A 52,916-nucleotide genomic window follows, 5' to 3' on the forward strand; every position below is an offset into this window, starting at 1 on the left:
TTATTCCTTTTCCCTTTWMCCTTTAACCTTTTCCCTTTAACCTTTTCCCTTTTCCCTTTAACCTTTTCCCCTACCTTCCCATTCGCCATTCCCAATTATCGATCGCCCTCTAAGTCATCAAGCACTCTTTCGCAATACCAATTTTCCGGCATTCCAGGATAAGTTTCTCTTGCCTGTTCAATTAACCTTTCAGCAGCGGCGGTATCGCCGGATAATCTGGCAATTAATCTGTTTTTCAGATAGCTATCAGATACATCTTCTGCTGTTTGGTTTGATATCGGGCGTTCCAGTGATGATGGCTGAGACTGCTCTCTCCGCAATTGCCAAAATAAAACGTAATAAAGCGTACCAAAAATTAAAATTAAGCTGAGGGTTCCAAAAAAAGTTAAGAGGTTAAAGGCTAGAAATCCTAAAACTAACTGCGAGAGAACATACCCAAGTAATAAACCAGTAAGCAAGAGGATGAATGTGCCGACAGCAATAACTACTTGATTCCCCATAAGTCCTCTTCTTCATCGTCAATTCCTGGTCTGGATACTACCGCTGGTTGAGGGTTCCAAGGGGCAAATACTGGCAATAAAAGTAGTCCGGGGATAGCGGCGGCGATGGTGATTAAGAAAAATATAGGCCAACCAGTGCTTTGAGCGATCGCTCCTCCTGGTGCTGCGAGAATATCCCGGCTGACAGCCATTAAGCTAGAAAGCAAAGCATATTGAGTTGCGGAAAACCTCTGGTTACAAAGACTCATCAAAAAGGCAACAAAGGCTGCTGTCCCCAATCCACCACAAAATTGTTCTATGTTGATGGCAAGTACCATAGCTTGGTAATTTTTACCGATATATGCGAGAAAAAAGTAAGCTAAATTACTTACTGCTTGTAGAATACCAAAAACCCAAAGCGATCGATTGATGCCTATGGTACTCAAAATTGAACCACCTGCTAAGGCACCGACAATGGTTGCAATTAATCCCATACCGACTTGAATTGCTCCAATATCGGTTTTGGTGAAACCTGTTTGCAGCAAAAACGGCGTGGTCATATTGCTGAGCAAAGCATCACCCAGTTTATATAGGGTAATGAACACAAGAATTAAAATAGCGTAGAAGATACCTTGACGCCCAAAAAATTCACCAAAAGGTAAGATTACAGCATCAGCTAAAGAAGCGGGAGGGCTAATTTCCTTGGGTTCTGGTGCTAACAAAGTGGCAAAAATACCAATGGACATTATGAGTGCCATCAATAAGTAAACTGACGACCAAGGCATTTTATCGGCAAGTATCAAGGCTAAAGCCCCTGCCACTAACAAGGCAATGCGATAACCCAAGATAAAAACCGCTGCACCAGCCCCCATTTCGAGTTTTTCTAAAATGTCGGTGCGGTAAGCATCACTGGCGATATCTTGAGTTGCACTGATAAAAGCAATGACTATGGCATTGATGGCTAAAAGCTGTAATGCTTGTTTGGGTTGTTGAAAGGCCATAACGGCGATCGCGATTACCAAACACATTTGTGTCAAAATTAACCAACCCCGTCGTCGTCCCAAAACTGGTAGGCTGAACCTGTCTACTAACGGCGACCAGAGAAACTTCAATGAATAAGGCAACCCAGCAAGGCTAAACCAGCCAATAGCGGCTAAATCTACCTTTTCAACCGTCATCCAAGCCTTCAAGGTGTTACCGATTAACAATAAAGGTAAACCCGATGCAAAGCCTAAAAATAATAAAGTCGCCATCTTGCGACTACCGAAAACTTGCAGCAGTGATTTAATTTCCCTCATAGTTTCAAATTTTTGCCTCTTTTGAGGAAATCTCAGTCATGGTAATTGGAGTTTGGTTGAAGAAGAATACAGAATTCAGAATTCAGAATTCAGAATCAAGACGCTCTCTACGAGACGCTACGCGTAGCTTCCTTAAGAGCAAGGGTACGCGGACACGGCTTAGCTGCGCTATCAGTGGGGGATTCTGACCCGCCATTGATTGTTCGCGTAGCGTCTCCCCTTGGGAGAAGACCACCAAATTTTCAATTTGGTGGGGGTCTTAAACCCACTTATTCAGACGCTCGCGGACACGGCTTAGCTGCGCTATCCGCCAGTCGTACAAAATACCCAACTGAATTCTGACGACTGACTCCTGAATTCTGTTTTGATAAAGTACAACAAGGCAATGAATAAATGTATCATTTAAAGTAAAACTTATAAGAATTTGGGCGATGGCAGCAGCAGAAATTGTGTCTGTTTCCTGCAAGCACACCAACTCACCAAGATTTACTTGGTCTAAATCGAAATTCAGGATACCTTTATAGCGCAATAGACTTGGGTTAAGTAACTGCCAATTCAGAAGGCAGATGGTTGATGATTAACTTTCGGCAATTGGATAAACCTGATGTCCCCTGATTTGTACTTTGTGTGCAGCTAGGCATTTTTCCCAACCTTCACGAGTACCGATATCGCTTTTGGCTTTGAGTAATCCTAATTGTTCTTCTTGTTGGGTGAGTTGAGCAAATTCTTGGTAACGTGGGTATGTATTGGTAACAAATGTTTCTTTTCGGTGCAAAATTGGCGGATTGGCTCTAGTTTCATATTCTCGGTGAGTAACAGCCAGGGTTTTTAAGTCAATACCTATACTTGCTTGTAAAGCTGGATGGGGATTGGTATCAAATTCTGGGTAAAAAAGATAGGATATTTGCGGTTTGTCAATGTGATATTTTATCAACGTGGCTCCATCTACACGGCCAATGGTACGGCTAGCGCAGCCTTCATAAATTCGTAGCAAAGGATCGAGGGCTGCAAGGGCCGAAACATGGACGTAAAGGGCACCACGCGTGCGTTTACCAATTTTGCTTTTTTCGCAAGCAGTTTGAATCACCCCAGTTTTACCTAAACTGAAAAGTTTTTGGTCGGCGACTTGGCAGGCTTCTTCGTAGCTACTAAAAAAAGCTTTGATGTCGTGACGCATTTGGGGTGCTAGCTTCTGCCATGCAGGGCGGCGATCGAAGTGGGTGAGGGCGAGATATACTTGGATATCTAGAGAACGACGATAAGCTATGGCATCCCATTCTGCTTCGTCGGTGGCTTGCAAAACTACGCCAAAGGCACGGCGGAAGTTACCAAATTCTGTTAGTAGTTGTTGTTCGTTTTCCAATTCGCCTTTTACAGGCAACCTACCGCGCTTGGTAAAAAAAGCCATGAGTGGTTGTAGCTGTTCTTGGTAATCTTCAAACCGCTTAGTAGGAATACGGACTCGCGGTGTAGCAGAGGTAGAAAAGAAGCGGATAGCTTTGTAACTTTCTTTTTGGGCTTCATCTCGAAAAACAAAGTACACACCCAACGCTACAGGTACCGCGTCTACATTTAAGACTTCATCAATATAAGTTTTGAGTTCTTCTTGTTCGTAATATTTCTGAAAAGTATTGCGGCGGGTGACAATGCCATCGTTGTAAGCCACTTGGGTTTTACTGGGAGCATTAACTAACACTTGAGCAGCGACAATTAAAACTTGCTGCGCGAGTTCCCAAGCTTGGATGAGACTTTGGCGGCGTTCCTGTGCATCTTCGATGACGTTGAGGACATAGCCCAAATTGACAACATCGGCAGAGGTATGTGGGACATCGGGATAGTAGTAAGGATCCCAGCCGGCGCTGGTGTAGCCCAGATTTGCGACTCGCTGCACATCACCACCGTAGCCGCAACCGTAGTCAAAAAAAGTGGTTTCTTGACGCAGGATTGCCCATTCTATTGCCAATCGCACGGGGCGGGAGATATCATTACGAGCGATCGCGGCTCTATGACGCTCGATTTCTAATGCTTCAGGCATAATATCAGTTAACAGTCAATCGATTTTGGATTTTAAATTTTGGATTTTGGATTGAAACAGATCCCTCTGGGTAGGGGCTTCACGATTTTAAATTTTGGATTTTGGATTTGTTCCGCCCACAAGGGGCAGGGCATGAACCGAAATAATCTAAAATCTAAAATCTAAAATCTAAAATTGGTATGGTTAACAGTTAACTAATATCCTTTCAATCTTTGATGGCTAGTTCTATTAAATCTTCAATTTTCTTGATATTTTGATCGCCTGCTAAGTAACCGATACCGCGATGCAAATGCAAGCGAAATTGGGTGGCGAGGGTTTCTTTATCAGTATCATAGCCATCATTGTGACAGCGTTGTTTGAGGGCGAGGAGGAGAAGATCGGACATTTCGCCGCCGAAGACGCGCCAAGTCATTTCGACGTTGCTATCTTGGGGAATTGGGACGGGCGAAGGTGGAGTTGGTTCTGCGAGGGAACGACAAAATGCCCAACGGCAGAGGATATTCCATTGGTCAATTTTGGTGTTGCGTTTGAGTTTTTGGAGTTGGTCTTTGGCTGTTTGGGAAAGTTTTATTCTTTCGATTGGGGATTCCATGATTAAGATTTTTTAACGCAAAGGGACGCTGAGGTTAGCGCTGAGGTTCGCTGAGGTTTGATAGAGATAATTCGCTAGCTCCTAAAATGATTAGGCGTATCTTCATTGAGAATTGGGAAGGAGTAATTAACAATAGTTAACAGGTTGCGATTACTTTGGTATCGTTTGCATTTATGGATATACAGTATAATTCAGAATTTAGAAGTAAAAAAAGCTGTTTTCTTAGCTTTGAAACCTAGATGTTGTAGTGAAATAATTGTACTTTTGGTGTAAATAAAAGGCTCATAATCAAATACTTAGAGAATATTTATACTAAATTTTAATCTTAACAGGATATTATGGCAAAGTTGCAATTACATTTTAATGGTTCTTTTGCTTTAAAAAAAGATGAAATAAGTAGAGTGCTTTGTGCTGCTGCCCAAGAGAAAGGCTTAAATGATAGCTTGCCAACTTTAATGGAGAAAACAAGTTTAGGTAATGGCAAAGTAGGACGGGTAAAAAGTTGGGCAATACGCGCAGGGTTAATTAATAAAAATCGCCCTAGTCCAGAAGGGGAAATTGTTTTGCGATTAGATCCAGGCTTGGAGTCAAATATTACAGATTGGTTGATGCACTTTTATTTAAGTTTTGGCGATCGCGGTTTACAACCAACACCAGAAAACCCTGCTGATTGGGGTGTATGGACTTACTTTGTATATACATTTCTGCCTCGTTATCCTAAATTTACTAAGGAAGAATTTTTATATCATAGTGCATCGATATTTGAAGAAGAAAGCAAGGTGATTGCTAATAGAATCAATTACATATTACGAGCATATACTGAGTTTACTGCTTTAGCATCCTGCAAGTTTGTGACTCAAGAAAATAATAAATATATTAGTGGATATGCTAATTTACCTAACTCTTATCTATTAGGATACTTCTTAGCGAAATTGTGGGAACGTGACTTTCAAGGTGAAGGTTCCGTTCTCACCGAATCGATTTTGACCCAGAAAATGGGACTTGCTGGCGTACTAGGACTAAAAGCAGAGGCGTTACAAGAACAGCTAAATGCATTGGAAGCTTACGGCATTATCGAACAACGGCGGGCAGTACCTCCTTTTCAAGTGATTCCGCGTTGGGATAAACCCTTGGCACTGCTAGAGAAGGCTTATGGCGGATAAGGATTACTTGCTGCTGGGAGATGCCAGACCCGATGACCGAATTCATCTGCTACTTTGGGACGCACCTGAGGAAACCGAACTAGCGCGTATCGTTCATTACAATAACGCTCATCGGGTCAATTACCGAAAAAATTTGCTACAAAGGATTCATCCGGGAGAAAGTTTTCTTGCTCTTCATCACAATTTAGATATCGAACTCAGTGCTATCAAGTCAATGTGTTCTGGGGTTAGCAAACAGATTGTTTTACTCGAAGGGTTAGACTGTCTGATTACTTATCTGCAAATCACATCTGGCAGTCGCATTACCCTTTTCTGGAAACAACTAGAAGAGACTCGCAAGCTAGAAAAACTTTTGTGGATACTCCTACCCCAACAACTAGCACCGAAAAATTGGCCACCAGAGCGAATTAAGCGTTTTCCTTCAGGATAATCGTCCCTTTGCATTTGCTATTTGAAATTTACTATGCTCCTCAACCAACTTGTTGAAATCAACGAAAAGGGTAGTATTGCCAGTTCCGTAAACTTTGGGATGATGGATGATTCCCAGAAGAATTTGTCTTTGTGCGAAAGTTTTATTTTTAACTACGATTCCACAAAACCTGAGTTATCAACAGTTGGTATTTTGGATGCAGTGCGCCGGAGTTATCATAGTGCAAATCAACCGAATATCCATTTGATGATTCAACAATATGGTAAGGGTAAGTCGCACTTTGCGATCGCCATTGCAAATTTTTTCCAAAAACCCTTCCAAAGTCCAGAAGTGCAAGGTATTTTATCACAAGTAGAAAAGGCGACATCTGGAAAAAATCAGGCTATCTCTGAAGGATTAAAACTGTTTAAACAAAATCAACGCCACCAACATTTACTTATCTGTCTGAGTGGTGATATAGGCGGCGATATCAGGAAGCAATTTTTACAACAACTTGTCAAAAGCTTAGAAGCATCAGGTATTCAAGATTCTTTAGCACAGCATATATGTCGTGAACCTCTACGTTACTTAGAAAATTTGAATCCAGATAACAGGGTAAAGGCAGAGAAATATTTACAAAGTATTGGTAATTCTGATGGTAATTTAAACACCCTCATTCGTTTACTCAAACAAAATAACCCTAGCGTTATATCTACTGTTAAAAAACTTGCTGTTCAAATAACGGGATTCACTCCTGATTTTACTGCCGATATAAATATCCAAGCAATTTTAGAAGACCTGATAAAAAATCATTGCACTGGTGAAAATGCTCACTTCCAAGGAATTTTAATTTTATTTGACGAGTTAAACCGATATCTTAAAGCTTGGGCAGCAGACGATATTGGTGCTGGAGGTACTACACTGCAAAATATTACCAACATTTGTGAAAACTACAAAGGAAAAATAGCTCTGTTAAGTTTCACCCAAATTCATCCCGGTCAAGGAGTTGGAATTTCTGCCAATGCAATACCAGAATACCAAAAGATTGCAACTCGCCTCGCACCAAAAAATGGCACTACTTACGATAACCCTGCTTCTAGTCTAGAACTAGTAGTAGATAGTTTATTGTTATCAAAAAATCAGTCCAGTTGGGAAACATTTACTTCTCGATGGAATAACACCCTCAGAAGAGAAGCTGAAACTGCTTACGAACGAAGAATAAAAATTTATAAAAATAAAGGCTGGTTTTTTCAAGAGTTTTATACTCATTTGTCTGAGGGTTGTTTTCCTCTTCATCCTTTAACAGCATATCTACTGTGCAACCTTGACTTTACTCAAGACCGGACAGTTATCGAGTTTATTAAAGGCTATGTCAAAAATTTTATTGCAACTCAACCTGTAGAAAATGCTGAAAAACCTAATTATATCTATCCCATAGCTTTAGTAGATACCTTTCTAGAAAATTTCTCTAACTACCCTGTGTATAACCAATATAAAAAGGCTGTTGATTTAGTTGCAGGTGCTGATAATGACGATGAGTTAATGGTGATTAAAGCTTTATTTATATATGAAGCTAGTGGAGAAAAACTTACTAAACCAGATAGAGAAGAACATCAAGAGATTCTAATAGCTTTGACAGGTTTATCTAAGTCTAGACTTCAGGCAGCACTGGATAAACTTGAAAAAGAAAGATCCCTAATTTACCAACAACCAGAAATTAAGCTTTATCGTTTCTGGGGACAAATAAACCCTAAAGATATTCAAGAAGAAATTGAGGAAAAAATTAAGTCATTAACAACATCTATTAATGATGTGGTTACTTACTGCGGTGAAATTAATATTCAACTTAGAAGGATTACTACAAAAAAGTGTTGATTTAGAGGATGTTTGGAAAGAACTTTCTACGCCTCCTTTTGGTTATAGCGAGTATAACTTTACTATGTTGCTGGCAGGATGGCTGGCAATTCACCGCAAAGAAGTTAGTTTAAAAGGACGTATCAAACTTACTACTAAAAAAGGAGAGTTAGTTCCTTTAGAAACTAAATCTGTACAGAATTGGGGTAATACTGATATTCTGCAAAACCCCACGGCATTTGTTGAAGAATGGATTATTAAACAAAAGTCTAAACTGATTCGTCGCCAACAAATACAAATGCCGATTCTTCCTACATCGCACATAAACTATGACGAGGCGCAGGAGTATTTAGAGGCGGTTGCTGCTTTTTTAGAGTCTAATGAACCAGATGAGTCAGAAAAAGATGAGTTAAATAGGAATAGAAAGCAGGTGAGTGCTGGGGTTGCTGAAATTAACAAGTGGTTTCAACCAGTGGAAGTAGTAGAAAAATTGGCTGGTGATGTAGAATTGGCAACACTACTACCACTTTATCCGCAATTGTTGAAGCGATCGCCAAACATTTCAATTTTACCAACACAACAACAGAGCGATCGCTGTTCCCAAGCATTACAAATTGTTAGCGATAAAATTGACCAACTTGTAGTAGCCCAAAGTCTACGGGCTGAGTCCCTATCTACCGAACAAGCTTGTAGTGCTTATCAAAGAGAAATTCAACAAATTATTGACCAAATTAACCAAATTGCAGACTTACCTCGCCACCTAATCGACAATTTACAAAATGCCCTGCGTACCAGCAACATCAGATTAACAGACATTAGACAGCAGGCAGAAGCAGGACAAAAGCAAGCTGAAGATACACAACTCATGCAGAATATTCGCAAATCTGCAACGAAAATCAAAACAATTCATCTTTCTCAAGAAGCACTGCAAGAAATTGCAAATTTACAATCTCGCTTCAACTATCCCGATAAATTTGACCAGGAAATCGTTGAACTCGTGCAGTCAATTCAAAACAAAATTGCCGAATATCAGTCTAATTTGATAAATCTTCGTACTCGACTACAGTCGGTCAATAATCTTTCAGATTTGGATGCTATTAATACAGAATATGCCAAACTAGATATTGTCTTTCAAGATTCGGCTAATTACGGAGAATATCAAGAATTACAACCACAAATCCAGAGTTTAAAACATGACCTTGAGCAAATACAAAATCTGGATATTCGCTATCAACAAAGTGATTCTATTGCCAGCTGTAATGATGCTTTAGCTAGAATTGCTAGCCGAGAGTTTAATATTTACAATACTGAACGCTTCCAAGAAAGAATTGCTCAGTTAGAAGCCAATTTTCGGCAAAAAATCCAAGAATATACTGTTGAATTACAAGAATATAAGCATGATTTAGAACATTTAACAACCGTAAAAAATGCCGAAAGACTACACAAAGAGTTACTGAAAAAGTCGTCTCGTTATTCACGTTCGGAAATAGAAACAGAGTATGAAGCAATTACTAGAGAAATACCACTATTAATTGAGTTATTGCAAATAGCCGAATCAACAAAGCTAGAGAATTTAGAAGCTTGTCAAACTCAGCTAGATAAATTACGGGATTGGGAAAATAAGGCTGAAGAACTGAGAGAAAAATATAGCGATCGCCTTTACTCCCTCCATAGAGAAATAGAACAAAAACAAAAAGCTGCTGTCCAGCAATGGGTCAAAGATTTAGAAAATAGTTGCACCGAAATCAACCAATTGTCCGATGATACAGGAAAACTCGAAGCTGTAAATAATTTACTGGAGCAAATTCAAGCTAAAAAAATAGATTATATTCACTTACTTAGTATTCCAGAAACTCAATTATTAGAAAATATAGAGCGTCAATGCATCGAAGAACGGGATAAGGATAGAGTCAATCAAATTTTCGTGCTGTTCCGGCAACTTTCTGATTTACAGCAACAAAATGTCTACCAGGACTTAGGGCAAATACTCTCAGAAAAGACGAGGGTTAATAGGAATGGATGATAAAAATATCATACTAGACCCTACCGGACTCTACGATATTCCCTCAGACTATATCGCTATCACCACAGAAGTGGAATGGATAAAATTCTTTGGTGTTAGTGATTCTCCCTGTTGGGTAAAAGGTCAGCGATTATGCGAATGGGCAAAAACTTGGCTAAGAGTGTGGAATAGGACTGAGGAAATCGCAGAAATTAAGCAACATCCCCGTGACAAACTTAGACAATTGTTTAATTCTGTCCCCTTACCTAATGAGTGGACTGACGAACAAGTATTGATTTTTGCTACCAACTTAGATGCTTATCCCCAAGACAACCCCATTGCCCACTTTTTAGCAAACAACATCACTGATAGTAACGGACAGATATGGTTTGCCGAACCTTCTATTTCACATCTCGCTGCTTGGTTAGCAATTCTAGTACCACAAGAATACCAACCTTTTGAGCAAGTCTGGCAGCAACAGTTTAAAGAACATGAGTTAGCAAACTACTATCAAACTGAAGATAAATTATTGCTTTTGCGTCGCTGGTTAGGCATAGCAAAACCAGTATTCAACGATATTGGCAAATATCCGTTGCCAGTTCCCGACTTACTCAGCCAAGAGTTTGACCGCTACTGGGAACAACTCATCTCCAGCACCGAAGGCAAAGTCCTAGATACCCTAACGCCTACTAACCAAGTAGGCATAGAACGAATAGCCAATAGTGCTTACAAAGTTTTTGGCAACCGACCAAATTGGATTAATCAGGCAAGGGAAGCCAAAGTTACACCCTATCTCAGCTATCAACAGCAGCAAGAATTAAGCTTTAAGCAACCTCCACCCCAACCGCAACCTCTAAGTTTAGATGCTACTCCTGGGCAAGCTTTAGTTTGGGCAACAAAAGATTACCTGCCCTTCCGCTGCTGGGAAGTCATCAAGCAACCTGGTGCTGTACCCAAAATTAGCCAAAGTTTAGCCAATAGCTTTGTTGAGTGGATACTACAGCACTACCCCCAGATGCAGGTAGACTCGGTAGAAAATTCCTACCTCAACTACAGCGTTGCTTCAAAAGTGCAAAATCTTTGTCAAGAAAGTCCTGTGTTTTGGGTTGTGGTTGATGGCTTAGGATGGTTAGATCATTTAGAACTGCTATCTTTACTAACAAATAAATACAAACTCGCTGTAGAAACTGCCATTGAGCCTCGCTTTAGCATCCTACCCACTAAAACAGAATATGCTAAATGGAGCTTATACGCTCAACTTTTGCCTAATGATTCTACTTGGGTTGCTGATGCTGGGAAAGCCTTTGTAAAAATGGGCGTAGGCAAACGTTATACAGACAGACAAGTTGACAAATTGTACAGCGCTTTGAGAAAAAAGACACATCAATTGTATTGCTGGGATACGGATGAGTTCGACAGTCTTTATCACAGTAAAAAAGACTGGCAAAGTCTTTACGAACTCGACCGTCCCCATACTTTAGAAGGTATTGCCAAAAAGATTGATTATTGTTTGCAGCAATACCCCAACCCAGAAGTACTGAGAATAGTTATTGCCAGCGACCACGGTCAGATAATGGGTACTTCCGAAAAAATCACCCACTGCCCCCCAGAACTGGAACCTAAGGGAAGAATGGCGATTGGTAAAACTGATGATAGCAGGTTTGTGGTTTTAGAAGGCGATCGCTACAGTCTTCCCCACGATATTAGTATTGTGAAAAACTCCGCTAGCTTAGGTTCTTTCAGCTACACTAGCAATAAAAAAATTATCGGTTCTCACGGAGGATTATTTCCCGAAGAAGTTGTCGTTGGTGTATCTGTCTTACGAAAATCTATTCAACGTCTTCCTATAATAGTTTTCTGCTGCGGTGAAGGTAAACCAAAACAATCAGGTGAACTAGAAATTACTATAGATAATCCTAACTCAGTGCCGCTAACAAATCTTTGTTTATTTATTCAGGAATTACCTTATTTTCAAGAGGGAAAACCATTACAACAGGAAATTCCAGCTAATCAACGCTATAGTTTCAAAATAACTATTCCTCAAGTGCCAGAATTAACACTAAATCAAGAAAATAACTTATTCATATCTGGTGAATTAACCTTTCGATTTGCCGATACTGAAACTGCAATTGCTACCTTGACTCCTCAATCAAAAATCACCATAAAACAAATATTTAGTAGTGGATTTGATATCAATGAATTCTTATGAAGCGACAACCTACAATAACGATTTAGTGCTTGAGTTTTTCGGAAATCTCTGTATTGATAAAACTAGACTACCATCCAGCGGGCTAAGTTCTATTGGTCTACCTAGCTTTGTTGCTGAATGGTTGCTAGATAAAATTGTTCCTGGTTCTGGAAAACTCACATCAATAGAATTAGAAACAATCAATAACTTTATTAAAAAAGCATTTCCTCGTAAAGATGACCGCAACGAAATTATTTTTGACCTGACTCAGGGAGAAATCCGAAAACTTATTGCCCTCATGCAGGTACGCATTAAATTAGAACAGGGAGGACGAGTAATTCCTGAACCATTGGCACAAATTCCGGCGCTGAATTTAACTGAATGCAGCATTGCTACTGACATTGTAGAACGCTATAAAATACTATTACGCCAAGGAATTTGGGGGAAAATTACTCTGGCTATGCTGACTGATGGCAAAGTAGAAGTGATGGATTTTGAACCCTTCCAATGTTCGCAAGTTGATTTACAAGGTTATGCCGAATGTCGGTCAAAATTTAATACACAACAATGGCGAGATTTAATATTTTGTTCAATGGGTTTTAATCCCCAGCATCCCAGTTATGACCAAGAAGCGAAAACATGGATATTGGCTAGGTTGCTATCATTAGTAGAGTCTAATTATCATATTATAGAACTAGCTCCTAAAGGCACTGGTAAAAGCTTCTTTTTTGAAAATATTAGTAGTAAAGTTACTTTAATTAGCGGTGGTAAAGTTACTCCCGCACAATTGCTTATTAACGGTAGAACTAAAGAAGTTGGATTACTCGGCCGCCATGAAGTTGTGGTTTTAGATGAAGTTCAAAGTTTAACTTTCGATAATCCTGAAGAGGTGATTGGCCCCTTGAAAAATTATCTTGCCAGCGGTCGTTATAATCGTTCTGGTTTTGCCGATATTGCTAGCGATTGCGGGTTAGTGATGTTAGCAAATATCGAATTAGATGAACAATTACAACCACGCAATGAAGATAATTTAATCGCTAACTTGCCGAAGTTTTTTGCTGAAACTGCATTATTAGACAGATTATTGGGAATTATCCCTGGCTGGAAAATTCCTAAATTTCAAAGAGAAATGGTAGCTTCTCAAGTTGGTTTAAAAATGGATTTTTTTGGCGAAGCATTGCTATCTCTACGTCACGATAATCGCTTCATGTCTTACGTACAACAGCATACTAACTTTGAAAAAAATGTTACCATTCGTGACCAGAATGCCATCCTCAAATCAGCATCAGGTTTCTTGAAAATTCTCTATCCCCATTTAGAATTAACATTAATGGATTACGAGCGTGATTGCCTAGAACCTGCTTGTAAATTACGCCAAGCTATCCGCAATTCACTATATTATCTTGATGATGAATTCAAGCAGCTTGGTAGAGAAATTTATGTAGAAGCAAAATAACAATCAGTTGCAACAGAGTTTTAGTAGTTGGGGTTCATTATATATATTATAAATATCCAGGCTTAACACAATAGCGATCGCTAACTTTTTAACCGATATCCACTACCAAAAATATTGATTTTCTAGTACTGTTGTTTGGCGGGTAGATGAGTCGTATTTAAGGAGATATTCGCGGGCGATCGCTTCATTTTTCCTTAATGTTTCCACTTCCTTTTTACCAATTTCAGTATCGGTAGAAAGGAGAATTACTTGATGGCTGGCGGCGGGGAAGTAATTTTCTACTAGGTTGTTGCGGTGGGAAGAGTCGAGTCTGCCGAGGGGTGTGTCGATGGCTACAGGTAAGCGCAGTCCAGAGACTTTGGCTAAACCCCAGAGAAAGGCGATCGCTAGGAGTTGTTTTTCACCAGCCGAAAGGCGATGTTTAGGAACTGGTTTCCCATCGAAATCAAATAAAGACAAGGCAAAGGTTTTAGTATCAATAGCGATGCGAAATACTAAATCCGATTTATGCAATAGGTAAAGGAAACAATTCTTCACTTCTTCCTCTAATTTATTGAGTTTTCGCAGAGTTAATTTTTCTCGAAAAACCTTAAGTGTTTCTTGAACTTTAGAGGCTGAGGTAATGATATGTTCCCTATTTTTATGGTCTATATTTTTGTCAGTATAATCTTTTAATTCTTTTTTGGTGATTTCAATTGCATCTGCTAATACCGCTAATTTCTGACGCGTCGTTTCGTAATTTGCTTTAGCTTGTACAACTTCATTTTGTGCTGCGTCCACAGCATGACGCAGCTTTTGATAAGCTTCTGGTTCTGCTGCTGTCTGCACTTGTCTTTCTAAGGTAATAATTTCTTCTTCTAGATTCTTGAGATTAGCTAATTTCTGTTGTGCTATATTGCGAGCATTTTGTAAATGATATCTCACATTATCTAGTTGACTTAAACTTTCCTCATCAGCTAATAACCAAGGTGCTTCAGCTTGAAGCGAACTGGCATATAAATTATCTATATCTGCTGTTAAGAATGATTGAATTTTGTCAATTTTTGTGGAGGCGATCGCTAACTGATTTAGCCATTCAAGCAAGCGTTTATCTCGCTCAAGCAAAACATCTTTAGCAAGTTGTACCTGCTGATTCCGAAATTCATTTGCTCCCTGTAATTCTACCTGAGTTAATAAATTAGGAATTAATGCCAAAGGTAAAATATCAGCAGCTAATTCACACAATGATTGCCTAATTGTTTCTAATGCAGTAGTTTTTTCTTTTTGTTTTTCTTCTAGCTGACTGCGTTCTCCAGCGATTTTACCACCCTCAGATACAAATTTATCTAAGGCTTCTCTTTGGATAGTCTCTAATTCTTCAACTTGATTTTTAAAACTAGCTAATTCTTGTTCTGTTGTTTGATAATCTTCTTGCTGTTGTAATAACCTTTTTTCAATTTGTTCTAGATTGGCTAAATCTTTGGTATCAGCCATTTCTCTACGCTTCCGGTTGACTAATACCTCCAAATCAAGTGCTAATTTATCTGCCAACTCTAGACCTAATAATCCGCGAATAGCTTCAATAACAAGTTGTGGTGGCGTTTCTTGTTCTGCCAGTTCTTTAACTTGTTCGCCATCAAATAAAAATAAATTAGAAATCCCCAAAGGTAGTAGATTTTCTATATAGTCGTCCCAAGTATTCACCAAAGATTCAACAGGCCAAGTATCGTCATCGCCTAAAATTCCTAGAGCATCTTTACCATCTTTAGGATTTTTTTCCCAAGTTCTAACAATACGATATTTTATTGGTTTATCGTCTTCAATGTGTTCAAAGAGTAGCTCAATTCGGGTCTTTTCAGCAGGGTTGGCTTTACTATTAACACATTGATTTAAAAAATCACTATAACTCAGATTACCACGTGTTGAACATTGGGCGCGTTGTCCATATAGGGCAAGACGAATAGCATCCATGAGAGTAGTTTTTCCGCCGCCATTCATACCGCCTAATAAGAGAATTGGGCGCGGATTTTCCTCAGTTCTTGGGTCAAGATTAATTACTTGTCTGCCAGAGTAAGGGCCAAAATTTTGTAATACGAGTTCGAGAAATATCATTGGTCGTTATAGATAAAATATAGGTCGAGATGGGCTACGAGATCCCCGACTTCTTGAAGAAGTCGGGGATCTGACCACTCCCACTTCTTAAAATTAATGCGATGAACCACTAATTAGTTTGCCAGAATGTGCCTAGTTAAAATACTCATAACTTCACCAGGGTTAGAACTAGGTAATAAAGGACTCCACTCGTTAACTTGGGCGAAACCAAGTTTGTATAAAGTCAGAATTGTGTTGTTAACACCTCTTTTAGAACCATAAATTACTACTTTTACAGACTCTCTATCTGCGGTTATTTCTGTAGAGTCGTTGGTGGAAACAAGCGGCGTGGTGGTTTGAAAAGTTTCTGCTAGAAAGCTTGTATTCATTGGAATTTACCTGTTTGTTGATAAACTGCGCTGTTACATAAACGTAACAAGATTATCTTACACTGTTTGTTACATATACAGAACATTTACTAGGTTATAAGCCTTTGACAAAATCAAAGGCATGGGAAAAGCAGGAAAAGCGCTAAAACAGGTGTTGGAAATCTACGGCATCAGCCAAAACAAGTTAGCAGTGACAATGGGAACAGGACGGCCAAACGTTCACCGATGGGTTAATGAGATGACAGACCCTGTTGCTGATACGCTGTTAGAAATTCGTGATGCACTCAAGAAAATTAATCCCTCCGCAGCCGAGGAGTTTATCAGGCTGTACTTAGGAGATGATAATGAGCAAGCTTAAGGCTTTGCCTGTTTATTTTTAAATTTCACATTTGCCCAAGTCTTGTCATTGTCAGCAGATTTTGTAGTATTTGTTGTGTCAATTTGTGTATCGGGTCTAATTGTTTGTTCCTCTGGTGCCACAAAATCTGCTAAAGTTAGCTGCTTGACTTTTTCAATATCACCTTGTTCAACTGCTGTTTTCAAATCTCGTTTTAGGTGAGCATTTTTCACTGCTTCATCTTTAGAACGAGAACTGGTAGTAAAGCATTTTTCTAAACTTTCGTAAATTCCTATACGACGCGACATTTTTCTAAATTGGCGTTCTGTGTCTAAAAGTTTCGCCATCAGTTCTAAGTGCATTTCATCATCTGCACAGACTTCTTCTAACACAGCCCATTCATCGCTACCTAATAAGCTAAGGTCAGCACCTGGACGCGGGTCTTTAAATTCTTCACCTGTAATTTGTTGATAAATCCGAGGTAAGCTATCGTCAAACTCGTGTTTTTCTTCTAACCAAATTCGGCGAATTTCACTCAATTCTTCCAGAGAAATGAGGGTTATATCGCGCATATTTTCCGGTGCTGTTTGACGAATTTTTGTTTGTGCTTCTAAAAGTCGTCTTAATAAATGTTCGCGCCAAGATTTAACGTAAGGGCCTGGTATTGGTTCAATAGAAATTTCTCCATCCAAGTTACGCTCAAACAGTTGGACTTCTCCCCAAATGCGGCGGAAGTCTCGTTTCTCACGGTCATTATCAATATTTAATTCCTCTAAGCGAATATCAATCAGAGGTTGTAACCATTCTTTTTCCTCATCATTTTGAATCATCGCTTGCATAGACCTATCACTATTAACTAACGTGCAAACCCAGCATCCAAAACGAGAGCTACCACAACTAGGGGTAGAAGTATCAACAACTAAAGGACATTCATTATCTGCTGTTGCACCTCGATACATCGCAAATAAATCTTTGTTGCTGTATCCCCAAGGATTATCCCATTGCATTAAATACAGCCAAACTTCATCAGTGCGCCAATCTTCTATAGGAGTATATAGCAATGAGTTAACAAGACTAGGATGAGGACTAAGGCGTTCGCGTACTCTACCAATCTCACGTTTTGACATGATAGCAGCACGATTTACACTTTCAGTTTTGCGAGTTCCTAATAAAACAATTGTTTCGCCGCTAGCTCTGATAACATTACGAATAAAAAGGTTAGATGGGTCAATTTTCAATCGTCCAGTACACCAACGAAATTTATGACGCGGCGCTGGGTAGCCTTTGCCAATTAAACCTACCCAATATGTTTGTTTAATCTCTGGTTGTAATAAATGTGGTTCCACTGGCATCTTTTGGTCTTGAGCTGCTATTTTCATTTGCTCTAGTGAATTACGTACCCAAGCAGCTACATAAGGATTCTCTACACCTGTATCAGTTGTAATGATATGAATTGGCTTAGTTCGCTTTTCCGGCGGTAGCCCCAATATCGCATTCCAAACCAGCTGTAAAGTCGCCGTGCTGTCCTTGCCGCCCGAATAACCAACAACCCAAGGTATCGCATCTAAACAATACAATTCTTGAATTTCAGTGGTAAGAACTTGGATATACTCCACTAACTCTGCTACAGTACGTGTCTGCTGGCCTTTATTTTCTGGTTGTTGTGCTTCAGTCATTGCTTCTTACCTCTGGACATTTGGGCGTTACCGCTTTTTTTTACCCCAGTGTGTGGAATGCGCGGGTTACCAAAAAGTTTTTAAAAACTGATTTATTAGTATCTAACTTTTTGGACAATATAGCTACCTTACAAGAGTAAGTTTTTAAAAATTAATATGAGAGACATTGCATCTGACCTAACTGCTGATATTGCAAGAGAGTACCTAGAGAGAGAAAACAAGGAAAAAGAGGTACTAGCTTTACTTCTAGAGAAATTTTTAGAAAAAAAAGACCAAATTCTCGTTCAAAAAACTGAGATGGGCGGAAGTGAAGCTTATGTTGGTTCTGTCACCCTAGAATGGTTTGCCGGCCGAGTGCATTTTGCTTCTGGTTTACCTCTGCTACAAAAAAAGTACAATCCACAGACTGGTAACATCGAAATTGATGCGGATAGTATCGATGAAATTCAACAACGTCCCATTGACTGGTCGCGTCAAGCACCCTTAGTTCAGTATTTAGCTGCGAGAAAAAATCATAAGTTTCCAGCAGTGCTAGTAGTAATTAATCAACCTTGGGTGGATGACCCTAAAGCATCTGAGTGGGGTAGTGAGGAACGCGCCACAAAGTCTACTACCGATTTTACGCCTCTAGATAAAGATGGTAAGGTCGGCTTACTCAATGTTTCTGAAGAGAATGTAACCATTTATGCCCTAGATGGTCAACATCGGCTGATGGGAGTTCAGGGTTTAATGGAGTTAATTAAAACTGGCAAACTCCAGCGATATAAAAAGGATAAAACTGCTGATGATAGTTTTATTACTGTGTCAGATTTGATAAATCAATATCAAGTAGATTCTGCTTATTTACAAAGCTTACCTAAAGAAAAAATTGGTATTGAGTTCATTTGTGCAGTTAATTCTGGGGAGACTCGTAACCAAGCTAGAAGAAGGGTGAGGTCTATTTTTGTCCATGTCAACCTGATGGCTGCACCTTTAACTAAGGGTCAATTAGCACAGTTAAATGAAGATGATGGTTTTTCTATTGTGGCTAGAAAAATTGCAGTGACTCACCCACTTTTAGAACAACGTCCAAATCGTAACCCGCGTGTTAATTGGAATAGTGCAACTGTAGCGGCGAATTCTACAGTTTTGACGACACTGCAAGCGCTACAAGATATGTCTGAGCGATATTTAGGTCAAAAATTCCCACACTGGAAACCATTGGAAAAAGGTTTAATTCCTATGCGTCCAGAAAACGAAGAAATTGAGGAAGGAATTGAGGAATTTAAAAAGCTTTTTGATAACTTGGCTAATTTACCTAGTTATAAAATTTTGGAACATGAAGATACGCCTATTTTGCGAAGGTTCAGCTTTGAAAAGGGTGGCGGTGAAGCAAATATACTTTTCCGCCCTGTAGCGCAAGTTGCTTTAGCACAAGCCTTAGGATTTTTAGTATTTAAAAAAGGTCTTTCTATAACCAGCATTTTTAAGAAGTTGCGAAAGTTTGACCAGCAAGGTGGTTTTACTGGTATGGAATATCCTCAATCTCTTTGGTATGGGGTTTTATATGACCCTAATAAAAAGCGAGTGCAGGTTTCTGGAAAAGAATTAGCAACAAAGTTATTAATTTACATCCTTGGTGGAATTGAAGATTCAATGGAACGTGCTGAACTGCGTAAGGCTTTGGCTAATGCTAGGACTGTGGAAAATAAAACAATTAGTTTTGATGGTGAATTTGTGGAACTAAAAGAAGTGGGACTTCCAGCCGTGTTGTAGTTAACCTTGAAATATATTTTGGCGATGCCATTGCAATGCTTCTAGTTCTGGAAAGTATTGCTCTTTATTTGGTAGCAGTAGTCTTTCACCATGAAAGTCTTTCATTGGTTTAGTATGGGGAGATATTTCTTCTAATTCTCTACTAATAATGATTTTATACTGCTCATCAGCAGTAAACCAACCACGGTCAAAAGCCCAATGGTGATTCTTGCAAAGAGCAATACCATTATTGATTCTGCTGTCATAAAATTGTGCAAATGGTTTGATATGTGCGCCATCTACAATATTTTTATTTACGCCTTTAGTTACTCTAATACCGCAAAAAGCACATTTGGAATCATATACACGAACAATAGTTTTTCGGAAAAAAGCATTCCTAATTACTGCCTTTCTAATACCCCATCTTGGATTACTATCTAAGTTGGTTGAGGCAGCTAATTTTTGTGTAGCTAAGTCATCTTGTTGAAAAGATTCGTTTATTTGCAAAATATCGTCAAATACATCTTGCTGTTCTTGAAAAAAAGTTGTTACGAGTGAATCAATCAATTCTTGCCTTGAAAATTCATCTTGTAAAAAATTAAATAGTTCATTATCAAGATAAGCATATTCAACAGCCTCTTTCAGCTTGTTAGTTGTTTTCGGCTGTAGCCCCTTAAATTCCGGCTGAAATACTAAGTGCCAAAACCCATCACTTTGTAGATGAAAGAATGGATAGTGTAAACCACCTTTATAGGATTTAGAACCTAAAACACTCCAGTATTTCTCAAATGTTTGAATTAATTCTTCTGAAACTGGAATTCGGTTATCATTAATAACTCCTCGTGTAACCAAATCAATAGCAGTTAAAACCAATATTGGTTTATAGTGAGCATTACCACGCTTACTACTACTACTTACATTTAATTGAGAAAAAGATTTATAGTAATAATCTAATGTTTTCATAATTATTTAAATAAATATTAAAAATTAACTTAAAAATCTGCTAAGGTCAAATTCTTCATCTATCGATTCTTTATTATCTTTTTCTGCAATTAAGAATAAAAGAATACGCTCTGAATAATCCACGGCTCCACGTAATTCGGTTTGTAAAATTTCTAGCCCTCCATTGGCGTATTCTTCAAAAATTTGAGTGCGTTTATCTTCATATTCTTCTTCTTGTGAAGAAATAATTTCTATATCTTGTGTTTCATTAATTCCCAACAATTTAATTATTAGTTCATGTCCCAAAGAGACAAAATTTTCTTGTGGAATAGGAGAAGGTTCTCGTTTGGTAGTTTCGCCTAAAGGTATACGCTTTTTATATCTAACGCCTAAAGCAGCAGCAAATACCATTACTTCTACATAAGTTTGAAAAGGCCCTGTTGTGTCTTTTGATGCAACTAAGGATTTGACTAACTCGGCTTTATCTTTAGCAACCTTGATTCTATTCGCAGCCATTGACTTTAATATGTACTGTGTAGCTATATTAACCGAAAGCTATAAGCGATGCCTACAGCCTTTTTGCGCTACATACCTAAATCTTTTAAAATCATCTGAATATTTGCTTTCAAAGCTGGTAAATCACGCTCAATAATTCCCCAAACATCATCATAATCGACTCGTAGATAGTCGTGAATTAGCACATCTCTAAATCCAGCTATACGCTTCCATTGCACATCAGGATAACTTTGCCTTAAATCCTGAGATATTCTTTTAGTTGCTTCACCAATAATCTCAAAATTTCTGACCACAGCATCTTGAATTATTTTTGTTTGGATAAAAGCGTCTCTACCATCACGGGTGTATTCTTCTATCCTCTCAATACATTCTGCAATATCCAGTAAATAACGCTTTTCGTCTCTCATAGTGTTACAGCTTCATTTAACACTTTTTCTCTAATTAATTCATGTAAATTATTAGGCTTGGCTACATCAACTTTACGGTTTAACAACTCCTCTAAATCTTGCATTAACGCAATACGGTCTAACAAATTACGTCCTGGTTCAAGTTCTACCAAAAAATCTACATCACTATCCGGTGTTGCTTCTCCTCTAGCAACTGAACCAAATACTCGCACGTTATACGCGCCATATTTAGCGGCTATTTTTAATATCTCTTCCCGAAATGGTAGTAATAATTCCTTAATTCCCATAATCTAAATCCTGAAAATTACAGCTAATTTATACTTATATTTTCGCAGTTTCAGTCAACTGCTGCTCTAATTTTTTAGTTAGATGCAACATTTTCTTTTCAAATATTTCACCTAGCTCAAACTAATACCAAAGAGAGCAGAAAGCACCAAATTCAAATCGCTAGGAACGGCGTATGTGTTGATATCTTTGTGAATTATTTTTTCTTGGCGTTGAAAAATTCCAAATTTCCAGGTATCCCCTGTTGTGACGGTACCATAAAGCATGGGAACTGTTGAATCAGTCCATTGGTCGAGGGCAATTAATTCTACTGCTAACTGGGTAAAACCTCTTGCTAAATCTGCATTTTTAGCTTCAATTACTAATAAATTTTGCGGTGTAGGAATGAAATAATCAAAACTGCCTTTGAGCCAATTGCTAACTCGCACAGGATATTCAATTTTGAGTGGTGCTTGAATGAACTTGCAAACTGTTTTGAGAATGGGAAATATCAGTGCTTCGCGTCTAGCCATTTCGGAAGCAGGATCTACCAAGGTGAGATTTTCTTGTAGTTCTGTTCTCAGTGGTTCGGGATCTATTGGTAACTTTTGTGGAAGTTGGAGTGAGGTATTGTTGAGGGTAACACCAAATTCAGCTAGGATATCGGCGCTATCGTAGGCTAATTCGGCATATTTGCTGAAGGTATAACTCTCGGATGGATCGAGAATTTTGGCTCTGCTCATGATGATAGCGATCGCCCACACATAGTGACGAATAATGTTAAATATAATTGTACTTGTGTTGAGCGTTTGTTACTGGGCAATTAATTTAGGCTTCATTTCTCCAAAACTTAGATTGGAAACTGCACATCTTCATAAACTAAAGATATGGGAAAGCGAAAATCAACACTGGTTAAATGAACTTCATTCCCCTCTTCATAGGGATGTAACTCCCAAATTCCTCTATCATTTAGCCGGAAGCAATCTAAACTCATCTTTTCAGCATCAATCAGAACATATTCTTGTAAAGTCTGGATGCGGCGATACTGCATAAATTTTTTGCCTCTGTCGTAAGCTTCTGTACTCGGAGAGAGGACTTCGACAATTAGACAAGGATACTGAATAAATTGAATAGCTTGTCTATCTCGTTCATCACAACTCACTACAACATCCGGGTAGTGAAACGGCCCGTTCTCAGTTACAGCTACTTTTGCATCTGCCATAAAGGCGCGACATGGGCTTCCCCGAAGGTGACTTTTTAATGCTGATGCCAAGTTTAGAGCAATACTAGTATGGGGAATAGTACCCCCAGTCATGGCGAAGACTTCGCCATTAATGTATTCGTATTTGATATCTTGCCTTTCTTCCCATTCCAAGTATTCTTGGGGAGACATATACTTTCGGTTTGAATTAGCAATCATAACCATATCTCTTATCAAAGGTTGCTTTTTCAACTTTAACTTTTTTGGGTAGTAACTTTATGCACAGAAAAAACTGTTGTACCAAGAAACAACAGTTTTCTCTGTGCCCTCCGTGCCTCTGCGGTTCGTTAATTTTCAATTAGCGATCGCGTTCCACTTCAATAATCTCGGTATACTCAAACTCATTGGGGCTTTGCCGAACTAAAGGATATCTTTCGCCACCCAATTCAATATAATCTTGCTCGCAATCTGGTTTAGAAGAATAATAAGTCAGCACATATTCCCTACCAATTTTCTCTGCTATTTCTTCTTCAACTTCACCTCGCCATTGAGTCTTTGTGACTAACACTACTAACTGATTGGCTAATTTCGGAATTGTGCTAGCAATGTGTCGCCGTGAAATTTCATCTAAGCTTCCAAATGGCGAATCCATAACAATTGGGAAGGTACTACTATCGGGAAGCATCATCATTTTTCGCTTCTCGCTCCACTCCCGCACTCTATCGATGATACTGGCAATAAAAGATAAACTCAGAATTTGATTTTGCCCAGTAGAAGCTGCGACTGGCGCTTCCATACCGGCTGTATTTTCTACCAGCGTCAATTCATATTTATCGCTGATTTTCGGAATATATGGTGTAACAGAAATCTCTGTAAATATCTCTTGAACTCGCTTTTCTAATTGCAGACGAAATTGTTTTTCTTGACGATTTTTAACCTCTGTTAACCGTTCAATCGCATCTTGAGTAGCGTTGATACGTCGCTGTGCTAAAACTTGCTTGGCTTCATTGAATTTTTGCTTGGCGATTTGTTTACCCAAAGCATCAATTTCTATTTTCAATTGAGCAATTCGCTGCTGATTTGCACCTTGCTCTCGATTTAATTCGTCAATTTTCGTTTCAATCTCGTCTAGGCGTTTTTGCAAACTACTAATTTCTTCGTTAGCATCTTTGCGTAATCTTTCTTGAATACTATCTAATTCACTTTCAATTTGTGATATCGTCTGCCTTAACTGTTCAATTCTAAGTTGTTCTCTATCAACTTCTTCCCAAAACACTATTGCTTGCTTATCAATTTCATCTACTTGAGCAGTCATCCGAATTGCAGTTTCTTCTACTGTCGATGAACCTGCTCTTTCTAACCAAATTTCTACATTTGTATGAGAATGACTTCCTGCATTTAAGTCTGCACCACAAATGCAACGTTTAGATTTCAGTAATTCATTGATAAATTCCCGCGAAATTCCCGAAGTTAACTCACCTCGTTGCTTCAAATCATCAACAATTTTTCGATATTGGGTTGTGATGTCTGATAGCAAAACTGTATAACCCCGCGCCGAAATCACTTTTTTTAATGCTTCTCTCGTTTTTCTCAGTTCTTCGCGGTTTGCATCTTTTTGTGATTCTAAATTCTGCCGTCTTTCTTGCAGTTCTTTCGCCGCACTGAGTTCTCGTAAACGATTGCTTGTCTCTTTTTTGAAGGTTTGTTGATATTCTAATTCTTGTTGAATTTCAGCTTGCCGTTTGGTGATACTATCAATTTCACGTTCTAACTTTTCTTGCTGCCGTAAAAGTTGTTTGGTTTCCGCGTCACCGATAGCTGTTAATTCAGTTTCTAAACTTTTTTTAGCTCCTTTTAAATGTGTAATTGAACGTTCGATTATTTCTACACCTAAAAAAATCTTTGTTGCTTCGGCGATTTCGGCTTTTTTATCAGAACGGACTATCTCTTCAATTCGTTCGCCGTCAAAGAAAAAATATTGATGTAAACTCGCGGGTAAAATCTGATTAATAATATCTTCTGGTGGCTGAGTTGGTAAATTCCATTTACCATCGTCGCCACTCACCCACATGGTTAATTGAGTTTTACCTGCTTCGATTTCGCTAGCGTTTTTGTAAACCCGACAAGAACGTTTCACTCGGTAGCGGGTGACATCATGTTCCCAGCCAACTTCTACCCAACATTCTATAGTTTGCCCTCTTTCGGCTTCGGCGATCGCTCTTTTATTTACTAACTGTTCTGTCGATGCAAATGCCGCACTAAATTTCTCATATAATACCCACGTAAACGCATTCAACAGACTTGTTTTACCAGCACCATTATTACCATGAATAATCGTCGTGTTGTGAATATCTCCTCCAGCGAGATTCATCTCTGGCGTTGTACCATAAAACGAGCGAAAATTGCACAGCTTAATTGAAGTCAGCTTCATTGCACTGCTTCCTTGATAATATCTAAAATATCATCGTTAATATGCCCTTTGCTTTTCCGATCTAGCCGACTTTTTTCCAGTTTCCACACCCGCTCAATAATTTGCCGTACTTCTGGTGGAGCGCTGGTTATTGGCTCCTGCACATCATCGATATTCGCCTCTTGTGGCATCTTGGATTCTAAAATAATTTTTTTATATTTTAACCTTCACTACTACTACATTTGTCACCGTGAAGCTACGGTTAGCGTTATCTAGCAGAATTCAGGAGTCAGAATTCAGAATTCAGAAGTCAAATAGGCTTGAGGCTGGGGTTTGAAACTTCGATTGTGTAGTTCACTTTCGTTTAAATTTACTGTATCTTGATATCTGATTTTTTTTGAAAAAATACTTTATTCTTTAATTGATTTCTGGTAGGATTAGTTTTAATTAAACCATATTATAATGGGATGTAAGCTGCCTTAAAAATTTTGCTTATATCCCATTATGATCTAATTCATATTTTTATTATTTCATAGTTAATGTTTGTTTCTACCAAACTCAAAAATTTTTTACAAAAAAAAACAACTATCATCTAATTTATTAGACATTTGGTGAAATTAATTTTGCGTTACCCAAAGAGACGTAGCATTGCTACGTCTCTACATTCATTTTCGCCAGATATATCAAATATCTAATAAACCATATCGCTTTTGTAAATCGAGTAATTTCATTCTGGCAACGCCCGCGTTATCAGCCAAGTCAGCAAATTCAACAAAGCGGCGTAACTCTTTTTTTAACAGATTGCGCTCAACTTCTATAGTTTCTCTATCTAAATCTGGTGGCAAAACAATCATGTCAAATATAGTTGCACGTTCTTTAGCTGGATGAGGGCGTAAAACTCGGCCCCGTCGCTGGATAAACTGACGAGGATTACCAGAACTTGATAAAATCACCGCAGTTTGAATTGCCGGAATATCGACACCTTCATCTAAACAACGAATTGCCACTAATCCTTGCAATTCACCGCTTTCAAATTGACGACGTAATAATTCCCTTTCTTCTAAAGAAGTTTGAGCCGTATAGGTGCTTACCTTGTAACCTAGTTCTACTCCAAGAATTTTAGCAACAGCTTTGAGTTGGCGTAGCGATGAACGTTGTCCCGCGTCTTGAGAACCATCACTACAATAAAAAAGCGTGTGAGTAGTTTCGCGGCGAGTTGCCATTAAATCGCGCAAAGCATTTAATTTATTTTCAGCTGCACCAATTAACCTTGCCCTTTGCATCAATAACGGCTTTAAATCTTCATTGTCTTCAAAATCTCCTGGTTGTCCGTTTTCTCGTTCTCTATATAGCAGACATCGCCCAATTTTTTTAGTTAACTTTAAATAAGCAATACTTTCTGCTTCTGTTAACTCCACTAACACAGGATAATACAGATAATGTACCAAAGCACCTTGAGCGATCGCATCTCTCAAAGTAAACTCTGGCTGGAGAACTGGGCCAAAATAATCAAATAAAGATTGCGTCCCCAAATCATCAAAATATCTCTCCGGTGTAGCAGATAAAGCAAGTCTCAACCCCACCCGACGCGGTAAACTTTCCTCTAATTTTGGTGCGCCTAAATTATGTGCCTCATCCCCAATAATTAAAGTTTTGGCAGGAAAATATTTGAGTTGAGATTGAAACCCATCTCCAATTAAAGTGGAGTTCGTAGTAATAACCGTGACAAACCGTTGAGAACCAGAACGCAGATTATAAATTTGCCCTGAAAGTTGACTTTGCCAAGTGCGTAAATTCTCAAAGGCTAAAATCGGTTGCAAATTAAATTTTTCACATTCTCGCGCCCATTGGGTGACAAGATGTCGGTAAGGACACACCACCAACAGCACTTGTAAATTAATCTGCTGATATAATTCACAAGCGATCGCTAATGCCGTGATAGTTTTACCACTACCAGTAGCCATTTTCAGCGTCCCTCTACCATTATTAGCAAACCAGCTGGCGATAGCTTCTTGCTGATATTGCCGCAATTGCAAAGATGCAGGCTTTCGTGGACATCCTGGTAATGGTTGCGAAGTTTGATAACTGCCCTTACTTTCCCTCGCAAATGGTGATTTTAAGCGAAAAGTGGGCAGTTCCCGCACTGGATTTGCCGTCAGGTACATATATTAAGCACAAACTAAATTATTTATTGGGCATAGGGCATAGGGCATAGGGCATTGGGCATTGGGCATTGGGCATTGAGCATTGAGCATTGGTTATGAATTCTTCTCCTTGTCTCCCTTGTCTCCCTTGTCTCCCTTGTCTCCCCATCCCCCCATGCCCCATGCCCCACGCCCCATGCCCCATTCCCCAATTCAGTTGTAACCCCGCCAAACACCAATCAAAGAACCCTGCACCTGCACTTGCATAGCGCTGACTTCAATGGGATTGTACTTAGAATTTGCTGGTTTGAGAGTAACGCGATCGCCTTGACGATAAAAACGTTTTAATGTTGTACCAAATCCATCAACTCTCGCAGCGACGATAGTACCATTTTTCAAATGATTTGGTTCTGGTACTGGACGCAAGAATACCACATCGCCATCAGCAATTAAATCTTCAATCATGCTATCCCCAGCTACCCGCAAAGCGTAGGTATGGGGAGGTAACGATAAATTAGAAAAGTCTAAATGATCTACAGCATCGGTAAATGGTTCTATTAAACCACCAGCAGCGATCGTCCCCAAAATTGGTATGCCTTGTTTAACAGAACGCAAAATTCTAATCGTTCTTGCTTGTCCTTCAGTCCATTCTATATATCCTTTAGTACGTAAATGTTCTAAACGACTTTGAATTGGTGCTGGTGACTTCAAACTCATCGCTTGCATCATTTGGCGAATTGAAGGCGAATGCTGATGCGTTCGGATATATTCTGCCAACCATTCATAAAGTTCTTGTTGAGCTTCCGTTAAACGTTCCATAAATTTTTGAGAGTAATTGTAAATGTCTCTAGAACATTAGTACTACAAAAAACTCCCTATAAGCAATAGAAAAGTAAAAATATTAAAGGCAAAAGGCAGAATATTTTTTCTTTTCTTTCACCTATTTATTCTTAATTTTTTCCTGATAACTCGTCAAGAGTCAGCCGCACGTCGCCATTCTGACTCTTAACTCCTAACTCCTAACTCCTAACTCTTGGAAAGATTTGGGTTAATTACGTCTCTCTTCTTAACTCCAAACCCCAAACTCCTAACTCCTCACTCCAAACTCCAAACCCCAAACTCCTAACTCCCAACTCCTAACTCCAAACTTTCTTCATTCTGCCCCCAAAATACTAGCAAGCAAAGCCTTTTGGGCGTGGAGGCGATTTTCTGCCTGTTCCCAAACTTGTGATTGAGAACCTTCAATAACTGCTTCAGTAATTTCTTCACCGCGATGGGCTGGTAAGCAGTGTAAAACAATTGCTTCTGGGTCAGCAAGACTCAATAATTGCTCGGAAATTTGGTAAGGTTGAAAAATTGGCAGGCGGTTATCGGCTTCTGCTTCTTGTCCCATACTTGCCCAAACATCAGTATAAAGTACGGCAGTTCCTTTGGCGGCTAATTCTGGGTCGTGGGTGAGTAAGACTTCAGTTTTATTATTAGCGATCGCTCTTGCTTGCTCTACAATTTTAGAATCTGGCTCAAATCCTTTGGGGGTGGCAATTCTGACATTCATTCCCGCCAAAGCACACCCCAACATCAAAGAATTAGCTACATTATTTCCATCCCCTACGTAGGTTAAAGTTAACCCAGTTAGGCTGCCAAAAGCTTCTTGAATTGTCAATAAATCAGCTAATACTTGACACGGATGTTCGGCATCAGTCAAAGCATTAATCACTGGTATCTTGGCATAGTTGGCAAAAGTTTCTAACTCCTGCTGTGCAAAGGTGCGAATTGCCAAAATATCGAGATATCTATCTAAGACTCGCGCTGTATCTTGCACGGGTTCGCCGCGACTAACTTGAGTGACATTCGGGTTAAGATCGATTACCTGTCCGCCAAGTTGATACATGGCCACAGTAAAACTTACCCGCGTGCGAGTTGAAGCTTTAGAGAACAACAACCCTAGCACTTTATTACACTGCAATTTCAACTGTTTGCTTTTAAGTTGAGTTGCCAATTGCAGAAGTTCTTGGAGTTCTGTTGGACTGATGTCCGCCAGACTTAATAAATCTCGTCCGTTCAACGCTGCCATGCTCGTGATGTGTAAAGAACAATTATATAATTCTGTTTCTTTACCCAGCCGTGTCAAAAAAGTACAATGCAAGCAAATGTACCAGATATTTTGGCGTCCAGCCCAGGATTTGAATTAGCTTTTGCTATGAATATTAATTTACCAACATTATTCGCGATCGCAATCACTGATTTTTCGACTCAAAGTTAAAACTTAGGAGTCGAGGGGTGAAATTCTATTACAATCTCCCTCATCTCCTTACTCCCTATTCTCCAGACCAAATATTTTTTAGCGATCGCTCTAGACAAATACCTTGATTATGATAAAATAATAAATCGTGGTTACTAGTTAAAAAAATCCACAAAAAACTTGCCAGCATAGCACAGTGGTAGTGCATCCGACTTGTAATCGGAAGGTCGTCGGTTCAAATCCGACTGCTGGCTCTCAGCAACGCCAAAGTTTTTTGTCTCAGGTTCCAGGTATAGAGGCACTAAGAAGCACTTTTGCAAGAAGCTTCATGAGTTGCACCCACAAGAAAAAATGAAAATTTCTTTTGCCTACTCCTACTCCCTATCTTGAAGCTAGAGTTTTATTGCTCATTAGTTATATACTCCCTTGTCCCCTTGTTTCTCCATATCTTTACTCAGCCCTCTTGAATAGCACACTGATTTATGTTGGTTGATTGTAAGATTGGACTTGATATCAATATAGTAATTGTTCTATTAGCTGTATGGGAGTCGAGACCAGATTTTAAAAGTTGATATATTAATATCCTTCTATTTTGAATTACGTAAGTTTTACTTTGAACAGCAAGGTATTTGGAAACAATTTCTGCTACTTCTAAACCTACATAGCCACTATAACGCGATAAATTAGGAAGGTTAATAAATCCAATTAACATTAATTTTTTTGCGAAGTTGACATAAATTTTATCTAAATCAAAATCAGTTTTTCTAGTTATGTCTGTAATTTATTGTATTCGTCACAGTAGGACTTACGCAAGAACTCTGTGAAACTCTGATTTCTCCCTGTCCTCTGCGGTAGCCTGCGGCAAGCCGCTGACGCTCCTTCTCTGCGAGACGCTGCGCGAACGTCGCTACGGCTTCGCTAATGCGTCTACGATTTTCCGTTAAGAGTGCGTAAGTCCCATACAGTTCAAATAAGCTTGTTTTTCTTCCCGCTATTCCTTGTTAAGAGTTCCCAGTTTCCTGGCTTCACGAGTAAGTTCGCAAATCAAATCAGATTGCTTTATATGAGTCCTGTAGCTTACCAAAAGTTCTGAAATAGCGATTCACAAAGCTAGACAGCACAAGGGTTGAGGAGCATGTATCTATGGCATTCTTTTTTCAAATTGGTATTACTTAAGTAAAATTTATTTTTTATATAAATAATAATTATTAGTTCGCATTTGAAAAAGTATTGCTTGTTTGTAACAAAATTTGTTATATTTCTTTACATAAGTAAACAAAATTTAAAAAATGTGTGAAACTACTCTAAAACAATGGCTGTCATACCAAATTCTCCAAAGTCAAGCAGCAGATTCAAACTTCAAAAGCTAGATTCTGCTGAAGCTTCTCAATGTGTGAATTTTGAATTCGTATTAGTTAGCTGCACCTTGGTGAGTATGCAACTCTAAACCAAGTAAAAATTGTAGCTTTGGTAAAGCGATCGCAACTGTACTGATGTCATTGGTTAAGTGCCTTTGCTAGTCGCTAAACCTAACAAAGGACATTTCCAACGACTATCAATATGATAAGTGGAAGGCAGAAGGCTCCAAGGAAAAAGACTTATCCTGTCTAGTTTCTGGAGTCTGGGATTTGACATTTAATTCTGTCTACCTACTTAAGTTAGATTTCCAGGTAAGAGATGAAGATTTGGAAGGCGGGCTGTATGGATGCTGATGAACTTCTCAAACGCTATTGTGCAGGAGAGAGAAATTTCACCCAGGTAAGCCTGCACTTGGTTAACCTCAGCGAGGTATGTCTAGCGGGAATAATTTTGGCTAGAGCTAACTTGGCAAATGCGAGTTTATCTCATGCCAACCTGCGCGGAGCAAATATGACTCAAGCAAATTTGACTGCGGTATCCCTCTGGAGAGCTGACCTGAGTGGAGCGAACCTGATTTGGGCAAACGTGAAGGCTGCTAACATGATTCGGGCAAATCTGAGTGGAGTGGATTTGCACAAGGGAAACCTTGTGAAAGCAGATTTACGGTTAGCAAATCTCTGTGACGCAGACCTGAGCGGTGCAAATTTGGCTGGAGCAGACTTGCGCTATGCCAATCTGAGCGGTGCAAATTTAGCTAGAGCAAACCTGAGTGGTGTCAATCTGACTGGGGCAAACTTGAGTAATGCAGACCTCAGTCACACCAATCTCGCCAAAGCTATGTTATTTAAAACCGATCTCAGTTACGTTGATTTCACAGAGGTAGACCTGGCTCAAGTGGATCTGCATCAGTGCATTCTGAACGGAGTCACTTTGCCGGAACGAAGCCTAATCAAGGTAGGTTAATTCGGCTGGGAATGGTAGGTAGTGGGGACAGTAAGTCGTTAGTACTGCCAATACCCAAACTTAACGAGTAATTGTTTATTTTTACCAACCTAATTGCTAATGAGTGTCTCGAATTCCTTGTTGGAAGATTTGTGCCGAGTTCTACCGGATTTACAACCTCAAATCTATTTCAAGTCTTCGTTGACGGCTCTTTCTCATGCAATAGAAGACCTAGTACTGGTAGCAACAGATCAACCCCTAGTAATTGCCAATTTTCAGCAGGAGCGTTTTTATCGCCAGGAAATTCCTCGTTATGAAAAAATTGCTCTGCATACAGACCAAGTTTATGTATTAGCTGCACCAGAGAGCGACTTTGGTATGGTTTCAGTTCCTTATGCAACCATTCCTTTTGCTCCTGAAGACGAATTAGCTAGAGAATGGCATTTGATTGTAATTGGTCAGCTATATTCGGCGTGTTTGATTTGTCGAGAATACGCTTCACCTATAAATTCAGCGTCCATAGACCAAGCAAGGAAGTTTCAAGGAATTTGGACATTTGACCCCCATGTTTGTATTCAGGCCGCCCGCCTATTATTAGAGCGGATTCTCACTTATCGACCAGAACTAGCCCCTAAAATCCAGCGAGCGCAAAGACGTTATCGACTGTTGAAGGAATCACAAGTCCAGATATCAATAAATAACACATTAGCAATTGATTTTAGACTATTTGCCAATCGCTTAGTCAGATATCTACAAGCTAGTCAATACAAACAACTCAAAGCTTATCGCACCATAACTAGCAAAGAGCGCAAAGAGCGATCGATCAATGCCATCGCTACTGCTATTCGCCGCTCTTTGAATCCCGAAGAAATTTTAACTATTACTGTTAGAGAATTAGGTCAAGTTTTTAACGATTGTCGGTGTCTTGTTGATATTTATCAACCAGATAGTCAAAGACAACCTATTATTTATGAATCAACACCTCCAAGATTAGCATCTTTAAAGGGGGAAGTTTGGACATTAGCAAGTCATCAGCTGTTTCAAACTGCTTTAATGCCAAGTCCAACTCCAGGTGAAAACCGATCGCAAACTGTAGTGATTGCTGATATCAACCAAGATTTTGGATTACAGTCGCATCCACAATTGAAAGCCCAATTGGTGCGCTGGCAAATCCGTGCTTGTTTGTTGGTATCGATTTGCTATCAAGGAACTTGGCTGGGAATGCTAGAACTACACAAACCAGAGGCTTATTTGTGGACAGAGGATGATGTAGCTTTAATAGAGGCCATCGCTACACAAGTTGGAGTTGCTTTAATGCAAGCACAGGCTTATAGCAACTTGGAAACTTTGAATCGTCAACTGGTAGACTTGGAACGCACCCAAAGTAATTTGATTGCGATCGTTGGTCATGAACTGCGTACTCCTCTATCTACCATCCGTGTTTGCTTAGAAAGTTTAATTACAGAACCAGAAATGCCGCTTGACTTACAGCAGACAATGTTACAAGCTGCTTTAGACGATGCCGATCGCTTACGCAAACTCATCCAAGATTTTATTACCTTATCTCGCCTAGAGGGTGGATTAGTACGTTGGCAAATAGAGCCGATATCCCTTCAAGAATATCTAGATTTAGCCCTCAGCGGACTCGAATTGCGTCATAAATTACCTAAAATTGTTGTGGAATTGCCTCATTACTTACCGCCAATCCAGGTAGATGGAGAAGGACTGATTGAAGTTTTAACAAAATTACTTGACAATGCCTGTAAATTTACTGATAAAAGTGGTCAAGTTACTATTCGTGCAGACTTATTAAATCCAGAAGAAGTTGACCCAGCCTTAGAAATATCTGCAAAAAAATCTGTGTTAAAAGTTACTATTGCAGACACAGGTAGAGGTATTGAGCCGAGTCGGCTAGAAACTATCTTTGAGCGTTTTTATCAGGAAGAAGGATTTTTACAGCGCACTGTAGGTGGAGCCGGACTGGGTTTAGCAATTTGTCGTCGAATTATTGATAATTTAGGAGGGAAAATTTGGGCTGAGTCTCTAGGGAAAAATCAGGGTAGCAAGTTTCATTTTACCGTTCCAGTTGCAGTACCTATTTCTTAATCAGGACTTAATACCAATTTTGGATTTTAGATATTTCGACAAACTCAGTACAAGTTTGGAATTTTGAATTAAAAACCTTTGCTAAAAGCTGTTTCCAAAAATTTTAAACAATGCTTTCTATACCAAATTGGTATAGAAATTTTAATAATAAGTTATTACCTAAATTTGATACAGTAATCCTATTTAATTTTTGAACAAATTCCGTACACTTTAGTTTTTATAACCCTGTTGGCTCTTGCCTATTGCCTATTGCCTCTTAGCTGCCTATACAGATCGCTTCATTAATTAAATTTGACTGCTATATGTTACTTCATTTAAAAGTTGTGTTCTCTGCGTTTCTATAGTTAAATCAATTATGTCTTAACCACAGAAGCACAGAGAACACTGAGTCAAGAGAAATTTTCAGATAGGGCGTAAACTTGGAATGTTTTATTTCACATTCTTGCAAGAGCAGCCACTTTGGTGATTTTATCTTTGTCAAGTTCGTTTAATTCATCAAGAGCTAACCAGCCCTCTTTGACTAACCTAGCAAACACAAAGATTAGTACGGAATATCTGTAGTCGTACTTCCCATCTATGTCATGTCTTCTTGCACTTAAAAAGTCATGTAAGCGCCACATATCATCAATTTCTGCGATCGCACTTGCTCTGTCACGAACTTCTTCGATCAAAGCACTGATTTCTCTTTCGTAGGCTCTTTTAAAAACTGTTTGAGCCAATTGTTTTTCTGCTGTAGACCACTCTGTGTCGCTCACTTGCATTATCAAACCTAGAATATTATCGTTCCAGTCATTTTATATTGAGTTGCATGTTTTACTCCACAATAGGGGAACGCCCTGCATTACAGAGCGTTCGCACCAATTTGTCACAATTTACTCAAACTGAGTATCTTTCTAACGAACTAAGTTTAATAGTTCTTTGGGAGATGCCAGCAAATCAATAGCTACAAAGAAAATTTTATTATCAGGAGTTAGCAGGAATCTCCAAGCCATATTCATACCCACAGCAGCACCAAACCAAGGAGTTTGGACTTTGCCGGTGACTTTCACTTGGGTAAAACCATCTTCAGCAGGTTCAACTACTCCTCTCTCTGGTATTAACTTGAGGTTTTGACAATCTTCTCTAAAAAACCGTAGGACACCTTCTTTACCAACTATCGGTCTTTGGAAGGGAGGTTGCAGCGCACCATCAGATGTGAATAATTCAATCAGCGCATCAAAATCGTTAGCGTTAAGGTTATTCATATAACTTAACACTATTGGGTTATCAACGCCTTCAATAGTGACTTGAGTTCGCTGTGATATTTCTTTAGGAACAACAACAGGCTCGGAAACTCTTTTTTGACCATCCAATTTATTCGGGTCAAATCCCATATCAACTACAGAATTACGCAAGACTGTAATTTGCTGACCTGCATCAAGTTCCCTAATTGCTTGCAGAACAGCAGCAGCATTAGCAGAGAGCTTATACCCTTGGGGAATTGGTGCAACAATCCCTTGATCCATCCATTTCCCTAACTGATACCAGAAACCTAGTTTGATGTTTGCAGACCAAACTGCGTATGTGCGGGTAATTGGTGTATCTGCTCGGTTTGCCAGATCGCACATCACTTGTGATTGCTCGGTAAAAGACATTTGCCGAATTTGATTCAATGTCCCCTCAGCAAATTGCATACTTGCAGCTCCAGGAGCCGCAATAGTGATTGTCTTGCCCATTTCCAGGTAAGCAAACCAAATTAGTGCAAGCTGATCTTCAGCACTGAGCTGATTAAATCTTGCTATTGTTGCAGGTACAACATCAGCCGCTAATGTGTTGGGAAAGATACCACGAGCTGAATCAATGGTAAATGGCATATTGCAGTTCTACCTTACTAGATTGGTAACTAAAAAAAGTTCAAACAAAAGTTTTTAGGGGATGAAGTAGCACCTCATGTATCTGAGAATATCACAAAACTTAACTAAAAGATACAAAAGTTTAAATGGCAATCATAAATATAAGCCTACTCATGGCTAGAAGGTAATTCTGAAGGCTACTTGGAGAGTAAAAGATATCTGCGCTCCTTTGACATATGTAAGTAAGCTGTTATGCATTTAAGTAGCACTGAGATGGTTGACTGTTAACCGTTAACTGTTGACAGTCAACAACCACGCTAGTTTATGCTTTTTTAGCGCGCATTAGCTTAGAAGGCGATCGCACCCCACACTCCACTAAACTGGAAAGTAAGATGTCGGGATAAGTCTATGAACGCTACAACAGTCGCCTTACCTTCTATCCTCAAATTGAAAATTGACTTGACTGACGAGCAATTTTTCCAAATGTGTCAGCAAAACCGTGATTATAGATTTGAGCGCACAGCATCAGGAGAAATATTAATCATGCCACCTACAGGAAGCGATACTGGCAGGCGTAATGTTAAAATTACTACTCAATTAGATATTTGGAACTCTGAGAGTAATTTAGGTGAAGTTTTTGATTCTTCAACTGGTTTCATACTCCCTAATGGTGCGGAACGTTCTCCTGATGCTTCTTGGGTAAAAATTGAGCGGTGGAATGCTTTAACTCCAGAACAACAAGAAAAATTTGCTCCGATTTGTCCTGATTTTGTAGTAGAGTTGCGTTCTCCTAGCGATTCTCTAAAAGATTTACAAGAAAAAATGCAAGAGTATATCGAAAACGGCGTTCAATTAGGCTGGTTAATCGACCGCAAAAACAAGCGCGTAGAAATTTATTGTCCAGGTAAAAATGTAGAAATCTTAAACAATCCCGCTAGTTTGTCTGGGGAAAATGTCCTACCTGGATTTGTATTGAATTTACAGAATATACTTTAACTTTATAGATTAACAAATACATGCCGCATTTGAAAACGACTTTCTTCCCAAAGTGGTTGCAAAGCCTGTTTAGCAGCATTTAGCTGAGCTTGGGAGAAACTAATTTTTCCGTTTTCTATTATCCAGATAAATGTCCGAGTTATTAAGTCTGCTGGAAAACTATTTTCATATTTATTGTTATTTATTTTTGCTACTTGCTCCTCTAAACAACTAATTGCATATTTAAAGTTATATTGCCTACAGTTATCAAGAATCTCTGTTTGTGTATTCTTCCATTGAACCGCAAGCAAATTTCTGATAATGTAGTCTATCCCTGTAATTGAGGAATCAGTATTGCGGATTAAATCTGTAAATGCTTGATAATAAGATTGTAAAATTGTAGCCGGAATATTTGTTTTAGATATATGCAACCAAGACTGAATGTCGCGAAGATAAGGTAATAAATCTTTAATTTCGTTAATTTGTTTAATTTCAAGGCGATCGCCTTTATAATTTATAATTTCAGCTAGTAATTCACTTTCAGATAGTTGAAATTTTTGTAAATAATAACTAATTACTTGGGGAATATATTTTTCTAATAACCAGTGCTTCGTGTATCTAGCTGTCCAGGTTCCTTTTACTCCGATATCTTGCTGCCAGTAAGTAACTTTTCCTTTTTCCATAGATTGTAAATAAACATCATTTATTTTATATAAAATATTAATTTTATTATTGCTTGTTAATGATAAATAATTATCAATTTTAGGCAAAATAAACGCATGATCGCGAATTCCTCGACTCACTCGAATTGAAATATCTTCACGATTAAACAAATGCCATTCAGACTTGCCTTTACTATAATCAAACTCATCAGCAAATTGCAGCATTAACTTCCATAACTTTTCACCTACAGAAAATAAAATAAAACCCCGAAAATTTGCAACCTCTACAAATTCAAAATCCCACGTCTCCAAAGAATTTTCAAATTCAATTATTGATTTTTTGTATTCTTGACAAACTGCATCAACACAAAAACACAAATCTAATGCTTCTATTTCAGATAAAATCAGCGTTATTTTTCCTAAATTCACCTCAAAAATATCTGTATCTAATTGTTTTAAAAATAAACGACAACTCCAATCTGGCTGGGTGTTTAATCCAATCATTAATTGATTTAAAATATCTTGATGGTTTAAGCTAATTTTCAAATTTCTGAAAATGATGTTGCTAAAGTCTATTTCACAATTTCCTTCTGCAAAAGCTTTGGGTAAATTACAGGCGATCGCTACTTTCGGTCGCACAACAATCAAGCGAAAATCTTCTCGTTTTATTGAAGGTTCAAAATTAGATGCTTCTAAAAAATCCTGTAAATCTGGATAGCGTCTGAGAATTTTTTCGATTAAATTATATTTAGCATTTCTCCAAAGATTATTCATTTTATAAATTGCTTAATTGATTCTGAAATTGACATGAAATAATCTACCTGATTTTATTCTCATACTTAACAATTTATCAAGTAGTTTTAGATTATATGGTAATTAGCAATACTTTAGTAACAGTTATCGATATAATCTTCAGTGGCATCTACCTAAAAATATTTATTATATCTGTAGTCTTTTAGACAAATTACGCAAACAATTGACCGTTGACTGTCAACAGTTAATAACTTTTGTGATAACCACTTGCAATACTTGTCGGTTAAGGGGAAAAGGGGAAGGGGAAAGGGGAAAGAAAAAACCTTTACCCTTTACCCTTTAACCCCTTCGGGGTGACGCTCCTTCGTCGCTAACGCTGACGCTAACGCCAGTCGCTCATGGGGGAAACCCCCAAGACCGCGCTGGCTCACCTTTTCCCAAAACCAAATTCCGAGTTGAAAATGCACAAAGCGAGCAGTATTGTAACCACTTGTGTTTTGAAGGAAAAACCCTACTGTTAATTAACGGTAGGGTTAGTTAATTTATTGTGTCGTTTTCTCAAGCTTATTAATTCATACTAAGTTGCGGTTAAAGATAGTAACTTGGGTTAGAAGTGGGGAGTGAGAAGATTCTGTTTAAAAGCAACTTAGTATCAGTGAGTATTTGAATTGTAAAAATTCCCAGATGTGATATTTTTTGGTGACTAGCTTGGGTTTTGTTGTTGTGGTTACGTAGAGAACTACACAATCAAAATACAGTATTCCGGATTTTGCTCGAAATACATTCACTAAGTTCACTAAGTGAGTGAAAAAATTCAATCTATGAGATTTGGTGCATGAACTTGCAAATTCATCTGCTGATGACGCACAGTTAACCAAGGCTGTTCTAAACCTATTTCAGAAAAAGGACTTGCAGCAGGAATTTGTAAGTGAGAATTAATCAAACCCAAGAAAGACTTAAATTCAATGGAGAATATGAGTAAATCACTACCCTTGATGCTGAAAGCAGACACGCCTAATTGCAAAGGCCATGCCCAACTTTGTTGATTATAGTTAAAACTACACAATTTCTGGTTTCCCTGATGCACGCTAGCATATTCTCTTTCTAGGGTGAACTCAGCTAGTTCCTTTGGTAACCCCCAAATTTCTCGACCACCAGCTACAGAATCAGCATTATCCACATAAATGTGCGAAATCCAAGGGCTGATTTTCCTTTGGCGATGAACCAAAGCCGGGGCAATAATTAACTCACTATACTCCAATACCGAGCCAGACCCATAATTAGCCAAATATACACTACCAATAGTTTTACCAGGCCACACAGAAATAATTTCTAGTTCCGAAGGAATCAAAGGGCGCACTCGGTTAATATTTACCAAATGCAGAGTTTGGATAGCGTAGCCTTGAAGTGTCCAAGGTGCTTGAGGATAAGGCATAAGAAGGTTAGGAGTTAAGAGTTAAAAGTGAGGAGTTAGGAGTTAAGACGCGATGAACCTGTGTCTGTACAAGAATTAAGAGTTAAAAGTGAGGATTTAAAAATAAAGTTGAAAATTTTTAATTAAGAATTAGTAATATTATTTCTAACTCCTAACTCCTAATTTCTAACTCTCAACTTCTAACTCCTAACTTATTAAAAAAAATCCCACCCAAGAAAAACCTTGGATGGTTAATATGAAGTGGGGCAAAATAATCTTCCCGAAAAAATAGGAGAATTATTTGCTTTCTGTAAAATCAGCATCAATTACATCATCACCGCCACTAGCAGAAGAAGAACCGCCATCTTGAGGTTCAGCGCCAGGAGTAGCACCGCCACCAGCTTGTTGATAGATGTTGCTACCAACGGCGAACAAGGCTTGTTGCAATTCTGGGGTCAGTTTCTTGATTTGTTCATCGTCTTCTTTAGCAATTGCTTCCCGCAGTTCTTTCACCAAACCATCGACTTTGGCCTTGTCAGCGGCGGGAACTTTATCGCCCAATTCTTGTAGCTGCTTTTCAGCTTGGTATGCTAAAGAATCGGCTTGGTTCTTGCGTTCGATTTTCTCGCGGCGTTCTTTGTCACTTGAGGCGTTTTGTTCGGCTTCTCTCACCATCCGGTCAACATCATTTTTATCCAGTGTGGAAGCGCCAGTGATGCTGATGGACTGTTCTTTACCAGTACCTTTGTCTTTAGCGGTAACGTTGAGGATACCGTTAGCGTCGATGTCGAATACGACTTCAATTTGAGGGACGCCACGTGGTGCGGGAGGAATGCCATCGAGGCGGAAGGTTCCCAAACTCTTGTTATCAGCAGAGAATTCGCGTTCGCCTTGGAGGACGTGAATTTCTACGTTGGTTTGACCATCCACAGCAGTGGAGAATACTTCAGATTTCTTGGTGGGAATTGTGGTGTTGCGGGGGATAATTTTGGTCATCACGCCGCCCAATGTTTCCACACCCAAAGATAGAGGTGTGACATCTAACAACAAGATGCCAGTAACATCACCAGCTAATACCCCTGCTTGAATTGCTGCGCCTACTGCCACAACTTCATCAGGGTTAACGCTTTGGTTGGGGTCTTTACCCAATACCTGCTTCACAATCTGTTGGACTGCGGGAATACGAGTAGAACCACCAACTAACACTACTTCATCAATATCGCTCTTGCTTAACTTCGCATCGCGGAGAGCGTTTTCTACAGGGATACGGCAACGGTCGATTAAATCAGAGCAAAGTTCTTCAAACTTAGCGCGGGTTAGGGTTGTATCCAGGTGCTTTGGCCCGTCCTGGGTAGCGGTGATGAATGGCAGGTTAATTTCTGCTTGGGTGACGCTAGAAAGTTCAATTTTTGCTTTCTCTGCGGCTTCAGTCAGACGTTGTAAAGCTTGCTTATCTTTGCGTAAATCAATGCCTTCGTCTTTCTTGAACTTTTCAGCCAAGAAGTCAACTATTTTCTTGTCGAAGTCGTCACCACCAAGGTGGGTATCACCAGATGTGGCTAACACTTCAAAAACTCCATCGCCTACTTCCAGCACGGATACGTCGAAGGTACCACCACCAAGGTCAAATACCAGAATTGTTTCGTTGCTCTTTTTGTCAAAACCGTAAGCTAGAGAAGCGGCTGTTGGTTCGTTGATAATCCGCAGAACTTCAATACCTGCAATTTTACCAGCGTCCTTTGTTGCTTGCCGTTGGGAGTCATTGAAGTATGCCGGAACTGTGATTACTGCTTGGGTTACAGTTTCACCAAGGTATTTGCTAGCATCTTCAACCAGTTTGCGGAGAACTTGTGCAGAAATTTCTTCTGGAGCAAATTGCTTACCAGCGCCTGGTGAGTCTAGCTTGACATTGCCGCCGCTGCTAAGGACTTTGTAAGAAACTTCAGTAGTCTCTTTAGTTACTTCGTCAAAGCGGCGTCCAATAAAGCGCTTGACAGAGTAAAACGTATTTTCGGGGTTCATCACCGCTTGACGTTTGGCGATTTGACCAACCAAGCGATCGCCATTTTTGGCAAATGCAACCACTGATGGTGTTGTCCGAAAACCTTCCGCATTAGCAATAACTGTGGGTTTACCACCTTCCATCACTGCCACGCAGGAGTTCGTTGTACCTAAGTCAATTCCAACTACTTTTGCCATTTTAGGTGCTGGCTCCGTATAACTACAAATGAATGAATGAGAATATTAAGGACTAAATTTTCAACCAACAGGGTTAAGAAATCAGCCAGTTCAGCATTAATACCTTAATTTGGCTTTTTCTGGGGATTAAGACTCCAGACTATGCTGATATATATATTGAGATCCATGAAGGGTGGTTTACCGAACCTTTATTGGAACGGTCAAGCTAACTCAATAGTTTTTAAGTTGATTCATGGATCGATTTGCTTTCACTTCGTCTAATGTATGAGAATTAATACTTTAAGTAATTAGGGTGAACCGTAACATCTGAGTGGTGTTTGCCGTCTTTGGAGGTAACAAATTACGGCATTAGTCATTAGTCGTTAGTCATTGGGCCTGGGGAAAGGAAAAAGGGTAAGGGGAAAAAGGGAAAGATTAAATTTATTCCTTTTCCCTTTAACCTTTAACCTTTTACCCTGCCTCAAGAGCCTCCCTCCCCATCTCCCTACTTACTCAATGCCAGAAAAAAGACTTCCCCAGTCAATCACACTTGGTCTTTGTCCCTTATTGACTATTTCAAAAATTTTCCTAGAAGTATTTGGATAAAAAAGACACTCGACACAAGCGTTTGCTACGTCAATTCGGCTGGCATCACCAATAAGTGTATCTCCTGTATCAAGTACCACACCGTATTTCCCGCTGGTTTTTGCCCTGAGGAGGGTGTTGAGGTCGTATGAACTATAAGGCCCATCAATCAAACGTCCTGGGCGGATTATGGTGTAGGGTAATCCTGAATTCATGATGGACTCTTCACCCTTTTGTTTGGCATCCAAGACGCCGAATGCATTAAGAATGCTAAAAGGAAACTGATTTTTACGAAGAATTCCGCAGGAGGAGACGAAAACAAATCGCTGCAAATTTTGAGGTGCTGCTGCTACAAGATTGCTCGCACCTTCAGCATCGATTTTTGCTGGACTATTCTTTGCCTTTGCTTGGCTAGATTGGGGGTTAAGAAAAGTTAAACCCCATTCAATTAAGTTCGGAGATTGCTCAAACTCCCATCTAGTAGAGGGAAAGGCTGTGGTTCCAGTACAACATATAATTTGCGTGACATTTGATGTTGCTGCTGGTAGGGTAGCGGGTTGACGGGTATCACCAACAACAATTTCCACTTGCTGATTAAACATTTTTTCAGCTTTGGCGGCATCCCTTGTCAGAACGCGAACCCTAAGACCTTTTTCCAACAACTTGCTTACCACAAGTTGTCCTACTCCACCAGTAGCACCAGCAACTAGTACCAAATTCTCAACTGACGCTTCCAAAGAAGTCATAAAGTTTTCTTGAGATAGTCTATTGCTAATCTAACGTGAGTTCTATGGGTATCATGTACGCCCAATTAGTCGAATCAAAACACCTCTCTCTAGTGTTTACTACGTAAAATCCATTGCCATTGAGCTGCACTTTTTTTTGCTTTGATGCACTTCGCAATTTCCTTTGCACCAATTTGCAAAGGAAAAATACTCACAAGGCAAACACTTGTGCTTTACTTCGCAATTTGCTAAGATTATCTCAACCTTATTATTAAGGTTTTCAATTTTTCTGGACTATACAACAACAATTTTTTTGGACTATACACACAAGGAGAAAAAGCCTATGTATTTTATAAACAATAAAGGACAACCTTATATATGCGTATTATTACAGAAACCAGACTCAATAAAGCTTGTGAAAAGTACCCAGATGCTGAACCTAGTATACGAGCATGGAAGAAGCTTGTAAAAGCGCAAGACTGGAATAGTTTTGCTGATGTCAAAGCTACTTCTGTTTTTGCGCCTGACCAAGTAAAAAACTTCGTCATTTTTGATATTGGAGGAAATAAATATAGGCTAATAACCTGTATTAACTATAAAACCAAAGTTATATATATTCGTGAGTTTCTTACTCATGCAGAATACGATAGAGATAAATGGAAGAATGACGAATGGTTTGATAGCTAGCACTAGTTAAAAGCAATCAATTAGGTAAAACTAAGATTGGTATCTTACCAATCTTAGTCCTAATAATTAAGCAACTAATTCCATAATGAAGAAATGTTATATCATTACACCAGCTACACAGAATTACTTACATATTTTCCCCCGCGCCCGATAAAACATGAAGAAGATTTAGAAAAAACTCAAGCAGTTGTCGATAGTCTACTTGATAAAGGAGAACTAACAGAATCAGAAGAAGATTATATTACTTTATTGGGACTTTTGATTCATGAATACGAATCAAAACAGGATTTGGTTCCAGATATTTATGGAGTAGAACTTCTCAAAGTTTTAATTGCCCAATTGAATCTTAAACAAAAGGATTTAGTTCCTATTTTTAAAACGGAGTCAATTGTTTCTGATGTACTTAAAGGCAAGCGTAAATTAACAGTTGAACACATTCAAAAGCTTGCAGAATTTTTCAATGTTTCACCTGCTGTATTCTTCCCAGACAATCCATTAGACAGAGATTTTTTAGAAGTAGCTTAGTTTAATATCCAAGCATCTACTAAAAAGATGGATAGTTACATCAGAAAGAAAAAATATTGGAAAATGAAAAGCTCCTAGTCTAAATCCACTAGGGGCTTTTCCATAGTTCTTATATTAGTACTAGTTTTAGCAACACACAATAACGGTAAAAAACCTTTTCATTTTTTTTGAGCCAGAAGTAATACAGCAAGCTTGGCGATCGCTACTTTCTGCTATATTTAATAACTTGATCTAATCGAGGTAAGGCACTCACCGCTGATTCTCGAACATACGGATCGACAGTTTCATCGTCAGTCAATGCTGTCAGTACTTCTACTCCTCGGACATCACCCATCGAACCGAGTGCATTGACAATTGCCACAGCTACCGCAACGTTATCTGTGGTTTTCAAAGCTTCAGTTAAAATTTCAAAGGCGGGAGAACCAATTTCACCCAAAGCCATCACAGATGCAATATATACAACACCATTTGTGTCGTTGAGTGCTGTTTTTAATCCTTGCAAGCCCTCTTCTGGAAAAGTTACATCTGGATGGTTGGCGGCTACTTGTGCTAAAGCTTTGGCACAACTACCCCGAATGGTAGCGTTATCGCTATTGAGCAATGATTCTACCAGTGCTGGCACAGCATCTACACCAATAGCACCCAAAGCCTTTACCGCAGCTCGACGATAAGTCACATCTTCTTCATCTAAAATACTCATCAGTCGAGGAATAGTATTTTCATCGCGGACTTCAGCTAGTTGCCACATAGCTCGTTCCCGCAGATTTGGGTTGGGGTGTTTTAACTGTTCAAATAAAGAATCTGTCGTCATAATAAAAACTTAAGTTCTAGTCAAAATATAGTAATTTAGGCTGCGAGTAGGGAGTATAAATATTCTATTTGAACGCAACTTAGTATCACCCCTAACTCCTGAATTCTGAATTCTGACTCCTGAGTTCTGAATTCTTTAAATAACAACTTAGGGACTCTAAGCCGATTACTCAACCTTATATGGGCAAAGCAATAGACTGAGAGTCCCTAGTTTTAGAGTGCAACGGTCGCTCGGCTACTCAATTGGCCTACTATGACAAGGAGTTAATTGCGTAGTCAAGAAGAGCGCGGAACTCTGTCAACGCTTGAGGAGACAAGTCGCGAGGAGAGCAAGCGCGATCGCGAATGAAGGTCAAAGCGGTAACATAGGGAGCGGTGGGCAGACCCAAAGAGCGATATGTTTCGCGAGCGCCTGCAATTCCCCACTCATCCAATGGGCCGGTACCACCAACAACTAAGCTGTAGTTGATCAAGCGTAGGTAGTGCTTGATGTCGCGGAGGCACTTGTCTTTCTTAACTTGGGTGTCGCCAGCTTCACCTGCTTGAGTCAAGTAAGGATATTTCTTAAATGCGGCATCGTAACCTTCTTTAGCTACAGCATCGATGTTAGAAGCCAGTTTGTTAGCAGCTTCTAAACGAGCAGTAGCACGTTGAATGCTACCTTGAACGGATTCTAGGTCAGAGGTGCTGGGAAAACGACCTGCTGCATCAGCAGCTGAAACAACTGTGGTGATAACTGATTTCATTGCTTTTTATACTCCAGATGGGATTTGATCGGGTTTTGATTTCACTTCGTTGGGCTAAATAGCCGTTAACTATGAGCTATTAGCTCAGAGCAGAAATAACGCGATCGAAGTAGCTAGCAGCTTCAGCAGCTAGAGCAGAGCAGTCGCCTTGGATAACTTCTAACTTGCGGAACTTAGAACCAGCGTTAGCTTCGGTGTTGGTGTTGGTGATGTGAGCAACAGCGATAGCTTTGAGGATTTGAATAGCACGTACAGTGGAGCTAATGGGAACTCCCAGAGCTGTGTAGGTTTCTTTCAATCCATTGATAGCGCGATCGTCTAATACGGAAGAATCACCAGCTAACAATGCATAGGTTACATAGCGCAGGATGATTTCGGTATCACGCAGACAAGCAGCGTGGCGACGAGTGGGGTACAAGTTACCGCCGGGTTGAATCAAACCAGTGTTTTCGCAAGCAATTCCAGCAATAGCATCAGAAACAGCGCAGCTAGCGTTGCTAGCGATCGCATTTACAGCATCCAGACGTTTGTTGCCCTCAGCAATAAAAGCTTTGAGAGCATCTAAGTCAGCACCACCAATAGCAGCACCTTTAGCATCTGCTGTAATTACAGCTCTGGAAAAAGCATCAAGAACCATGAGTTCTCCTTAATATTCACAAATGGCGGATATTATTCGTGGCCTAGTTTCGTCAGATGAACTGCGAGTAGCCAAAGTAAAACATAGGGGATTAGTAGTACCCTAGTCTTTTCTATGAGAGAGAAAGTAATAATCTGTAATATTTACTTTGGGCATTGGGTATGGAGATGAGGCAATACGGTTGGGTTAAAGGGGAAAGGGCAAAGGGGAAAGGTTTCAAATACATCCTTTACCCTTTACCCCTTAACCTTTTCCCAGACCACAAGGGAAGTTCACACTGCTTATCCGAACCGTACTGCCAGAGGGGGGAGACAAGGGAGAAAGATTGCTACCTTGTCTTCCTTGTCTTCCTTGTCTTCCTTGTCCCCTTGTCCTCTTCCCATGCCCCATACCTAAATATTCCATATCCAAAAAAATTAAGACTTATGCAGCCACAGCGTAAGTCTTAAGGAAAAATATTCTTTTTTGTCAGTGGCTTAGGCTTGTTTGAGCAGATGTTTAACCAAATTATCTTTCACCATCATCTGCCGTAAAACTTCTAACAAAAATTCCTGGGCTTCTTCTTGGCTCAAGTTCTTCACCTGGGCTTTCAAGTTTTGTAAGCGAAACTGTTGCTCTAAAGTTAATTCCATGGGAAATTCCATAAGATTCACTCCTCTAATTGACTGAATCGAAGGTGTTTGTTGTTACTGGTACTGTGAAGGCGTAGAGGTAGCATGTTGTATACATCACTTGAAAATAGTTTAGCATTGAGATATTAAAATGTCCACGTTGTCAAGTCATGAGAAATTAATATTATAAAAGTTTACATTTTTGTAAAAACATCCGGTTTGTGTTCCTTTGTCAGGAGTTTATTGAAGCAAAGCGCTGATGGTTGTAATGTTTAGAATGTTTATATACCAATAACTTTAAAAACAAAAAGCAAAGTCAACATCATCCGCTGGAGTCAAAGGTAGGAGTCAGAAGATTGATAGACGCAATGGAATTTTTTCAGCTAAGCGCTGGCAAATGGCGATCGCAACGTGTAACTCATCACCTGGCGTTCAAGCGCTCAGAAACAGGAGAATCTGATATAGAAGTGGAAACTCTGGCAGCCGATCATCCAGAAATCATCGAACTGTGCCAGTATCATCAGATTGACCCCAGTCTTTCAATAGGGGGGTCGCGGGTGCGTTGGCTAGGCACAATGGCTTGGGATAGAGAAGGTGAGGATAATCATCAAGGAAAAACCATATTTGCCATCGTGCCTGATGCTGATAACCCAAGGCAAGGCAAATTACTGCGAGAAAGAGGCTACGCGGAAATTGTACCTGTGGTCGGTCTTTTTCACATGGATGATGAAGATGGACTCGTGTTGACAACCGAATACGAAACAATGAGTTCCATTGAACGATTTTGGTTCGGCGGCCCGAATATTAGATTGCGAAGCAGTACAGTGAAACGGTTTGGTGGCTTTAGCACTGCATCCTTTTGCACTGAAACCCGCATAGAGTCTTCTTTGGAAGTTTCCAATACACAAGAGGTGACTTCTAAACAACAGTTTTATTCCGTTTTAGGCTGGTGAATGATTCTGAAGCAGACCGATGCTTTTTATCGCGGGCAAAATTATCTGCGTCTGGTACAGGGATTTGCTCTAGAACCAGGTATGGTGGACGTATTCGATAAAGAGCGCGATCGCATTGCCATTTGCACTTGGATAGGCAAAAACATTAACAGCGTCAACGCTACTATCAACACCTATCTGGAAGCCTGTCATCAGTGCTTTCATCCCCAAGAACGCCCTCACATCCAAATTTTCGCAGTACCCATCGCTCAATCTTTCGGTATTGACGGTCTGTGCAACATTCTCACAAACCCAATCACCATTTTGGTAGATGTCGGTCGAGTTGCTCCCAAAGACTGGTTCGGTATCGTTGTTCATGAATACGCTCATGCCCATGTAGGAGACTATGGTCACAATCAACAGTTTGCTAACATTCTGTCTCATCTGTGTTTAGGACTGGGATTAGAACCACCTTATTGGGAAACTGGAATGGAACAAACCTTGCGTAGCTGGCCTTACTGTCAGTCAACCATAGATCCCTTGGAATTTTGGATCGGAAAAGGCAGTGGGAAAGTGGGGCATGGGGGAGGCAGTGCAGTCTTGGGGTCTCCCCAAGTGGAGCAACTGCCGTCATGGGGCATTGGGCATGGGTAAGAGGACAAGGGAGACAAGGGAGAAAAATTACAACTTTATCCCCCCAGTCCCCAGTTCCCATTTATTAATTTATTTTGCGAAATGTTAAAAAATTTTGCCTCAGTTCAAAAAAGTGAAACTGAATCTCCTAATCTGAATTATGTGAACAAAGCTTCTACGTAAAATTTAGCTAAATCCAAAAAAACGCCATCCGGTAATAAATTTATAATCTGCGGTGGGGCATTTACTGGACTTGAAAGTCAGCTTCGGCATATCCTAAATACTAGTTGGATAGCTGAGAACTTTACACCGTATGCTTTGCAGAAAGTGTAGAAAATGCCACAAAGTCATTAAACTGGAAGCCCCAGTCAGTGGCTAAGGCTAGGAGTAGTCTCAATCCAGTGGATCGGCGCTATTTCTGACGAATACTTAAACACTTCTTGGTTAAGTTTCGTGAAACTTTATCAGAATCTCAGGTTCTGATCCAACTACGTCCCTTAATATGTGATTTAAAGTTGTTAACTTTAATTAAGAACATGGAGGCTTTAGAGTGGCAATTCCTCTGTTAGAATACGCACCTTCAAGTCAAAATCAGCGTGTAGCTGCATATGAAGTACCGGGTGACGAACAGCCCAGAATTTTTTCCACAGACAATCTGCTTTCTCCCTCAGATTTCGATGTTTTGATTGAAGCAGCATATCGTCAAATTTTCTTTCATGCGTTTGCTGCCGATCGCGAAACATATTTAGAGTCCCAACTCCGTAATGGACAAATTACAGTGCGGGACTTTATTCGTGGATTGGTACTTTCCAATACCTTTAAGAGAAGCTTTTACGACCTCAACAGCAACTACCGCTTTGTTGAGCAAGTAGTACAGCGAGTTCTAGGACGCGACGTATACAGCGAGCGGGAAAAAATCGCTTGGTCAATTGTAGTTGCTACCAAAGGTATCAAAGGCTTTATCGATCAAATACTCGACTCTGAAGAGTACCTGAGCAATTTCGGATACTCTACAGTACCTTACCAACGACGCCGAGTGCTGCCATCTCGCGCTGAAGGTGAGTTGCCTTTCAATATCAAATCTCCACGATATGACGATTACTACCGTGGCAAACTGGGCTTCCCCCAAATTATTTGGCAAGTGGAAGTACGTCGGTTCATCCCTCAAGAACAAAAGCCCAAAGCTGGCGATCCAGCCAATTTCTTGGCTTTGGCACAAAGTATCAATGCAAGTGGCAATGCTCCACAAAGGGTTTCGTCATTCAACATTGATATCAACAAGGATGTACCTTATCGCCAAATAGCAGGAATCAAATAACGATTTTTGCTCAACGGCTAGCTAGTAGATTTGTTTGATTATTTGATAGCGTGCATTAGTCCTGGGTTACGTAGGAGTTTCATTTAGGTATAACTAGTGAAACAGACTCTATCCCATGTCTAATGCACGCTAATCGTTTGTTTATAGGACTGACGCAACTTAGCGGTGTACTGAGTTTTTTCTCCAAATCAAATATGAGTTCTATAGCATCTAGAGTATGAAAAAAATATAATACTAACGTTCTTTAGAGACTATACAATTATCATTACTAATAGTTACTTTATTAATCAGAAAATTTGAACAAGTTGCTAAAATATCATTGATTATTTGATTGGCAATATTTTCAAAATCTTGGCTTTTTAAGTCGCGGACGCTATCACCATTTAAGTTAATAGAAACAGTTAGCATTTGAGAATTACTGCAAGACTCTTCATCATCTTCTTCTACTGGTGTTAAACCCAAATCAAATTCTTGACTCCAAGCTGGAAACTCTTTATCCATTTGTTGTCCGTAAATCTTCACTTTTTCAACAGATGCAGCCTTTAAATTACTTAATCCTCTACGGATAAATGCAACCCAGGTTTCCTGATTTGGTACTTCCGTAGATTCTAGTATTACCTCTAAGTAAGCATCCTTGAAAGCTACTTTTGCAGCGATCCCCTTTGGGAACAGATGGCGGTTCATTAAAGATGCGATCGCCTCCACATCTCCCTGTTTTGCAAGTTCCAGAATATTCAGCAGCGTCATAACCAGTAAAAGAGAAAATCCAAAGAAAATAACCTGATATTCTTAGGATTCCCCCAGGGGAGACTTAAGTAACATTATGATGCAACGTATCAACCAGGCAAAGCTTTAATGTCTAATATAAAAAAGGAGTCAGAATTCACAATTGGTCAATTTCCAACTGAGGATTTCTCAGACTTCAAGACCATATAGCAGTCCGATTTGATTAATAGACTTCTCTTAGAAGTTGGGAAAAGGGGAAAGAGAAAGGGGGTGCATGTTTTATTTTCCCTTTCCCCAATAAAGATGCATCCCTTTGACCACAACAGTGCAAAAAGCAATTGATTGCACTTTTGTCTAATAGACTTCTAAGAGAAGTGGGGAAAATGACTTTGATTAATATTAATTAAATTCCAGTTTTAATTATGAAGATTTATCAACATCATGCATGGCCTTCAACTGTGGAGGAAGCCATAGTTATTCAAGAACAGTTGCGAAATCAAGTAATTACATCAGATAAACTGCAAGAACCCGTGCAGTACGTCGCCGGAGTTGATATGGGTTTTGAAGCTGACGGTACCATTAGTCGTGCAGCTGTGGCAGTACTGAGTTTTCCTGACTTGCAAGTAATTGAGACGAGCTTAGCACATCGTCCTACTTCTTTTCCTTATATTCCTGGCTTCCTTTCATTTCGGGAAATACCTGCTGTCTTGGATGCATTGGAAAAAATTAAAACAATACCAGATCTAATTTTGTGTGATGGTCAAGGAATTGCCCATCCCCGGAGATTTGGTATAGCTAGCCATTTGGGAGTACTTGTGGATATACCGACAATTGGTGTAGCGAAATCATTATTGATAGGTAAGCATGAAGAATTACCAGAAACTAGGGGTAACTGGCGATCGCTCAGACATCAAGGTGAAATAATAGGAGCAGTTTTGCGATCGCGCACAGGGGTCAAACCTCTGTACGTGTCTAGCGGTCATCGAATTAGTTTAGCCACAGCAATTGACTATGTATTACGCTGCACGCCGAAATATCGTCTACCAGAAACTACACGGATTGCTGATAAATTAGCATCAGCAAGATAAAGGTTATTGAAGTTTTTTCTAAATACTTGCTTGCACCTACTCAATCATGTTAGGAATCGCACAGAAAGAAGTTGAAGTAGCTAAAATACAAGTTAAAAAGTTAGAACAATGAACGCACTAACTTTACAGTGGCACGATGCAGGTAAAGAACAAACACAGAACATTCACGAACAACAGCCAAGTAAAAATCCTGGTACCATCCGCATTGGTCGCGATCCTCTCCGGTGCGATATTGTTCTGAGCAATCCTACTGTATCTGGTTTGCATATTGAAATATTTTTTCATCCCCAGCAACAGCGCTTTTATGTGAGGAATTTGCGATCGCAAAATCCTCCACTGGTAGATGGACGCCAACTAATTCAAGGTGAAATGCCTTTATCCGAGGGTACTAATATTATTTTGGGACAAATACAACTCAAAGTTACTAGTATTTCCACAGATAACATTCCCGCAACAATTTTGATTCCACCACAACCAGCAGTGGCAAATCCCCATTCACCAGTTAATATCGCACATCACCATCACCATCACCATCACCAACATTTACCCACACCCTCCACACCACCAGGAGTTTATGGCTTGAAATGTCCCAAATGTCAAAAAGTTTCCCCACCAGAGAATCTGCAAATTGGCTGTCCTTGGTGTGGCACATCTTTGGCTGCCGCAGTGAGTGTGTTAGTAGCGCCTGGGAGTTAGGGAGTGAGAAGTTAAAAGTTAGGAGTTAGGAGTTAGGAGTTAGGAGTTACTATTCTCCTCTGCCCCCATGCCCAATGCCCCATGCCCTATCCGCCAGGATGACTATTAATGTACCGATAGCGCTGGCACTCTCAATACTGTATTCTCTGATAAATTAGTATCTGCAAA

50 protein-coding genes and 1 tRNA gene are annotated in these 52,916 nt (G+C 39.5%); 20 read left to right on the forward strand and 31 right to left on the reverse strand.

The features are described 5' to 3' along the window. Nucleotides 1-95: 95 nt before the first annotated feature. The 5 genes from VF06_RS29775 to dndE form a co-directional block, all read right to left on the reverse strand. The gene (locus tag VF06_RS29775) at nt 96-500 is read right to left on the reverse strand and encodes an ABC transporter permease (protein WP_099071136.1); all 405 of its coding nucleotides are present in this window, start codon (nt 498-500) and stop codon (nt 96-98) included. Then, on the reverse strand, nt 485-1,777 hold the full coding sequence (locus VF06_RS29780; protein WP_180267806.1) for an AmpG family muropeptide MFS transporter: 1,293 nt from the start codon (nt 1,775-1,777) through the stop codon (nt 485-487). The genes VF06_RS29775 and VF06_RS29780 overlap by 16 nt, the downstream gene beginning before the upstream one ends. 259 nt (nt 1,778-2,036) lie before the next feature. After that, on the reverse strand, nt 2,037-2,306 hold the full coding sequence (locus tag VF06_RS29785; protein ID WP_099071137.1) for a hypothetical protein: 270 nt from the start codon (nt 2,304-2,306) through the stop codon (nt 2,037-2,039). A gap of 48 nt (nt 2,307-2,354) precedes the next feature. Beyond that, entirely contained in the window at nt 2,355-3,812 is a 1,458-nt protein-coding gene (locus VF06_RS29790; RefSeq protein ID WP_099071138.1) for a DNA phosphorothioation-associated putative methyltransferase, read from the reverse strand. 205 nt (nt 3,813-4,017) lie between these two features. Further along, nucleotides 4,018-4,404, reverse strand: coding sequence for a DNA sulfur modification protein DndE (gene dndE / locus VF06_RS29795; RefSeq protein ID WP_099071139.1), 387 nt, complete (start codon nt 4,402-4,404; stop codon nt 4,018-4,020). A 338-nt stretch (nt 4,405-4,742) separates the two neighbouring features. Between dndE and VF06_RS29800 the strand changes: the two genes are divergently transcribed. Genes VF06_RS29800 through brxL form a run of 6 tightly spaced genes read left to right on the forward strand, consistent with a single transcriptional unit; the run spans nt 4,743 to nt 13,476 of the window. Then, entirely contained in the window at nt 4,743-5,567 is an 825-nt protein-coding gene (locus VF06_RS29800) for a DUF4007 family protein (protein WP_099071140.1), read from the forward strand. Next, nucleotides 5,557-5,997, forward strand: coding sequence for a hypothetical protein (locus VF06_RS29805; RefSeq protein ID WP_099071141.1), 441 nt, complete (start codon nt 5,557-5,559; stop codon nt 5,995-5,997). Before VF06_RS29800 ends, VF06_RS29805 begins: the two co-directional genes overlap by 11 nt. Before the next feature lie 33 nt (nt 5,998-6,030). After that, nucleotides 6,031-7,851 carry a hypothetical protein gene (locus VF06_RS29810; RefSeq protein ID WP_099071142.1) on the forward strand — a complete coding sequence of 607 codons (1,821 nt, stop codon included), beginning with the start codon at nt 6,031-6,033 and terminating at the stop codon, nt 7,849-7,851. After that, nucleotides 7,784-9,853: a coiled-coil domain-containing protein gene (locus VF06_RS29815; protein ID WP_143861795.1), complete on the forward strand. Its 2,070-nt coding sequence runs from the start codon at nt 7,784-7,786 to the stop codon at nt 9,851-9,853. The genes VF06_RS29810 and VF06_RS29815 overlap by 68 nt, the downstream gene beginning before the upstream one ends. After that, nucleotides 9,846-12,041 carry a hypothetical protein gene (locus tag VF06_RS29820; protein WP_099071144.1) on the forward strand — a complete coding sequence of 732 codons (2,196 nt, stop codon included), beginning with the start codon at nt 9,846-9,848 and terminating at the stop codon, nt 12,039-12,041. The genes VF06_RS29815 and VF06_RS29820 overlap by 8 nt, the downstream gene beginning before the upstream one ends. After that, complete coding sequence (gene brxL / locus VF06_RS29825) at nt 12,028-13,476, forward strand: BREX system Lon protease-like protein BrxL (RefSeq protein WP_099071145.1); 1,449 nt, start codon at nt 12,028-12,030, stop codon at nt 13,474-13,476. Before VF06_RS29820 ends, brxL begins: the two co-directional genes overlap by 14 nt. Before the next feature lie 102 nt (nt 13,477-13,578). Here brxL and dndD read toward each other — a convergent pair whose 3' ends face one another. Then, complete coding sequence (gene dndD, locus VF06_RS29830) at nt 13,579-15,567, reverse strand: DNA sulfur modification protein DndD (protein WP_099071146.1); 1,989 nt, start codon at nt 15,565-15,567, stop codon at nt 13,579-13,581. A gap of 113 nt (nt 15,568-15,680) precedes the next feature. Beyond that, a complete protein-coding gene (locus tag VF06_RS29835) occupies nt 15,681-15,935 on the reverse strand; it encodes a hypothetical protein (RefSeq protein ID WP_099071147.1) in 255 nt (84 codons plus the stop codon). Nucleotides 15,936-16,056: 121 nt separating this feature from the next. Here VF06_RS29835 and VF06_RS29840 point away from each other — a divergent pair, with 121 nt between their 5' ends. Next, nucleotides 16,057-16,293: a helix-turn-helix domain-containing protein gene (locus VF06_RS29840; RefSeq protein ID WP_099071148.1), complete on the forward strand. Its 237-nt coding sequence runs from the start codon at nt 16,057-16,059 to the stop codon at nt 16,291-16,293. Here VF06_RS29840 and dndC read toward each other — a convergent pair. Then, complete coding sequence (gene dndC, locus VF06_RS29845; protein WP_099071149.1) at nt 16,290-17,948, reverse strand: DNA phosphorothioation system sulfurtransferase DndC; 1,659 nt, start codon at nt 17,946-17,948, stop codon at nt 16,290-16,292. The genes VF06_RS29840 and dndC overlap by 4 nt on opposite strands. 156 nt (nt 17,949-18,104) lie before the next feature. Here dndC and VF06_RS29850 point away from each other — a divergent pair, with 156 nt between their 5' ends. Next, nucleotides 18,105-19,703, forward strand: coding sequence for a DGQHR domain-containing protein (locus VF06_RS29850; protein ID WP_099071150.1), 1,599 nt, complete (start codon nt 18,105-18,107; stop codon nt 19,701-19,703). Here VF06_RS29850 and VF06_RS29855 read toward each other — a convergent pair whose 3' ends face one another. The 12 genes from VF06_RS29855 to argF all read right to left on the reverse strand — a co-directional run bounded on the left by VF06_RS29855 (nt 19,704) and on the right by argF (nt 29,640). Then, on the reverse strand, nt 19,704-20,645 hold the full coding sequence (locus tag VF06_RS29855; protein WP_099071151.1) for an HNH endonuclease: 942 nt from the start codon (nt 20,643-20,645) through the stop codon (nt 19,704-19,706). Nucleotides 20,646-20,669: 24 nt separating this feature from the next. Next, nucleotides 20,670-21,140 (reverse strand): DNA phosphorothioation-associated protein 4, encoded by a 471-nt coding sequence (locus tag VF06_RS29860; protein WP_099071152.1) that lies wholly within the window; start codon nt 21,138-21,140, stop codon nt 20,670-20,672. A 68-nt stretch (nt 21,141-21,208) separates the two neighbouring features. Continuing rightward, a complete protein-coding gene (locus VF06_RS29865) occupies nt 21,209-21,547 on the reverse strand; it encodes a HepT-like ribonuclease domain-containing protein (protein ID WP_099071153.1) in 339 nt (112 codons plus the stop codon). After that, nucleotides 21,544-21,834: a nucleotidyltransferase family protein gene (locus VF06_RS29870; protein ID WP_099071154.1), complete on the reverse strand. Its 291-nt coding sequence runs from the start codon at nt 21,832-21,834 to the stop codon at nt 21,544-21,546. Before VF06_RS29870 ends, VF06_RS29865 begins: the two co-directional genes overlap by 4 nt. Nucleotides 21,835-21,945: 111 nt before the next feature. Next, the gene (locus VF06_RS29875) at nt 21,946-22,554 is read right to left on the reverse strand and encodes a hypothetical protein (RefSeq protein ID WP_099071155.1); all 609 of its coding nucleotides are present in this window, start codon (nt 22,552-22,554) and stop codon (nt 21,946-21,948) included. Nucleotides 22,555-22,661: 107 nt separating this feature from the next. Further along, nucleotides 22,662-23,231, reverse strand: a complete 570-nt coding sequence (locus VF06_RS29880; RefSeq protein WP_099071156.1) for a Uma2 family endonuclease — start codon at nt 23,229-23,231, stop codon at nt 22,662-22,664. Nucleotides 23,232-23,370: 139 nt separating this feature from the next. Next, the gene (locus VF06_RS29885) at nt 23,371-25,443 is read right to left on the reverse strand and encodes an AAA family ATPase (protein ID WP_099071157.1); all 2,073 of its coding nucleotides are present in this window, start codon (nt 25,441-25,443) and stop codon (nt 23,371-23,373) included. Continuing rightward, entirely contained in the window at nt 25,440-25,613 is a 174-nt protein-coding gene (locus tag VF06_RS41440; protein ID WP_180267563.1) for a hypothetical protein, read from the reverse strand. Before VF06_RS41440 ends, VF06_RS29885 begins: the two co-directional genes overlap by 4 nt. 492 nt (nt 25,614-26,105) lie before the next feature. After that, the gene (locus tag VF06_RS29890) at nt 26,106-27,587 is read right to left on the reverse strand and encodes a DNA phosphorothioation system restriction enzyme (RefSeq protein ID WP_099073116.1); all 1,482 of its coding nucleotides are present in this window, start codon (nt 27,585-27,587) and stop codon (nt 26,106-26,108) included. Nucleotides 27,588-27,606: 19 nt separating this feature from the next. Further along, nucleotides 27,607-27,750 (reverse strand): histidine kinase, encoded by a 144-nt coding sequence (locus tag VF06_RS41445; protein ID WP_180267869.1) that lies wholly within the window; start codon nt 27,748-27,750, stop codon nt 27,607-27,609. 29 nt (nt 27,751-27,779) lie between these two features. Next, nucleotides 27,780-28,385, reverse strand: coding sequence for a transcriptional repressor LexA (gene lexA, locus VF06_RS29900; protein WP_099071159.1), 606 nt, complete (start codon nt 28,383-28,385; stop codon nt 27,780-27,782). Between the two features lie 334 nt (nt 28,386-28,719). Beyond that, nucleotides 28,720-29,640: an ornithine carbamoyltransferase gene (gene argF / locus VF06_RS29905; RefSeq protein ID WP_099071160.1), complete on the reverse strand. Its 921-nt coding sequence runs from the start codon at nt 29,638-29,640 to the stop codon at nt 28,720-28,722. 66 nt (nt 29,641-29,706) lie between these two features. Between argF and VF06_RS43020 the strand changes: the two genes are divergently transcribed. From VF06_RS43020 to VF06_RS29925, 4 genes are all read left to right on the forward strand, one after another. Beyond that, entirely contained in the window at nt 29,707-29,829 is a 123-nt protein-coding gene (locus tag VF06_RS43020) for a hypothetical protein (RefSeq protein WP_257207711.1), read from the forward strand. Nucleotides 29,830-29,990: 161 nt separating this feature from the next. Next, a tRNA-Thr gene (locus VF06_RS29910) sits at nt 29,991-30,062 on the forward strand. A 1,423-nt stretch (nt 30,063-31,485) separates the two neighbouring features. Further along, entirely contained in the window at nt 31,486-32,130 is a 645-nt protein-coding gene (locus VF06_RS29920; protein WP_242062227.1) for a pentapeptide repeat-containing protein, read from the forward strand. A 99-nt stretch (nt 32,131-32,229) separates the two neighbouring features. Beyond that, nucleotides 32,230-34,215, forward strand: a complete 1,986-nt coding sequence (locus VF06_RS29925) for a DICT sensory domain-containing protein (RefSeq protein ID WP_099072854.1) — start codon at nt 32,230-32,232, stop codon at nt 34,213-34,215. Nucleotides 34,216-34,649: 434 nt separating this feature from the next. On the opposite strand, the gene frp is transcribed toward VF06_RS29925, so the two are convergent. After that, nucleotides 34,650-34,976, reverse strand: a complete 327-nt coding sequence (gene frp / locus VF06_RS29930; RefSeq protein WP_278047044.1) for a fluorescence recovery protein — start codon at nt 34,974-34,976, stop codon at nt 34,650-34,652. A gap of 132 nt (nt 34,977-35,108) precedes the next feature. Continuing rightward, nucleotides 35,109-36,068 carry an orange carotenoid-binding protein gene (locus VF06_RS29935; RefSeq protein WP_099072855.1) on the reverse strand — a complete coding sequence of 320 codons (960 nt, stop codon included), beginning with the start codon at nt 36,066-36,068 and terminating at the stop codon, nt 35,109-35,111. 387 nt (nt 36,069-36,455) lie between these two features. On the opposite strand from VF06_RS29935, the gene VF06_RS29940 reads away from it, so the two are divergent. Continuing rightward, entirely contained in the window at nt 36,456-37,043 is a 588-nt protein-coding gene (locus VF06_RS29940; RefSeq protein WP_099072856.1) for a Uma2 family endonuclease, read from the forward strand. Between the two features lie 2 nt (nt 37,044-37,045). Here the strand turns inward: VF06_RS29940 and VF06_RS29945 are convergent, their stop codons facing one another. The 4 genes from VF06_RS29945 to VF06_RS29960 form a co-directional block, all read right to left on the reverse strand. Beyond that, entirely contained in the window at nt 37,046-38,458 is a 1,413-nt protein-coding gene (locus VF06_RS29945; protein WP_244918026.1) for a hypothetical protein, read from the reverse strand. Between the two features lie 793 nt (nt 38,459-39,251). Continuing rightward, nucleotides 39,252-39,872 (reverse strand): acetoacetate decarboxylase family protein, encoded by a 621-nt coding sequence (locus tag VF06_RS29950; RefSeq protein WP_099072330.1) that lies wholly within the window; start codon nt 39,870-39,872, stop codon nt 39,252-39,254. A 276-nt stretch (nt 39,873-40,148) separates the two neighbouring features. Continuing rightward, nucleotides 40,149-42,050 carry a molecular chaperone DnaK gene (dnaK, locus tag VF06_RS29955; protein WP_099072331.1) on the reverse strand — a complete coding sequence of 634 codons (1,902 nt, stop codon included), beginning with the start codon at nt 42,048-42,050 and terminating at the stop codon, nt 40,149-40,151. A gap of 488 nt (nt 42,051-42,538) precedes the next feature. Continuing rightward, nucleotides 42,539-43,360 carry an SDR family oxidoreductase gene (locus VF06_RS29960; protein WP_099072332.1) on the reverse strand — a complete coding sequence of 274 codons (822 nt, stop codon included), beginning with the start codon at nt 43,358-43,360 and terminating at the stop codon, nt 42,539-42,541. Between the two features lie 357 nt (nt 43,361-43,717). Between VF06_RS29960 and VF06_RS29965 the strand changes: the two genes are divergently transcribed. Beyond that, nucleotides 43,718-44,026 carry a type II toxin-antitoxin system HigB family toxin gene (locus VF06_RS29965; protein ID WP_099072333.1) on the forward strand — a complete coding sequence of 103 codons (309 nt, stop codon included), beginning with the start codon at nt 43,718-43,720 and terminating at the stop codon, nt 44,024-44,026. A 93-nt stretch (nt 44,027-44,119) separates the two neighbouring features. Continuing rightward, nucleotides 44,120-44,551, forward strand: coding sequence for a helix-turn-helix domain-containing protein (locus VF06_RS29970; RefSeq protein ID WP_099072334.1), 432 nt, complete (start codon nt 44,120-44,122; stop codon nt 44,549-44,551). 202 nt (nt 44,552-44,753) lie between these two features. Here VF06_RS29970 and VF06_RS29975 read toward each other — a convergent pair whose 3' ends face one another. The 4 genes from VF06_RS29975 to VF06_RS29990 form a co-directional block, all read right to left on the reverse strand. Beyond that, complete coding sequence (locus tag VF06_RS29975; RefSeq protein WP_099072335.1) at nt 44,754-45,362, reverse strand: HEAT repeat domain-containing protein; 609 nt, start codon at nt 45,360-45,362, stop codon at nt 44,754-44,756. 250 nt (nt 45,363-45,612) lie between these two features. After that, nucleotides 45,613-46,107: a C-phycoerythrin subunit alpha gene (gene cpeA / locus VF06_RS29980; protein ID WP_099072336.1), complete on the reverse strand. Its 495-nt coding sequence runs from the start codon at nt 46,105-46,107 to the stop codon at nt 45,613-45,615. A gap of 79 nt (nt 46,108-46,186) precedes the next feature. Then, nucleotides 46,187-46,744: a phycoerythrin subunit beta gene (gene cpeB / locus VF06_RS29985; RefSeq protein ID WP_099072337.1), complete on the reverse strand. Its 558-nt coding sequence runs from the start codon at nt 46,742-46,744 to the stop codon at nt 46,187-46,189. Between the two features lie 476 nt (nt 46,745-47,220). After that, a complete protein-coding gene (locus VF06_RS29990; protein ID WP_099072338.1) occupies nt 47,221-47,388 on the reverse strand; it encodes an NblA/ycf18 family protein in 168 nt (55 codons plus the stop codon). 326 nt (nt 47,389-47,714) lie between these two features. On the opposite strand from VF06_RS29990, the gene VF06_RS29995 reads away from it, so the two are divergent. The 3 genes from VF06_RS29995 to VF06_RS30005 all read left to right on the forward strand — a co-directional run bounded on the left by VF06_RS29995 (nt 47,715) and on the right by VF06_RS30005 (nt 50,238). Beyond that, nucleotides 47,715-48,308, forward strand: coding sequence for a phycobiliprotein lyase (locus VF06_RS29995; protein WP_099072343.1), 594 nt, complete (start codon nt 47,715-47,717; stop codon nt 48,306-48,308). Then, nucleotides 48,309-48,941, forward strand: coding sequence for a hypothetical protein (locus tag VF06_RS30000; RefSeq protein WP_244918027.1), 633 nt, complete (start codon nt 48,309-48,311; stop codon nt 48,939-48,941). A 529-nt stretch (nt 48,942-49,470) separates the two neighbouring features. After that, entirely contained in the window at nt 49,471-50,238 is a 768-nt protein-coding gene (locus VF06_RS30005) for a phycobilisome rod-core linker polypeptide (RefSeq protein WP_099072339.1), read from the forward strand. A gap of 234 nt (nt 50,239-50,472) precedes the next feature. On the opposite strand, the gene VF06_RS30010 is transcribed toward VF06_RS30005, so the two are convergent. Continuing rightward, the gene (locus VF06_RS30010; RefSeq protein WP_099072340.1) at nt 50,473-50,985 is read right to left on the reverse strand and encodes a hypothetical protein; all 513 of its coding nucleotides are present in this window, start codon (nt 50,983-50,985) and stop codon (nt 50,473-50,475) included. Between the two features lie 401 nt (nt 50,986-51,386). Between VF06_RS30010 and nfi the strand changes: the two genes are divergently transcribed. Continuing rightward, nucleotides 51,387-52,052, forward strand: a complete 666-nt coding sequence (gene nfi, locus VF06_RS30015) for a deoxyribonuclease V (RefSeq protein ID WP_099072341.1) — start codon at nt 51,387-51,389, stop codon at nt 52,050-52,052. Between the two features lie 108 nt (nt 52,053-52,160). Then, complete coding sequence (locus VF06_RS30020; RefSeq protein ID WP_099072342.1) at nt 52,161-52,748, forward strand: FHA domain-containing protein; 588 nt, start codon at nt 52,161-52,163, stop codon at nt 52,746-52,748. Nucleotides 52,749-52,916: the final 168 nt, after the last annotated feature.

The organism is Nostoc linckia z4 (assembly GCF_002608075.1).
Lineage (GTDB): Bacteria > Cyanobacteriota > Cyanobacteriia > Cyanobacteriales > Nostocaceae > Nostoc > Nostoc linckia.

Bases quoted from the DNA above. Each gene is read 5' to 3' on its own strand.
- argF (WP_099071160.1), bottom strand. From the start codon at position 29,640: ATGGCAGCGTTGAACGGACGAGATTTATTAAGTCTGGCGGACATCAGT.
- lexA (WP_099071159.1), bottom strand. From the start codon at position 28,385: ATGGAACGTTTAACGGAAGCTCAACAAGAACTTTATGAATGGTTGGCA.
- VF06_RS29815 (WP_143861795.1), top strand. From the start codon at position 7,784: ATGATGTGGTTACTTACTGCGGTGAAATTAATATTCAACTTAGAAGGA.
- VF06_RS29990 (WP_099072338.1), bottom strand. From the start codon at position 47,388: ATGGAATTTCCCATGGAATTAACTTTAGAGCAACAGTTTCGCTTACAA.
- VF06_RS41440 (WP_180267563.1), bottom strand. From the start codon at position 25,613: ATGCCACAAGAGGCGAATATCGATGATGTGCAGGAGCCAATAACCAGC.
- VF06_RS29920 (WP_242062227.1), top strand. From the start codon at position 31,486: ATGAAGATTTGGAAGGCGGGCTGTATGGATGCTGATGAACTTCTCAAA.
- VF06_RS30010 (WP_099072340.1), bottom strand. From the start codon at position 50,985: ATGACGCTGCTGAATATTCTGGAACTTGCAAAACAGGGAGATGTGGAG.
- dndC (WP_099071149.1), bottom strand. From the start codon at position 17,948: ATGACTGAAGCACAACAACCAGAAAATAAAGGCCAGCAGACACGTACT.
- dnaK (WP_099072331.1), bottom strand. From the start codon at position 42,050: ATGGCAAAAGTAGTTGGAATTGACTTAGGTACAACGAACTCCTGCGTG.
- VF06_RS29840 (WP_099071148.1), top strand. From the start codon at position 16,057: ATGGGAAAAGCAGGAAAAGCGCTAAAACAGGTGTTGGAAATCTACGGC.
- VF06_RS29835 (WP_099071147.1), bottom strand. From the start codon at position 15,935: ATGAATACAAGCTTTCTAGCAGAAACTTTTCAAACCACCACGCCGCTT.
- dndE (WP_099071139.1), bottom strand. From the start codon at position 4,404: ATGGAATCCCCAATCGAAAGAATAAAACTTTCCCAAACAGCCAAAGAC.
- VF06_RS29885 (WP_099071157.1), bottom strand. From the start codon at position 25,443: ATGAAGCTGACTTCAATTAAGCTGTGCAATTTTCGCTCGTTTTATGGT.
- VF06_RS29865 (WP_099071153.1), bottom strand. From the start codon at position 21,547: ATGAGAGACGAAAAGCGTTATTTACTGGATATTGCAGAATGTATTGAG.
- cpeB (WP_099072337.1), bottom strand. From the start codon at position 46,744: ATGGTTCTTGATGCTTTTTCCAGAGCTGTAATTACAGCAGATGCTAAA.
- VF06_RS30020 (WP_099072342.1), top strand. From the start codon at position 52,161: ATGAACGCACTAACTTTACAGTGGCACGATGCAGGTAAAGAACAAACA.
- dndD (WP_099071146.1), bottom strand. From the start codon at position 15,567: ATGATATTTCTCGAACTCGTATTACAAAATTTTGGCCCTTACTCTGGC.
- VF06_RS29945 (WP_244918026.1), bottom strand. From the start codon at position 38,458: ATGAATAATCTTTGGAGAAATGCTAAATATAATTTAATCGAAAAAATT.
- VF06_RS29780 (WP_180267806.1), bottom strand. From the start codon at position 1,777: ATGAGGGAAATTAAATCACTGCTGCAAGTTTTCGGTAGTCGCAAGATG.
- nfi (WP_099072341.1), top strand. From the start codon at position 51,387: ATGAAGATTTATCAACATCATGCATGGCCTTCAACTGTGGAGGAAGCC.
- brxL (WP_099071145.1), top strand. From the start codon at position 12,028: ATGAATTCTTATGAAGCGACAACCTACAATAACGATTTAGTGCTTGAG.
- VF06_RS29875 (WP_099071155.1), bottom strand. From the start codon at position 22,554: ATGAGCAGAGCCAAAATTCTCGATCCATCCGAGAGTTATACCTTCAGC.
- VF06_RS29870 (WP_099071154.1), bottom strand. From the start codon at position 21,834: ATGGGAATTAAGGAATTATTACTACCATTTCGGGAAGAGATATTAAAA.
- VF06_RS29960 (WP_099072332.1), bottom strand. From the start codon at position 43,360: ATGACTTCTTTGGAAGCGTCAGTTGAGAATTTGGTACTAGTTGCTGGT.
- VF06_RS29855 (WP_099071151.1), bottom strand. From the start codon at position 20,645: ATGAAAACATTAGATTATTACTATAAATCTTTTTCTCAATTAAATGTA.
- VF06_RS43020 (WP_257207711.1), top strand. From the start codon at position 29,707: ATGCAAGCAAATGTACCAGATATTTTGGCGTCCAGCCCAGGATTTGAA.
- VF06_RS29880 (WP_099071156.1), bottom strand. From the start codon at position 23,231: ATGATTGCTAATTCAAACCGAAAGTATATGTCTCCCCAAGAATACTTG.
- VF06_RS29940 (WP_099072856.1), top strand. From the start codon at position 36,456: ATGAACGCTACAACAGTCGCCTTACCTTCTATCCTCAAATTGAAAATT.
- VF06_RS29950 (WP_099072330.1), bottom strand. From the start codon at position 39,872: ATGCCTTATCCTCAAGCACCTTGGACACTTCAAGGCTACGCTATCCAA.
- VF06_RS29775 (WP_099071136.1), bottom strand. From the start codon at position 500: ATGGGGAATCAAGTAGTTATTGCTGTCGGCACATTCATCCTCTTGCTT.
- VF06_RS29805 (WP_099071141.1), top strand. From the start codon at position 5,557: ATGGCGGATAAGGATTACTTGCTGCTGGGAGATGCCAGACCCGATGAC.
- VF06_RS29810 (WP_099071142.1), top strand. From the start codon at position 6,031: ATGCTCCTCAACCAACTTGTTGAAATCAACGAAAAGGGTAGTATTGCC.
- VF06_RS29975 (WP_099072335.1), bottom strand. From the start codon at position 45,362: ATGACGACAGATTCTTTATTTGAACAGTTAAAACACCCCAACCCAAAT.
- VF06_RS29890 (WP_099073116.1), bottom strand. From the start codon at position 27,587: ATGTACCTGACGGCAAATCCAGTGCGGGAACTGCCCACTTTTCGCTTA.
- VF06_RS29850 (WP_099071150.1), top strand. From the start codon at position 18,105: ATGAGAGACATTGCATCTGACCTAACTGCTGATATTGCAAGAGAGTAC.
- VF06_RS29800 (WP_099071140.1), top strand. From the start codon at position 4,743: ATGGCAAAGTTGCAATTACATTTTAATGGTTCTTTTGCTTTAAAAAAA.
- VF06_RS29820 (WP_099071144.1), top strand. From the start codon at position 9,846: ATGGATGATAAAAATATCATACTAGACCCTACCGGACTCTACGATATT.
- VF06_RS29790 (WP_099071138.1), bottom strand. From the start codon at position 3,812: ATGCCTGAAGCATTAGAAATCGAGCGTCATAGAGCCGCGATCGCTCGT.
- VF06_RS29935 (WP_099072855.1), bottom strand. From the start codon at position 36,068: ATGCCATTTACCATTGATTCAGCTCGTGGTATCTTTCCCAACACATTA.
- VF06_RS29925 (WP_099072854.1), top strand. From the start codon at position 32,230: ATGAGTGTCTCGAATTCCTTGTTGGAAGATTTGTGCCGAGTTCTACCG.
- VF06_RS41445 (WP_180267869.1), bottom strand. From the start codon at position 27,750: ATGGGGCATGGGGGGATGGGGAGACAAGGGAGACAAGGGAGACAAGGG.
- frp (WP_278047044.1), bottom strand. From the start codon at position 34,976: ATGCAAGTGAGCGACACAGAGTGGTCTACAGCAGAAAAACAATTGGCT.
- VF06_RS29965 (WP_099072333.1), top strand. From the start codon at position 43,718: ATGCGTATTATTACAGAAACCAGACTCAATAAAGCTTGTGAAAAGTAC.
- VF06_RS29860 (WP_099071152.1), bottom strand. From the start codon at position 21,140: ATGGCTGCGAATAGAATCAAGGTTGCTAAAGATAAAGCCGAGTTAGTC.
- VF06_RS29970 (WP_099072334.1), top strand. From the start codon at position 44,120: ATGTTATATCATTACACCAGCTACACAGAATTACTTACATATTTTCCC.
- cpeA (WP_099072336.1), bottom strand. From the start codon at position 46,107: ATGAAATCAGTTATCACCACAGTTGTTTCAGCTGCTGATGCAGCAGGT.
- VF06_RS30000 (WP_244918027.1), top strand. From the start codon at position 48,309: ATGATTCTGAAGCAGACCGATGCTTTTTATCGCGGGCAAAATTATCTG.